Source organism: Flavobacterium sp. (assembly GCF_044348915.1).
Lineage (GTDB): Bacteria > Bacteroidota > Bacteroidia > Flavobacteriales > Flavobacteriaceae > Flavobacterium.
On the sequence record NZ_JBIKRX010000018.1, the window covers coordinates 1 to 47,360 of the forward strand.

The following is a 47,360-nucleotide window of genomic DNA, read 5'->3' on the forward strand; positions in this document are numbered from 1 at the left end:
CCGCCAAAAGAAGATTTGTATTGGAACTAAGAGAACTTATTACTGGAATAATGATTGTGTTTTCAGGTGGTGATCCCTCAAAAGTCTTTAAAACGTAAGTGGCCGGAATTTCTTCCGACCACAACTACGTTTAAGCCTCTTTTTTTTGGTATTATACCTCGGATTCAGGTTCCTCAGGTTCAATGTAATCGGTAGGATGAGTTGCAGGTTTTACTCTTTTGGTTTTTTTCATCATTTCGCCTACTTGGTTCGAAGCAGAGAATGATGCCACCATATTATTCAACATATCACTTCCTGCTTGAGGAGAATTTGGTAATAATATCAAATTCGAATTGGTGTCTGCCCCAATAGCTTGCAAGGTATCGTAATGTTGTGTAACCACAATCAATGCCGAAGCTTCTTGCGAATTGATTCCCACCTTGTTCAAAACGTCCACACTTTCTACCAAACCTCTTGCGATTTCACGTCTTTGATCGGCAATACCTTGACCTTGTAATTTTTTACTTTCAGCTTCTGCTTGGGCTTTGGCTACAATTCTAATTCTTGAGGCTTCTGCTTCAAATTCAGCCACTGTTTTTTCTCTATCAGCCGCATTGATTCTGTTCATCGCATTTTTTACTTGAATATCTGGATCAATATCAGTGACCAATGTATTGATAATGGTGTAACCATAAGTAGTCATTGCCTCATTCAATTCTCTTTTTACCGCAATTGCAATATCGTCTTTTCTTTCAAAAACATCGTCTAATTTTAGTTTAGGAACCTCCGCACGAACCACGTCAAATACGTAAGAAGTAATTTGATCGTGTGGATATTCCAATTTGTAGAAAGCATCGTAAACAGTTTCTTTTACGACCATAAATTGCACAGATACTTTTAGTTTCACAAAAACGTTGTCTTTGGTTTTTGTTTCAATGATAACATCTAGTTGTTGAATTTTCAGGTTCACACGACCTGCAATTCTATCAATCAAAGGGATTTTGAGCTGTAATCCGGATTGTCGGATGCTCAAAAACTTGCCAAAACGCTCTATAATTACTGCAGTTTGTTGTTTTACAGTAAAAAAAGACGAAAGAAAAATAAATAGTCCGAAGACTAAAATAATGATTAATGTAATGTCCATAGTTTATGAAATTAAGTTTTAAAATTTGACTGTTAAATTACAAAAAAACTTTAGGTTTGCCGAGGTTAAAGTTTAATTATGGAAAAGATATTTTTTACGGTTGTTATATTGCTTATTAGTATGGTTTGCTTTTCTCAATATGAGTATCGCGATGGTAACCGAATTGGGATTAGTTTTGGTGTCAATCAGTTTACTTTGAACACCAATAATTTTGAAACTAAACCAGGGACAGGTTGGAGTGGCGGACTATCGATGCGAGGAAATTATTATAATGATTGGGATATGGTGTATGCGATGCAGTTTAGTGAGAACAATTTTTCGGTCGCTACAAACTCTGGTTTTATTACTGAAGACACTAATTATAAGTTAGCATCTGCACAAATATCATTGATGATTAGTTATAAAATTGTCGAAAATCATTTGAGTATCGAAACGGGGCCTTTGGTGCAAATCAATGGAAAGCTTGATGTAGAGGATGGGAAGGAAAATAATATTATTAGCGGAACGACATTAATAGCCAAAGACATTGTCGGTATTTCGCAATTTAATTTTTATCCTGTAATTGGGATTACGGCTGGAGTTCGACACGTTCGTTTGAATGTTTCCTATCAATATGGTCTAAATAATATGCTTGGAAATCTAAATGACCAAAATTTAGGATATAATTTCAAAGGCAATCCAGGAATAGTAACCGGTAATTTGATTGTTTATTTATAGAAAACAATTCTACGGCAATTTGTATGAAACACAAAAAATTAAACCATTAAGGCATTTAAGAAATTAAGATTTGCAGTATTCTTAATTTCCTTAACTTTCTTAATGGTTTAGAAAAAAGAATGTTACAATATTTCTAGTAGAGCCACAAAAAACAACCCTTTCGGAGTTTTAAATTCTGAAAGGGTTTCTTCTTTTAAAGATTCTTTTTTATAAAGAATCTATAGCTTTTTCAATTCTCTCAATCGTTTCTTCTTTTCCGATGAGTTCCACGATGTCAAATAGGTGAGGACCTTTTAGCGCGCCAACTAAACTCAAACGAAACGGCTGCATTACTTTCCCCATTCCAATTTCGTTTTTGGTCATCCAATCTTTCACAATGGTTTCGATATTTACAGAAGTAAAATCAGCTATTTCGCTTAGAACAGAAATCAATTCTTTCATTAAGGCTGGCGTTTCTTCTTTCCAGTTCTTTGATGCTTTCTCGTCATAAGAAGTTGGAGCCACAAAAAAGTAATCACTCAAATCCCAGAATTCTGAAACGAAATTTGCTCGTTCTTTAATTAAACTTACAATCTTTGTCATTTCGACGAAGGAGAAATCACATCCAACCTTTTTTTCTTCAACAATTTTAATAAATGCTTCTGCTAAAGTGTCGTCGTCCTTTTTCACCAAATATTGATGATTGAACCATTTGTTTTTTTCTGGGTCAAATTTGGCACCTGCTTTATGAACTCGGTTCAAATCAAAAACTTGTTCTAATTCTACCAACGAGAATAATTCTTTTTCGGTTCCGTCATTCCAACCTAATAAAGCTAGAAAGTTGACAACAGCTTCCGGGAAAAATCCTTTTTCTCTGTAACCTGACGAAACGCCTTCGGCTGTTTGCCAATCTAGTGGAAATACGGGAAAGCCCATTTTATCTCCATCACGTTTGGATAATTTTCCGTTTCCAACCGGCTTCATAATCAATGGTAAATGCGCAAATTCTGGAGCTTCCCAACCAAATGCGCGATACAATAAAACGTGCAATGGCATCGAAGGCAACCATTCTTCACCGCGGATTACGTGCGAAGTTTCCATTAAATGGTCATCTACAATATTCGCTAAATGATAGGTTGGCATTCCATCACTTTTGAATAATACTTTATCATCTAATAAATTAGTTTCAAATTTCACCTCTCCACGAATGATGTCTTGCAAATGCAAAGTTTCATCAACCGGGGTTTTAAAACGGATGACATAATCCTCGCCAGCAGCAATTCTTTTAGCAGTTTCTTCTGTTGAAATGATTAACGAAGTATCCAATTTTTCACGATTGTGCCAATTATAAATAAATGTTTTTCCTTGTTCTTCATGTTGTTTTCGGTGTGCATCTAATGCTTCAGCAGTGTCAAAAGCATAATAGGCATTGCCAGAATTAATCAATTCGTCCGCATATTGTTTGTACAAATGTTTTCTTTCGGATTGTTTGTAAGGGCCAAATTTTTCATTTTTCCCGATAGTTTCATCCGGAGCAATTCCAAGCCATTCTAGTGCTTCCATAATATATTCTTCGGCTCCAGGAACAAAACGGTTTTGATCTGTGTCTTCAATTCGAAGAAAGAAAACGCCATTGTTTTTTTTGGCAAACAAATAATTGAATAGGGCAGTACGAACACCGCCAATATGTAAAGGTCCAGTTGGACTTGGTGCAAAACGCACCCGAACTTGTTTTGACATTTTTTGCAATTAAAATTAATTCAAATTAACACTGAGCTTGTCGAAGTGTTGTGCAAAGATAATTAGAAGTTAGAAGTCAGGAGTGGGAACGGAGAAGTTTTTAGAGAATTAGTTTATAATTTACAACATCAATCGAAATCCCTTAAAATCTTTTTTGATTTTCGAAAAGGCTTCGATGTCGTCATTCATTTTTTTGGTCAACGTTTCAATAATATAGTTTTTTACTAAATCAGGTTTGGAATCGTAATATTGTTCCACGAGTAAACTATTGTAATTCAGATTTTCGGTGTCATACGAAAACAGAGGAAAGCCTTCTTTCATTAATAGAAAATTGATTAAAAGTCGTCCAGTTCTTTTATTGCCATCGACAAAAGGTTGATGAATCCAAATTTCTTGAGCCAAGAAAACGGCCTTATCCAAAACTGAAGCATCAGTTTTGTTAACATTTTCAATCAAAGCTTCCATATTTTTCTGAACATCATCGGGAGAACTCATAGGCATTATTTTTTCTTTTTCAACACCGTTTTGTTTTATGGAAATCACGTTTTGACTAACCTTAAATTTATTTTGCAGTTGTCCTTTTTCTTTGGCATTCATATAATAATCCTCATTCCAAAGACTTCCGATGCTCAACCAATTCAATTCTAAAATCAATTTTGTAGATAATTCTTCTTTATTTTTTACTGACAAAAGCATTCTTTTCAACGCGCGATACATTCCTTTTTGTTCTAAAATATCAGAATTTCGGATGTTATTTCCAGAAATGGTGTCGCTTTTGAATAATTCGGTAGTTTGTAAAAGCGATAATTGATTACCTTCTAATCGATTTGTTGTATAAACGTATTCGAACAATTGTGCTTGTTCTTCTTCCAAAGAAGGAATGACGTTTAACGCGGAGTGTTTTTTTAGTAAGTCAATCAGTTTCTCCATTTTTTGAAAGTTAGTTATTGTAAAAATACGTTTTTTTTCGATTATATTATTTTTAACATTAATAGAATTGAAAAATAGTTACTTTTAGCGGTTATAAAATTAACGAGTAAATTTTGGAGCAATCAAAGGTCATATTTCAAAAGCTGGAACTTTTCATCAAGAAGTTTTACACCAATGAACTGATTCGAGGAATACTATTCTTCATAGGTTTGGGCTTGCTGTATTTCTTGTTTACCCTCTTTGTTGAGTATTTTCTTTGGCTTAAGCCAATGGGCAGAACCGTTTTGTTTTGGACTTTCATTGGTGTTGAAATTTACCTCTTAGTCCGGTTTATTTTGTTTCCTATTTTCAAACTGTTCAAACTTCAAAAAGGAATCGATTACAAAGAAGCTTCTGCAATAATCGGGAATCATTTCGCGGAAGTAAATGACAAATTGATCAATTTTCTTCAATTGTCAGATGCTGATTTGCATCAGAATAAATCGGAACTATTGGTGGCTTCGATAGAACAAAAGGCGAATTCATTGCAACCGATTCCTTTTGGAAATGCTATCAACTTCAATTCAAACCGAAAATATTTACCACTGGCGCTTGTTCCGATTGTATTGTTTGCCTTCTTTTTTGTTTCGGGAAACAGTAAAATCATTTCTCAAAGTTTGAATAGGGTAGTGAATTTTCGCGAGCAGTTTTTGCCGCCAGCGCCTTTTGAGTTTGTTATTTTGAATAGCAACTTGCAAACAGAACAAAATAAAGATTTTATTATTCGCATTAAGACAAAAGGAAAAATTGTTCCGGAAAATGCAATGATTTTTATTGGTGACGAAAGTTATTTTATGGAGTCCATCAATGCGGGAGAATTTCAGTACCGAATAGAAAAGCCTTTGTCCAATGTTTTGTTTCACGTTGAGGCGAATGAAGTTTCTTCAGTTGATTACGAACTGAATGTGGTGACTGTTCCGTCTATTGCTAATTTTGAAATGGCGTTGAGTTTCCCAGCTTATTTAAGAAAGAAACCAGAAGTCATCAAAGGGAATGGAAATGCGATTGTTCCCGAAGGAACGCGTGTGACGTGGAGAATTAATACTTTGGCAACTCAAAATGTGGTGTGGAAAGATTTAATTTCTACTACGCCTTTTTCCAAGTCTGAGAATGATTTTAGTTTATCGAAACAAGTTTTGCAGAACACGGAGTATCAAATTTTGACTTCGAATGCCAAGGTAAAGAACTATGAGAAGTTGAATTACCAGATTTCGGTTATCAAAGATCAGTTTCCTTCAATTAATGTAAACAAGGCCCCAGACAGTCTTAAAATAGATAGAAATTACGTTTTAGGGCAAATTTCAGATGATTACGGCTTGTATAAGCTTCAGGTGGTTTATTATCCCAAAAACAAGCCAGAATCAACCAAGCGCGGAAACATAGCTTTGAAGTCGAACTTGAATGACCAGTTTGTTTTTGCTTTCCCAAGTTCGCTTCCGGTTGAGCAGGGTGTGTCTTATGAGTACTATTTTGAGGTTTTTGATAATGATGCGTTTCATAATTTCAAAAGCACGAAGTCGTCTGTTTTCTCGAATCGGATTGCTACAGACGAAGAAATTCAAGATCAAGATTTACAACGGCAGAATGAAAGCATCAACGGTTTAGAAAAGTCTTTGAAAAATCAAGACAAGCAAATTTCCGAAATGGATAAGTTGCAAAAGACCGGAAAAGAGAAGGATAACTTTGAATTCAAAGATCAGCAAAAAATCAATGATTTTATCAAAAGGCAAAACCAGCAAGATAAAATGATGAAGGAATTTGCCGAGAAAATGAAAGATAATCTTGACAAAAACAAAACCGATAAAAAAGACGAATTCAAGGAAGAATTGAAAAAACGTTTAGATAATGTCGATAAAGATTTAGAAAAAAATAAAAAATTATTAGATGAATTAAAGGAGTTGAATGATAAAATCAAGGAGGAAGACTTGATGGAAAAAATGGATAAATTCAAGCAAACGGCAAAGAACCAAACTAAGAGTTTAGAGCAGTTAGTTGAATTAACCAAGAAGTATTATGTTCAGAAAAAAGCAGAACAACTCAAAGATAAATTAGACAAGCTGTCCGACAAGCAGGAAGATTTGTCGAATAAAGACAAAGAAAACACACAAGAAAAGCAAGACGAAATCAACAAGGAATTTGATAAAATTCAAGACGAGTTGAAAGATTTAAATAAGGAAAATAAGGAGTTGAAAAAGCCTTTGGATATTCCAAACGATCCTGCGGAGCAAAAAAGCATTGACGAAGATTTGAAGAAAGCTTCAGAGGATTTGCAGAAAGATAAAAAAGCTGCCGCCAAGCCTAAGCAAAAAAGTGCTTCCAAGAAGATGAAACAAATGTCTGAGAAAATGGAACAAAGTATGGAAGGCGGAGAGATGGAGCAAATGGAGGAGGACATTGCGATGATGCGACAAATTTTGGACAATCTATTAGCGTTCTCGTTTTCACAGGAAGATTTGATGGTGAAGTTCAAAACCTTTAAAGTGGGTTCTCCGGCTTTCAATAAGAACCTTAAAATTCAACAAGATTTAAAACTGCAGTTCAAGCATATTGATGACAGCCTTTTTGCTATGTCTTTACGGAATCCAAAAATTGGAGAAAACATAACCAAGGAAATAGGTAATGCGCAATACAATTTAGATAAATCTTTAGAAACTTTGGCGGATGCTCAAGTTGCAAAGGGTGTTTCGCATCAACAGTATACGGTTTCTTCTGCGAACAAATTAGCTGATTTTTTAAGTGACGTACTAAACAATATGCAAATGTCGATGTCTGGTGAAGGGCAGGGGAAACCAAAACTAGGGCAAGGAGAAGGAATGCAGCTGAAGGATATCATCAAAAAGCAAGAAGGCCTTGGTGAGAAAGTAAAGAAGGGTATGAAGAAAGGGGAAAAACCTGGTCAGGGTAAAGAAGGAGAGAAGGGCAAAGAGGGTAAAAAACCTGGTTCCGAAGGTGAAAATGGAGAAGACGGCGAAGGCGATGCAAAGGCAATTATGGAGATTTATAAAGAGCAAAAGCAGTTGCGTGATGCTTTGCAGAACGAATTAGAAAAGCAAGGATTGGGTGGCAGTGGTCAGAATGCTCTTGACCAAATGAAGGAAATAGAGAAACAACTTTTAAACAAAGGTTTTAAGAATGAAGTTCTGCAAAAGATATTGAACGTGAAACAAGAATTGCTAAAATTAGACAACGCTATTCAGCAACAAGGTCAAGATAATAAGCGACAGTCAGAGACCAATAAAAAGGAGTTTTCAAATCAAGCTAAATCTCTGCCGCCCGCATTATTAGATTATTTAAACAGTATTGAAATATTAAATAGACAATCCTTACATTTGCGCTCCAATTTTAATCAAAAAGTTCAAGAATATTTTAATACTAAATGATCAATTTTAATTACGAAACCGAATTTACCCTAGACAACGAAAAGGTAATTAGCAGCTGGATTTCTAGCGTAATCAAATCAGAAAACAAAAAAGAAGGTGAGATTAGTTATATTTTTTGCGATGACGAGTACCTTCTTCAGATCAATCAAGAACACTTGCAACACGATTTTTATACCGATATTATCAGTTTTGACTATACTGTTGGAAACGAGTTAAGCGGAGATATCTTTGTTTCTGTAGAGAGAGTTCAGGAGAATGCTACTGACTTCAATGTTTCTTTCGATGAGGAATTGAAGAGGGTATTAGTTCACGGTGTTTTGCATTATTGCGGATACAAGGACAAGTCCGAAGAGGATGAGCTGCTGATGCGAAACAAGGAGGACGAGAAAATCGCGATGTTTCACGTGGAACAATAATGATTGTAGAGTTGAGATTTCAGATTTCAGATTTTTGAAACCAACGATGTTTCACTTGGAACATAAGTCTGTTGAGATTTGTTTCTGTATAACGAAGAAATATATACTGTCTAATCCAAAAGCATAAAATGTTTCACGTGGAACAAATGTATTAAATAATGATTTTGTTTTTGGATGCGAATCTAAAATCTAAAATCTAAAATCTAAAATGGAATGTTTCTAGAAGAATATGATGTAATTGTAGTTGGAGCAGGTCACGCCGGTTGCGAGGCTGCTGCCGCTGCCGCCAATTTGGGGTCTACAACTTTATTGGTTACAATGAGTTTGCAAAACATTGCACAAATGTCTTGCAATCCTGCAATGGGTGGAATCGCAAAAGGGCAAATTGTTCGTGAGATAGATGCACTTGGTGGATACTCAGCTATTGTCTCAGACAAGACTGCTATTCAGTTCAAGATGTTGAATAAATCCAAGGGGCCTGCAATGTGGTCGCCGAGGGTTCAAAGTGACAGAATGCGCTTTTCAGAAGAGTGGAGGGTGATGCTTGAAGGGACTCTGAATCTTGATTTTTACCAAGAAATGGTCAAAGGATTAATTATTGAAAGCGGTAAAGTTCGAGGAATCCGGACCGCGCTTGGAGTCGAAATTCGATCGAAATCTGTCGTCTTGACTAATGGTACTTTTCTAAATGGTTTGATTCATATTGGAGAAAAACAATTCGGAGGGGGACGTGCAGGCGAGAGTGCTGCATACGGAATTACCGAAGATTTGGTCAATGCTGGATTTCAAGCAGGAAGAATGAAGACAGGAACGCCGCCTCGTGTAGATGGTCGTTCATTGGATTATTCTAAAATGAATGAAGAGAAGGGCGATGCCCATCCAGATAAGTTTTCATATTCAGATGTTACTTCGCCTTTGGTTCGCCAAAGGTCTTGTCATATGACCTATACATCATTGAATGTTCACGATATTTTACGAGAAGGTTTTGATCGTTCTCCGATGTTTAACGGAAGAATTCAATCGCTTGGGCCTAGATATTGTCCGTCGATCGAAGATAAGATTAATCGTTTTGCTGATAAAGAAAGACATCAATTGTTTGTAGAGCCGGAAGGTTGGAATACTTGTGAGGTTTATGTAAATGGATTTTCAACATCATTGCCTGAAGACATTCAATTTAAAGCGTTACGGTCTGTGGTTGGTTTCGAAAAAGTGAAATTTTTCCGTGCAGGATATGCAATCGAATATGATTATTTCCCGCCAACCCAATTGAAACACACTTTAGAAACTAAGCTAGTTGAAGGTTTGTACTTTGCCGGACAAATAAATGGAACGACTGGATATGAGGAAGCAGCTTCTCAGGGATTGATGGCCGGTATAAACGCTGCTTTGAAAGTTCAAGAAAAAGCACCATTTGTTCTAAAAAGAGATGAAGCTTATATTGGTGTTTTAATTGATGATTTAATTACCAAAGGAACCGAGGAACCATACAGAATGTTTACTTCTCGTGCGGAGTTCAGAACCTTATTGCGTCAAGACAATGCCGATTTTAGATTAACGCCAATGTCCTATGAAATTGGACTAGCCTCCGAAAAGCGTTTGCGTCGTATGGAACATAAATTGAATGAGTCCGAAAAAATGGTGGCGTTTTTCAAGGAAACAAGTATTACAGTTGCGGAAGCAAACCCAATATTAGAATCAAAAGGGACAGCCTTGATCACCCAAGGAGACAAAATGTTTAAAGTTTTTTCTCGTCCGCAAATCGATTTAGAAGATATTATCAAATTCGAGAAGGTAGCAAATTATGTTGCAGAGAATAATTTGGATCAGGAAATTTTGGAACAAGCCGAAATTCAAGTAAAGTATTCCGGTTACATCGAAAAGGAGCGAAATAACGCCAATAAGTTGACTCGACTTGAAGATGTAAAAATTCCTGAGAATTTCGATTATAGCAAAATCAAATCAATGTCGATTGAAGCCAAACAGAAATTAAACAAGATTCGTCCTGTGACTATTTCTCAAGCTTCCCGAATTAGCGGAGTATCGCCAAGCGATGTTTCCGTGTTATTGATTTATATGGGAAGATAATTAGTGTTCAGTTATCAGTTTTTAGTGTTCAGTAAAAATTACACTTGCAAACTGGCTACTTAAAACTGATCACTGAATACTAGAAAGAAAATTGTTCCACGTGAAACTATTAATAAAAATACACATAAACCCTAAGGTAACGGAGTTAAACTGTTTACTATAAACCCGACCACTGAACACTAAAAATGGACATTTCAAACAAAAAGCATTTCCTTACTGTAAAAGATTATTCTGTTTCCAAAGAAACTTTCGATTTGTATCACGACGAAACTTTGGATATGTTAATTACTCATCCGCAGCCCAGTTTAGAGAATTTAGGCAAATATTACGAAAGTGAAGATTATATTTCGCATACCGACAACAAGCGTTCGTTGTTTGAAAAATTGTACCATTTTATAAAAAGTATTGCTTTAAAAAACAAACTCAATTTAATCAATTCACAGCAGCCTAACAAAGGGCGACTGTTAGACATTGGTGCAGGAACTGGAGAATTTTTGTCCGTTGCCAAGAATGATGGCTGGCAAACAATAGGAGTAGAGCCAAGCGAAAGAGCCAAAGCAATTGCAGAAAGTAAAGGAGTTTCGTTTGTAGAACAAACAAGCGAATTACAAAATCAATCTTTTGATGTTATTTCGATGTGGCACGTTCTAGAACACGTTCCCGATTTAGACCAACAAATCAAAGAATTGAAGCGTTTGCTGAAACCAACTGGAACGTTGATTATTGCCGTACCTAATTTCAAATCTTTCGACGCAAAGCACTATGGAAATTTTTGGGCTGCCTACGATGTGCCGATTCATTTTTGGCATTTTTCTAAAACAGCCATAAAATTGCTTTTCGAAAAAGAAGAAATGAAATTAGAAAAAGTCTTACCTATGAAATTTGACTCGTTTTATGTGAGCTTACTTTCCGAAAAGTACAAAAGCGGAAAAATGAATTTTGTTAAAGCTTTTTTCATTGGATTACAATCAAATTGTAAAGCGAACCAGAATTTTGAGTATTCTTCGCACATTTACATCCTAAAAAACAAGTACAACTCATTTTAAAGGCTTTTAAGAGGTCTTTTTGCTGTAAAAAGTAGTTTGTATTGTCTTTTTTTAGAAAAACGATTATTCCAAAGCTATTAAAGCCAGTTTTTATAGGCTCAAATTATCAATTATCAAATTACAATAGCAAATCTTTATACTATAAATAGTTGCTGCATTTTTCCAACTTTATGCCAATGCTGCATATTTTTTTATATTTTTGTTATCAATTCTTAAAAACAGAAAAAAATTAAATTAAAAATTAAATGAAAAAATTAGTCCTAGTTATTGCACTTGCAATTGCAGTTGTTTCTTGCGATAAAAAACAAGCAGAAGTTAAAGAAGTAAAAACAGCTTATGTAGATACCTCGGTTTTAATGAAAGAATATACAGCTACAAAAGATCTTGATGCAAAGTATAAAGCCAAAGGAGCAGAAAAAGGAAGACAACTAGAAGCAGAAATCAACAGATTCAAACAAGAAGCTCAAAATTTTCAGGCGCAAGCTCAAGCTAATGGTCAAGAATGGGCTCAGAAAAAAGGAGCTGAATTGCAAAAAAGAGAACAAATGTTAGCGCAAGCGCAACAAGCATTGTCTCAACAGTTGCAGCAAGAAGGTGGTGCAGAGATGGATAGCATCGTTTCAAATGTGAAGAAAACGATCAAAGCCTACGGAAAAGAAAAAGGTTATTCTTATATTTACGGAACAGGTGACTCGAATGCGAGTGTTTTATATGCCGAAGATAAATTCGATATTACAAAAGACATCCTAAAAATTTTAAACGATAAATACAAAGCGCCAGCTGCAAAAGAAGAAGTTAAAAAATAGTTTCTGTTCCATAACAAAATTAAAAATGTCACCGATTTGTGTGGCATTTTTTTTTGAGCTTTTCCCCGCTTTACGATGCAATCTCTCATTTAGAAAGTGTTTTTTCTTGGCCGGAAAAGTAGCTTTCGGCGGTCGCTCTTTTCCAACTAGAAAATAATCGCTTCCTAAATCTTGAGGATTTCCGCTCCAATCAGGGCTAAAAAACAATGAAATTCAAATACATTTTCAAAAACTGAAAAAGCATCAAATTTTTCAATATTTTAGCTTTTCAAAATTACACGCCGTATGCAATCCATTTCCGAAGCTGCCATTTACACCTTAAAATTTATCAATCAAACCCATCGGTCTGTTTTCCTCACCGGAAAAGCAGGAACCGGAAAAACGACGCTACTACGTGAAATCATCCAAACTACGCATAAAAATTGTGTAGTGGTTGCGCCCACAGGAATTGCCGCTTTGAATGCCGGTGGAGTTACCATTCATTCTATGTTTCAGTTGCCTTTTGGCGGTTTCATTCCCGACAATTCTTCACCTCAATTTTCTGAAAGCACCAAGTTTGAAACTAAAGCAACTTTGCGTAGGCATTTCAAAATGAGTGGATTAAAGAAATCGGTGATCAAGAATATGGAACTCCTGATCATTGATGAAGTAAGTATGCTGCGTGCCGATTTACTCGATGCAATGGATTTTATGATGCAAAGCGTGCGCAGAAAAAGTGGTCCATTTGGAGGAGTTCAAGTGTTATTTATTGGCGATTTATTGCAACTTCCTCCCGTAATTAGGGATGAGGAATGGCGCACACTGCGGAATTATTACAAAGGAAAATTCTTCTTTCATTCTCACGTCATTCAGCAAAACCCGCCTTTGTATATCGAATTGTCCAAGATATACCGTCAAACCGACGATGTGTTTATTTCCATTTTGAATAATCTGCGAAACAACACCATTTCTGCCGAAGACGTGCAAAATTTGAATAAGTACGTAAACCCCAATTTCGATTTGAAAGCCAACAAAGGCTACATTACCTTAACAACCCATAATGCCAAAGCCGATGCCATGAATGCTGATGCTTTAGAAGATTTAGAGGGTAAATTATTGGTTTATAAACCTTTAATTGTTGGTGATTTTCCCGAAAAAATTTTTCCCGTTGAAGAAGAATTAAAATTGAAAGTGGGAGCACAGGTTATGTTTGTCAAAAACGATTTGTCTTTTGATAAAAAGTATTTCAATGGCAAGATGGGAATTGTCAAATCGCTTTCTAAGGAGGAGATTTTGGTTCATTTTCCTGAAGAAAACACCACCATCGAAGTCGAAAAATACGAATGGCAAAATATTCGCTACAAAGTTGATGAATTGACCAAGGAAATAGAGGAGGAGGTATTGGGTACGTTTGTACATTATCCGATAAAATTGGCTTGGGCCATAACCGTACACAAAAGTCAAGGTTTGACCTTTGACAAAGCTGCGCTCGATGTTTCGCAAGTTTTTCTTCCAGGACAAGCATATGTGGCTTTGTCGCGTTTGCGTTCGTTAAACGGTTTAATTTTGCTCTCTCCGTTGCGAATGAATGGCATTTCGAACGATCAGGACGTGATGGATTATTCCTTGAACAAAGCGTCGGATGAGTTCTTAAAAAATGCATTGTATTTCGAAACCAAGAATTTCATTCATAATTATTTGATTACTAGTTTCGATTGGGCAGAACTAGCACAAGAATGGCGCAATCATAAGTTCAGTTATCTAGAAAACTCCGAAAGTTCGGCAAAATCGAAACAGGCCAATTGGGCTGCCAAACAATTGGAAGCAATAGACAAACTGCTAGATCCTTCCCAAAAATTCATTGTTCAGCTCAATAAAATTTTCAACACCGAAACCGTCGATTTGAATCACGTTTCTGAGCGTTTCCAAGCGGCATACAATTATTTTATCAAACCGATGGACGATTTGGTTTTCGAAATTCTTTGGAAAATAGAAGAAGTCAAGCGGCAAAAAAAAGCCAAAGCTTTTTACGATGAATTAACGGTTTTGGAGGAATTGCAAACCAAGGCTGTTTTGCGTTTGATGAAAGCCAAATTATTGATTGAAATCGTGGTGGCTGGAGAAACCATTTCGAAGGAACGATTAACTTCAGAGCCAATCAAAAAATACATTCGATATAAAACGGAAGCCATTCAAGCGCAATTCAAGGAAGTCAATGTCACTTTGATTGAAGACGAAGAAGATGTAGAACGCTACACCAAAAAGAAAAAAACTCCGAAAGTACCCAAAAAATCGACTATTCAGGAAACCTACGAATTGTGGCTCGAAAAGAATTCTATTAAAGAAATAGCGGCGATTCGCAAGTTTACCGAAGAAACCATTTTAGGGCATTTGACCAAGTTGATTATTGAAAAAGTGATCAGCATCAACGAAGTTTTACCCGAAGATAAAATCCAGGAATTGACCGAGGCTTTTTATGGTTACAAAGAAGAATCGATTTCGCCTCTAAAAGAAAAATACGGCGATAAATTCAGTTGGGAAGAATTGCGGATGTTTAAAGCTAGTTTGAATTAAATAGCCGCCCTTGCAAAAGTCATCAATTTTATTATTTAATTGAATTATATTTACAAAACGTAAAATGATTAGGATTTCCTTTTTTTTAATGAAGCCGCCTTATTGAGCATTGTAGTGTCTTATTTTTAAAACATATCTTAGTGAATATCAAGACCTTAATATTGATAATAGTTAATAGTCTCATTGCATTTGCAGTTCTTGCATTTGCTTTTTTTTCATATCAAGAATTTTCAAAGGTTTTGGATGATCGTGTTTTGCAACAATTAAATTCTATCAAAACACTCAAAAAAAATCAGATTGAATTTTTAATTAAATCGGAATGGGAAAAATTTCAGGCTGTTGAAATCTACAACCAAAACATTGATAGTTCCGTATTTAGCCTTCCTGATAACATAAAAAAAAGTAATGGAATTCACGATTTCACACCCTATCATATTGATAAAAAACCTGCTATTGGTTTTGTGTCTAATGCTAAAGGACAGACAAACATTAAAGTTCTTGATTATAATAAGATAAACAAGATACTCGTTGAGCGAACAGGAATGGGTAGAAGTGGAGAATCGTATCTTGTCGCTTCAGATTTTAGATTGCGTACACAATCTCGTTTTTATCCCAATACAATTCCTTATACCCTTTCAGTTAATGTTGAAAACGTGGCGAACGCTCTTAAGGGAAGTAATAGCGGTGGAGTTTTTGAGGATTACAGAGGTGTTGAAGTATTCAGTGTTTCTAGCCTTTTAAATATTCCCAATTTAAAAATGGTTATTCTGTCTGAAATAGATGTTGAGGAAGTGAATATGCCCTTAAAAAAATTGAAGGAAAGACTTATAGTTTTAATTATGGGTATTTTTTTACTAGTGGTTATCCTTTCCCTTTTTCTTACTAGACTAATTATCAACCCGATTAAGAATATGCAAAAAAGCCTCAGTATTATGGCTAAAGGGGATTATAATAGTCAATCAAATGACTTTAAGAAAATTTCTAATGAGATCAAGGAAATGTTTGATGCTTTAGCGAATTTGAAAGTCTCTTTGCAGGGGGCTGTACAGTTTTCTGATGATATTGGAAAGATGAATTTAAATACGGACTATCAGCTTAAAAGTTCGGATGATCTTCTGGGGAAAAGTCTTTTAGCGATGAGAGATAAGCTGATCGAGTATAGGAATATGGAAGAAAATACCCGAATAACTTCTAAACGAATGCTTGTAAACGGTATGGAAAACGAAAGACGTCGCTTGTCACGAGAGCTTCACGATGGTATCGGCCCCTACTTAACTTCCTTGAAACATTATATTGAAAATAAAGTTGAGAAGGAATCGAAGAAAATAGAAATGAAAAAAATAGTTGATGATACTATTTCTGAAATCCGATTGATGTCGAATGCCTTAATGCCGGCTTCAATAGACGATTTTGGTGTAGGAGCCACCTTAACAAACTTTATTGAAAACCTAAAAAAATCAACCACTATAAACATTGAATATGAAGATTTAACTGAACAAGATAACACCAACATTACAAACCAACAAGCCATTAATCTTTTTAGAATTAGCCAGGAGCTAATCAATAATTCATTAAAACATTCGCAGGCGAGAAACATCCGAATAACACTTTCGGAGTTTGATGAATTTATTTCTCTTTTTTATTTTGATGATGGTATTGGTTTTGATTTTAGAACGGTTAAATTAGGCTTAGGAATTAATAACATCAAAGAACGTGTGGAAATTTGCAATGGAAAAATTACAATCAATCCATCCGCCGGAAACACCACCTTTGAAATCGAATTACCCATAGAATTATGAATGAAATCAAATTAATTATTGCAGACGATCATCAACTGTTCCGAAATGGTGTAGAAGAGCTTTTAAGGAAGCACGAGGACATAATCATAGTAAAAAGTGTCTCCGATGGTTTGGAGTTTATGGAGATGGTTAAGAGCCAGTTTGATGCAGATATTGTTTTGCTAGATATTAGTATGCCCAATATGGATGGATTTGAAGTTTTAAAAGAATTAAAAGCCTTAAACTCTGCCATAAAACCAATTGTTATTTCGATGCACAATGATGGTAATTATATTGCAAAATGCGCTAAGATGGGCGCTTACGGCTATCTTTTGAAAAACACTGATGAATCTGAGTTAATCTTGGCAATAAGAACGGTCAGTCAGGGTCGAAAATACTTTAGTGCCGAAATTTCAGAAAAAATGATAAACTTTATGGCAACTAACAGCATTAGTGAAAATGTTTTATCCAATAAAGAATCCGAAGTTTTAGGGTTAATTTCCAAAGGATTAACAACTAATGATATCGCTGCTAAATTATTTGTGAGTTCACGTACAATAGAAACCCATCGTGCCAATATTTTGAAAAAGTTAGAAGTAAAAAACACCGCCGAACTTATAAAAAAAGCAGCAGAGATAAATTTAATATAATACAATGTAGCCAAGCCCATCCGTATTTATACGGATATAAATACGTTAGATTTACATATTCATAAATACCTATTACTGACTGTACCTTTGTCAAGTATAAAAAAAGCAATAGTTATGAAAAAGGTAGCATTAATTTTAGGAGTTTTAGCCATATCAGTTGGTGCATTTGCACAACAAGGGGATAATGTAAAACAAAATGATTTAACAGGTCCTGCTTTTAAAAATTACAAGCATTGGATGCATAAAGCTCAGCCAACAAAAATATATTCCCAAAGTAGCGTCACAGCGCTTGAAGGACCAGCGTATAAAAATCAGGAACCTTCAAAAGTTACTCCAAAAGAAAACTTGGTACAAGTAAAAATAGGAGGTAGTGAAAAACAAAAATTATCCGGACCTGCTTATAAAAACTACGGACCTTGGACTAAAGGTTATAAATAAGCACAAGTTATACAGTCCGATTAAAATAGAATAAAAAAAATAAGCCCATTCATCTAGAATGGGCTTATTTTTTTATAGTGATTCAATCAAAATCCAAGCATCAGGATTGATTGTATTACGAATTTCCTGTTTCGCTTTTTCAGCTTCATCAAAAGTGGCGTAACTGCCGTAAAGAACAGGATACAAACCGTATTTATTTTGTGGAATACGTCGCGCTTTATAACCTTGATCGGATAGTTTCTTGAATACTATTTCAGCATTTCTTTCTTCTCTAAAAGCACCCGCCATAATATGGTATGACATTTTCGATTCTTTAACCGTAAGTGTCACAGCAGGAATTGGATTTTCGATAAAGAAAGTGGCTTCTTGAATTTTATTTTGAACTTTTTTCTGAACAGCTTTTTCAACCAGAATTGTTTCTTGAGCAATATGCTCTTGATAAGCCGGATATCCAAAGGTGCCCGCAATACCCAATCCTAAAACAAAAACAGCAGCATATTTCAAATACGCAGTTGCTCTTCTTTTTTCTGGGATAAGTTCGATAATTTCCTCTTCTTCAAGATTTACTTCAAGCGCTTCGATTTTTTGTTCGAAAAGCTCTCTTTTTACTACTGGCGAAACAAAAGCACTCAGTCCAAAAGAACTAGTCAAATAATTGGTTTGGTCCGAAGGAGTGAAAACCAAATTATGATCGGCATTAAGAGAAAGTGTACCCACATTTTTGATCGAAAACAAACCGTGTTCCTGCAAGGCTTTTTTCCAATTGAAAACCTCGTATTGAATAGCACTTACGGCATACTCATAAGATGTTTTTTCGGCTTGTGCAATGTGATTTGCCAATAAGCCATCGTTGTTTTTGATATGGGAATTGAAAGAAATTACTTTTTTAGGTGGAAAAAAAGAATGGCTACTTTCAATCAATTGAGCCGACTCAATTTCAGTCAAAAAAGCGCCAAAACCAGGTACAGTTACACATTGATAACGGTATAAAAGCTGCGAGATATAAGATTCGATGTTCATAGTTACAAAGTTATACATTGATAATAGTTATCAAAATTTTATTCACAATTTTTATTAACAATTCGCTTAAATTTTTATACATTTCAGCCTCAAATGATTAGTATGACAGACCAAGATTTATTTCATTTATTGGCGTTGCAACAAGTAGATGGTGTGGGCGATATTATGGCCAAAAAACTAATTACACATTGCGGTAGCGCTGAGGCTGTTTTCAAGGCAAAAACTTCCCAACTAGCTAACATTGATGGTATTGGCTCTGTCTTATTACAAAAACTGAAAGACAAATCTGTTTTCGAAAAAGCGGAACAAGAACTTCAATTCATAAAATCAAACGAAATCGACGTTGCCTATTTTCAGGACGAAAAATATCCTGAACGATTGAAACATTGTATAGATGGACCACTTTTGCTGTTTACTTCAGGAAATATTAACCTGAAAAATAAGAAAACCATCAGTATTGTGGGAACACGACAAATCACTTCCTACGGAATGGAATTTTGCCGAAAACTAATAGAAGATTTGGCGCCGCTTGATCCAGTAATAATAAGTGGTTTTGCTTATGGGGTTGATATTTTTGCACATCAATTGGCGATGGAACACGACTTGCAAACCATTGGAGTTGTAGCACACGGTTTGAACCAAATTTACCCCAAAAATCACAAAAAATACGTGGCCAAAGTAGAACAAAACGGTGGATTTATGACCGAATTTTGGAGTTCATCGAATCCCGAAAAGGAAAATTTTGTTCGCAGGAATCGTATTGTTGCAGGAATTTCAGAAGCCACGATTGTTATAGAGTCAGCTGAAAGAGGCGGTTCTTTGATAACTGCCAATATCGCCAACGATTACAACCGTGATGTTTTTGCCGTTCCTGGAAGAACCACTGACAAATACAGTCAAGGCTGCAACAACTTGATAAAAACCCAAAAAGCAAACGTTTTGACAAGCGCTGCCGACTTGGTTTATATCTTGAATTGGGAGATTGAAAGCAAAGCCAAGCCCATTCAAAAACAGCTTTTTGTTACACTTGAAGATGACGAGCAAAAAGTATATGATTACTTGCTAAAAAACGGAAAGGAACTGATGGATATTATTGCCTTACGATGTGATTTCCCCATTTATAAAATCTCGGGAATGCTCCTGAATATGGAGCTCAAAGGAGTTATCCGACCTTTGCCAGGGAAAATGTTCGAGGCGATATAAAATGCTGGAATTAGTTTTTGAACGGATATAGAATAGTCTAAAAAACAATATTTATTAACCGAATATCTGTAAAAAACAGCCCGAATTAATTCGGGCTGTTTTAAAATGCTAAATGGTATTTTTTGAAAATTATCAGCTGTCTTTTACTGTATTTCTTTATTACAGATTAATTAATTACTTCCCTGTTTTTTTGTAAAGTTTTGAATTTATAAAAAGTGAAGACTATACCCAAAACCATAAAAAACCATACATAATTGTCAATAGGTGCAGCCGGAGGATCTGATCCTTCTAAGTTTCCTGTGTTATCGTTAGATCCAGGAGTTTGCGCAAACATTAGCACTGTAGAAAACAAGAAGAATGCAGCGATATAGTACATTAATGGATTTTTTTTCATAGTATTTATTTGCTAATTTTGACTTTAGGTTAAATAAATTCGAACACCTAGTTCACCACTTTTTTGGTTATTACTTTGTTCTCTTGCAAGCTTATTTCAAAAACCAAGACTTGGTTTATAGCTTTCAAATCTTTAATAGGCACTAAATTTGCATTAAGATTTTTAAGTTCTGCTACCTTTTTACCTTGAATATCATACACTTTGATGTTGCTAATTGTTTCATCTCCAGCTTTTACGTAAAACGTCCCTTTATTTTTGTAAATGAGTACATTGTTATCATTCAAAACCGGTTGGTTTTTACCTAAAGTTTTTTGGTATTTCAATGAAAATCTGGCGTTGTCTACACCAGATTCTGCGACAAAAGAGTAGGAACTTGTTGCTAAATTCGTTTCGGCTCCTGCTTTGCTGTCAAAAAGATACACATCTTGACCATTGGCAAACAATCCGTCTGCGTGGTCGATCGAAATAGTATAATTGCCAGAAATTGTAGCTTTGAAAGCTAGAGGAACCACATCGGTACCATCGAAAGGCAATGCTCGTCCTTGAATAGCAAATTCTTCATTGCCTATCAAAGAGTTTAAAGCTGTTTGACTGTCGTTGAAATACTTGCCGTCAATTGCAGGGTCTATTCCTTGGGTTGCTCCAGTCATATAAGCCAGCATCATTTGATTTACTATAATATTATTATTAGAAAGATTTATCCAAATTCTGTTTCTTTCAACTTGCTTTGTTTTGAAAAACTGTTTTTGGTTATTGGCTTCACGCATTGTATTGGTAAAGTTCAGTGTAGTTGAACTCGCTTTAACAATGAATCCTTGCCCAACGGAAATAAAATTATCATTTTGATAAGGGTGGACATTGCCGCCAGTAATTCCAGCAGTTGTGCAAGTGGAATAAGATGTTGTAATCGTCGCATCATTTCTTTTCCTCCAGAACCACAAGGTACCGTTAATGTTAGCACTGTTATCATTAAGAAACTTATCAATATTTAAGGTAGATGGATATGGATTTCCTACTGCATTATAGCCATCTGCTGCTGTTGACATTGTAATAGAAAGAGTTCCATTATTAGGTGTTCCTGTAAATGTTCCTGTCCAAGATAATGGCGTAGATGGTGGAGAAACTACATAATCAACCCAGGTGTTTGGCATACGAATTAAATACCCTTTGCTTGTACTAAATGTGCTACCATTAGAAATTGCATTGTATAAATTCGAGCCAGTATTGTATTCATAAAACCGATTGGTTGTGGTCAAAGGGGAAAAACTTCCTAATGTTTGAGTACCTGAAACTGGTGACGACCATAGTGTGTAATCAAAACGGAATAAAGGCGAGCTGTCTTGTTCTATAGTAGTAACTCCAAGCCCTGAATTTGTAACGTCATTGGTTTGAATCAAGTTGGCATTACTTTTTATTGACAATGTTCCTGCATTTGCGATGGCATTGGTAACGTTCAAATTATATCCAGAGTTTAATACTAAATTCGCTCCAGCGGCAATTGTCAAACTATTAATAGCCACATTTGAAGTAATTGATGGATTGAAAGTTCCAGGATTAATAGTAACATCAGATGTTGTTGCAGGGATACCACAAGAAGACCAGTTATTACTATTTGTCCAAGAAGTATCTTGGGTTCCTATCCAAGAGGCAAAAGCACCACAAGAGGCCACATTTAAGAGTCCTGTTGTTGGGGCAAAATAAGAATTATTAGTATTTGTAGCTGTCGAAATGGTGTTTCCCCAAGTACCGAAAACGGTTCCCGACTCACCAAGTGTTAGTGTATTAGCTGAATGAGTTAGCGACGTACCAAGGTTTACAAATCCATTTTGGATTTTGAAATTACCATTTACGGTAGTTAGGTTATTGAAAGTCAATCCAGCGCTATTATTTAGAACCAAATTATTAAATGTGGTTGCTCCTGTTAGGGATTGATGGGCAAAAGCTTCAAAAGTAACCTTGCCAGTACTTGGTGTAAACACGCCACTATTTGTCCAATCTCCTTTAATAGAAAGATCTAAATCATTAGCATCTAATGTTCCTCCTGCAATAATTAGATTGTTTTTTATAGTTAGATTATTTGTTACCAACTGTGCTTTTGGGGAATTATGTGCATTGACAACTAAATTATAAATGGGAACAGTGCTATCAATACGAATCGTTTGCCCCGTTGGTGTAGTTCCGTCTCCTATTTGAAGTGTACCTGCATTAACGGCGTTTTTTGTGGCTAAATTTCTATATTCTACTGTGTTAGATGATGCTCTGGCAATTACTACTGTTCCTCCTGCAAATGAGAAATTGACCTCAGGGTTTATGTCAAATGGTGCAGCAGTAGTATTTGTTGAACCCAATTTATTTACTGTCAAAGTTCCGCCTGTAATAAGCATTGTCATATTTGAACTGTCACTATTTCCAGATATTCTACTGGCCACATTCAAACTGCCCCCTTCTATTGTCAATATTGGATTATTGCGATATACGATGCTGTTTCCCCCCCTTGTTCCTACATTGACGGTTCCTGCTGATACTTTTAATAAACCGCCATTTAAAACTAAATTAAAACTACCCCAATTGATAATGCCTCCATTATTCCAAAGGCCCTGTTGGTTGTCCAATGTAGGTCCAGAAGTAAAAGGAGTAATTGTTGAAGCGCTAGAAAGTTTAAAAGTTCCAGAAGTGATGACCAAAGGATTTGGAGTCGCATTTAGCGTGATGATCGAACTTACTTCAAGAATATTATCTTGAGATCCTTTTGTGACTTTTAGAATATTAAAATCGGTTGTAGAGGAGCCTGCAATTTCTTGATAAGTAGTTCCAACAAAATCGACCGTTCCAATTCCTCTTGCGAATGTTCCGTTATTGATCCAATCACCAGAAACTGATAAGGAGTAAGCTGTATCAGAATCCATTGTTAATGAAGCCCCAGATTCGATTGTTATTCCTCTGCAAACACCTCCTGACGCAGCGATTTTAGGTTGATTAGATGGTGATGAAGGAATTACTACATTATCACTAGTTTTTGGAATTGTATTAGGCTCCCAATTTGTTGGCTCAAACCAATCTACAGAAGTGGTTCCAATCCAACTAATAGCGTTACAACCAGAATCGCCAGGAACTTTTGTGATGGCAATGGTTCGTTGGCCTTCATTGGCTCCTGTAATGGCACTTACAGCATAATATTCATCGGCGGTCGTACTTTGACCTGTTAATGTGGCGCTAGCTCCCGAGAAAGTGATATTCGAAGTAACGTCCTCCATATATTGTGCACCTAATTTATATACTTTGTAAGCAGTTGCATCAGAAACCGCTGACCACTTTAAATCAACAGTGTCACCACAGACTTTAGTTATTCTAAAACTATCAGGAACTTTTCCTATTTTATTTATACCACTAACCGATGTAAAACTGCCGCGTTGCACTTTGAATTTTATTGAGTTGATGCCTCCAGAAACCACCGGCGCTATCCATTTGTATACACGGCTAGCAGCATTGTATCCATTTTCAATAGTAATCCAAGTGCCACTATTATTTAATTCATAAGAAAGGTTAAAAGAATCAGTACTTCCATAACTGTCCCATCTGATGTAGTAGGTTTCACCACTGATAAATTTTTCGTTTTCAAGAGGAAATGCGACCTGAAGTTCATCAAATAAAAATTCATACACAAGATAATAAGCTTGTGGTCCAGAAGGAACATTGAAACCATTCACATTTACAGTCCAATTTCCTGCCGATGGATTATCGACAGTTACCTGCTCGATTGTATTTAGATTATCAATTCCGCGAGTGGCGGGAGCACTAATACTGGTAACCGATGGATTGCTGTCTAAAACCCAAGGATTGTATGATACTAATGAGGGGTCGTTTAACGATAAATTTAGATTATTTACAATTGCAGGATTTGCATTTACAGCAGCAGCCACATCTGGCCAAACAATCATCACTCGAACTTGCTTTACATTGGCAGGAACAGTAATAGTATGACTATTTGTAGCACCATTAGCAACTGAGTTTGATGCAAATTGATTGCTATTTATTATATTATAAGCTCTTCTTAAATTTGGTCGTCCATAACCGTGAATAAAATCAGGTCCAGCATTACCTAAATCATCTGCTGTATTCATAACTATGGCACGTAGGAGTGAGGATGTTGGTTCTGTTCCGCTGTTTTTTTCTTTATAAACTTGTGCTAAAATGGCAAATTGGCCAACCACTTTTGGCGAGGCATACGAAGTTCCTTCAGAACCTTCGACAGCAAGTTGGGGTATAATTCGCCCATCGTACATAGGACCTCTACTACTAAAACCAGTTATTACATCTTCAGGATTTAAAGCACCAACTGCAATTTGATTTTTGTTTTTGTTTCATTTGGCCTGTTATATTAGACCAATTTGCAAAATTATAAGGGGCAAATCCAACTGCACCACCAGAGTTACCTGATGAGTATGAAACCAAATGATTGGGCAAAGCTGCTATTCGAAGATCGTGACTTCTTGCAAATGAATCATATCCGCCCGCTATTTCGACACCAAAAGAGTGATTGGTATAGCGTAAATTATTGGAGGTATAAAGTGTTGCATAATTAGGATTATCTACGCTCAACAAACTGGCACCCCAAGCATTGTTTTTGTTAGCTGGATCAATGTTTCCTGCTCCACCAGCATTTTGTGTCGATCCAACTTTATGGCCAGAGGTTGTAACAGTAGATACTAATTCAGTTATTCTTCCTTTAAAATCAATGTTATCTCCAACGCCATTTCCTTCGCCAATGGCAATAACTACCCCTTCGCCGTTATAATTCAAACCGTTATATCCTGTATTCAAATAGTTAGATCGTGCTGTAGTATTTCTATAATCATAGGTTTCATTTACAGGATCCTCTGGCTTGGCACCCATAAATTGAACGTAAGGTAAATTGGTTATTGTTTCTAACTCAGATTCATTGAAAACAACATCTATTTGATAAGAATAATCACGATGTTCAAGAATTTGTACGCCTCGAGATTTTAAATCCGCAAGAATATCCTGTGGATTTAGATTTTTATAATAACTTAGAATAAATTGTGCTTTGCTGTTTGTTTTTTTAGCACTAGCAGGAACTCCTTTAAAAAATAATTTTGCTTCTTTTTTAAACTGGGTATCAACGGACATTATTGATCTTACAAAACCTTTCAACTTCTTTATTAGGAAATTTTTTTCAAAACTTGCGTAATAGGTATTTGCCGCAAGGTAATCAGTAAGAATCATTCCTTGGCTTTCCCATTCTTTTCGCAGTTCATCGGTCGGGATTTGATAAAATTGCACTAGTCGAAAACGCTTATTTTTAAAATCAACGCCTTTAAGTTCTTTAAAATCATTTGACTTGAATTCTTTTGATTTATATCTGCCGGTAGTGGTTTTAATTTCGTATTTATCAGGTTCATTTTGCCCAAAAGTTGTTTGGACAAACAAAACACAAATTAATAATTGCAGCAATAAAAGGACTTTAGTTTTCGATAGCATATCCATATTATAGTAGTTTTATTCAACAAAATTCAGTTTGTTATATTTCTTAAAACAATAAGAATTAAGAACATAAGTGACAAAGGTAACTTATTTTAAAAATTTATTCATCAATTTTCAAAGATTGAAGAGTCTTTTTTTTTTAAATATATTAATAAAGTATTGTAGGTTTTATTCTTGTATTCAACAATTTTTACGGGCCCATAGGATATTTTATAATCTTCTTTGCTATTATTAGGGTCTTTTCCTTGTTTTATTGAATTTGTGATCGGTAATTTTTTAAAAACAATTCTAATTTTTTTTAAAATTAATTCATCAAATGTATTTTCACTAATTTGAATTTGGTTTAGATTCGTTTTTTTAATAAGATTCTCGTATTCTTTGACTTGTTTTTGCTTACAAGAATAAATGGATAACCCGTTAGTTAGAATTATTAAAAACGTCTATTCGAGTGTTTTTTGTGAGATCCCGATTGCTATCGGGAGGAACAAAAAATGACCCGAGGCATTAGCCGAAATGAGCGAAGCTAATCGAGAATCTTTTTTAACGAATTTTTTTTTGTTCTCGATACGATTTTCTGACGAAAATCACTCGAACTGACGAAAAATTATCATTAAAACTAATTACACCCAACGGGTTAAATGGATATAAATATTTATAAAACAATACTTACTTTACCAGGTGTTTTTTATGTTCTTTTTTAATATAGCAATCAAAGGCGTGATCCGACTTTTGCCAGAAAAATTGTTTGAGGCGAGTTAGAATCATTACACTTGGGGTATAGTTACAAAACAGTTGAATTAGATTACACAAATGAGCACAGATTAATTTGTGCTCATTTGTGTAATCTGTGTCAGACTTACACGATAAATGTTTTTACTCAAACCCCAATTTTTCTCTCACTCTTGCCAAAACCCCACTGGCTACAACACCAGCTTTTTCGGCACCAATTTTCAATAAAGAATCAACTTCAGCAAGGTTGTTAATATAGTAATTGTAGCGCTCTCTTTCGGTTTTGAATTTTTCAACAATCATTTCAAACAAAGCTTGTTTGGCGTGACCATAACCATAATTTCCGCCTAAATAATTGGCTCGCATTCCAGCAATTTGTTCTTCATTGGCCAATAAAGCATAAAGAGCAAAAGCATTGCAAGTATCAGGATTTTTGGGAGCTTCAAGTGGAGTGCTGTCCGTTTCGATGCTCATTACTTGCTTGCGTAAAGCTTTGTCATCCAAGAAAATATTGACAATGTTATTGGCCGATTTGCTCATTTTTCCGCCATTGGTTCCTGGAATCAGCATACTGTCTTTTTGGATGATGGCTTCAGGAATTACAAAGGTTTCACCCATTTGGTGATTGAAACGAGAAGCTACATCGCGAGTAATTTCTAAATGTTGCAATTGGTCTTTCCCAACGGGAACAAACTGTGCATCATACAGCAAAATATCAGCAGCCATCAGCATTGGATAGGAAAACAATCCTGCATTGACGTCTTCTAATCTATCTGCTTTGTCTTTGAACGAATGCGCCAATGTCAATCTTTGGAAAGGGAAAAAACAACTCAAATACCAAGACAATTCAGCCGTTTGTGGAACATCCGATTGGCGGTAAAAAACTACTTTATTGACATCCAAACCACAGGCCAACCAAGCTGCTGCGGTGCTATAGGTGTTTGCTCTTAATGTTTTTCCGTCTTTTATTTGGGTTATCGAATGCAAATCGGCAATGAAAAGAAAAGATTCATTTGCTGGATTATTAGATAATTCGATTGCTGGAATGATTGCGCCTAGTAAGTTTCCTAGGTGTGGTGTTCCTGTACTTTGAACGCCGGTGAGTATTTTTGCCATTGTAATTTTTTCTAACCGCAAAGTTCAAAAAGAAAGCGGATTTTGGATTTAAATAGGATGCAAAAATAAGTAAAATCTATTTAAAAAGGTAGAAGTGGGAAGGTAGAAGTGGGAAGATTCATATTTCAATTTTAAAATTAAAATCTAAAATCCCTATCTTTGTGCCTTTATTTTTCTCAACTTAATCTGTTTATAGCATGCAACTGTACAACACTTTAAGCGCAGAAGAGCGAGCCCACTTGATTGATGAGGCAGGAAAACAGCGACTCACACTGTCTTTCTACGCTTATGCGCATATACAAAATCCAACCCAATTCAGGAATGAATTGTTTCTAGCTTGGAATTCTCTCGATGTTTTAGGCCGAATTTATGTTGCCAATGAAGGAATTAACGCCCAGTTATCGCTTCCGGCAGACAATTTCTACGCCTTTAAAGACACGATCGAAAAATACGATTTTATGAAAGGAATTCGGCTCAATATTGCAGTCGAACACGATGATTATTCTTTTTTGAAACTCACCATAAAAGTTCGTGACAAGATTGTCGCTGATGGTCTTGAAGACGAAACTTTTGATGTGACTAATATTGGAATTCATCTTAAAGCCAAAGAATTCAATGATTTACTGGACGACCCCAACACAATTGTGGTCGATATGCGCAATCATTACGAAAGTGAAATTGGACATTTCACCAATGCCATAAAACCCGATGTGGACACTTTTAGAGAAAGTTTACCCATTATCGAAGACCAACTTTCGGAACATAAACAAGACAAAAACCTTTTGATGTATTGTACGGGTGGCATTCGATGTGAGAAAGCCAGTGCTTATTTCAAACACAAAGGTTTCGAAAAGGTGTATCAACTCGAAGGGGGAATTATTGAATATACACGCCAAGTGAAAGCCGAAGGGTTAGAAAGTAAATTCATCGGCAAAAACTTTGTCTTTGATCATCGCTTAGGCGAAAGAATTACAGATGATATTGTGTCGCAATGCCATCAATGTGGTAAACCCTGTGACGTGCATACCAATTGTGTGAATGAAGGCTGCCATTTGCTTTTCATTCAATGCGAAGAATGCAAAACGGCTATGGAAGGGTGTTGTTCGACAGAATGCAAGGACATTATTCATTTGCCTGAAGAAGAACAAAAAGAAATTAGAAAAGGAGTAAAAAACAGCAACAAGATTTTCAAAAAAGGAAAGTCTGGGGTTTTAACTTTTAAAAAATAAATTATTATTTTCCCACGGTTGAAACCGTGGGCAATGGATTCGGTTCTGAACATAACCCACGGGTTAAACCGTGGGAGACAAACAAGACAAGAACGATATCCCTTAGTTTCAACCGTGGGATACTAAAGAAGATAATCAGAACAAACGGTTTTAACTATGTGAATTTAAACTAAGAATATGCCAAACTCTTATAATAAAATATGGATTCATGCAATTTGGGCAACAAAATTTAGAAATGAATTAATTGATTTTTCAATTGAAAAACAGGTTTATAATTATATTCGTGAGGAATTAATTGAACTTGGATGTCCAGTTAGAATAATAAATGGGATGCCAGATCATGTTCATGCTTTGTTTTTATTAAACCCTCAGAAAGCTATTACAGATGTTATTAAGCAGGTAAAAGGAAGTTCTTCTCATTCTATAAATGGAGAAAATCTAATTCTTGAAAAATTTGCTTGGCAAACTGGGTTTGCTGCGTTTTCTGTTAGTGAATCTCAATTGGAAACGGTTTATAATTACATTAAAAACCAAAAGCATCATCATTTAAATAAAAAAGGGCAAGAGGAATATGATGAGTTTGTTAAATTACATGGATTGTCTTGATAAACTATTTGCTATTTTACGGTTGAAACCGTGGGCAATGGAAGAAATGATAGATGAATAATGACTATAACCCACGGTTTTAACCGTGGGAAAAACAACGACATCAGCAACTGTAACCCATGGTTGAAACCGTAGGCAATGGAATAAATAGTAAAAGCGAATATTTTTGCTAATGACTATAAACCAAGATTTTAGTAGAGTAAATCTCAGAATGATTATCAATTATAACGGTTGAAACCGTGGGAAAAACAACGAGATCACCTATCATAACCCACGGTTTTAACCGTGGGAAACAGACATAAAAAACGATAACGCACGGTTTCAACCGTAAAAAAAACTAATATGACAACGACTAATAAAATAGAATTAATGGCTCCGGCAGGAAACTTCGAATCGCTTCAAGCAGCAATCGATAACAATGCTGATTCGGTATATTTTGGAGTGGAACAATTGAATATGCGAGCCAGAGCAACCGTGAATTTCACAATGGATGATTTACAAGAAATTGCAAATCGTTGCGAAGCCAAAAAAATCAGAACCTATCTAACATTAAACACCATTATTTACGACCACGATTTGTCGGTAGTAAAAACATTATTGGCCAAAGCCAAAGAAGCGAAAATTACTGCGGTGATTGCTTCAGACCAAGCGGTGATTGCGATGGCGAGAGGAATTGGTATGGAAGTTCATATTTCGACTCAATTGAATATCACCAATATCGAAACCATAAGATTCTACAGCTTATTTGCAGACACGATGGTTTTGAGCCGTGAATTGAGTTTGCGTCAAGTGAAAAGTATCACAGAGCAAATCATCAAAGAAGACATCAAAGGGCCAAACGGAAACTTGGTGGAAATTGAAATTTTTGGTCACGGAGCTTTGTGTATGGCGGTTTCGGGAAAATGTTATTTGAGTTTGCATTCGGATAATTCATCTGCCAATCGTGGTGCTTGCAAGCAAAATTGCCGCAAGAAATATACACTTACAGACCAAGAAACCGGTTTTGAAATTGAAGTTGAAAATGAATATTTACTATCTCCAAAAGATTTATGCACCTTGGATTTCCTTGACCAAGTGATTGATTCTGGAATTCAAGTTTTGAAAATTGAAGGTCGTGGACGCGCTCCAGAATACGTTGCAACCGTTATAAAAACCTATCGTGAAGCCATCGATAGTTATTACGAAGGAACTTTTTCAAAAGAAAAAGTAGCAATTTGGATGGAAGCACTGGGAACCGTTTACAATCGTGGTTTTTGGTCAGGCTATTATTTAGGGCAAGAATTGGGCGAATGGAGTGATGTTTCGGGCTCAATGGCAACTCAGAAAAAAGTGTATGTGGGGAAAGGAACCCATTTTTTTCCAAAAGCGGAGATTGGACAGTTCAAAATCGAGGCTTATGACATTCAAGTGGGTGACAAAATATTGGTTACTGGGCCAAGTACTGGTGCCCAAGAAATGATTATCGAAGAAATGTATGTCAACGATATCGCTGCCGACAAAGCCACCAAAGGCGACGAATGTACTTTCAAATTGCCTTTTAGAATTAGAATGTCGGACAAATTATATAAAATTGTAGAAGCCTAATGGTAATTGTAACACTCCAAAGAGCCAAATGCATAGGATGCAATTATTGTGTTGAAATGGCTCCCGTTCAATTTCAAATGTCCAAAAAAGACGGCAAATCGGTTTTGATAAAAAGCGTCAATGCTAAGGGTTTTTTTACCTTAAAATCTCACGATCACACCATAACCGAAAGCTGTGAACTCGCTTCCAAAGCCTGTCCGGTTAAGATAATCTCCGTAAAAGAAACCTAAGTTGTTGATCTCATGACTCGGAATTAATTCAGGCAAAGATTTTTCTTTTTCGTGCTATTTGATTTTTCAACACCTTTAGGTTTATAATTCCTAAAAAGTATGTATTCAGAAAAACATCCTATTTTGTTATCGCATACCACTCATTATTCTTCAAAAAATAAGGCGTTTTTTATTAATGTAACAATTTTATCTAGAATTGTTATGATTTTATTTTGATTTTGTTGTCCGTTAAAATTTTTTTACTAAGTTTACATCACTAATTAAAAAATTTAACTAACTATGAAGAAAAAGTATTTATTACTAATGCTGTTTTTTGCTGGGATCTTAACCGGATTCTCGCAGGATATTACAGTAAAGGGTAGAGTATCAGACCCTAGTGGCAATTCGCTGCCGGGAGTAAATGTTCTTGTAAAAGGAACAAAAAAAGGTTCCTCAACTGGAGGAGATGGTATGTACTCCGTCAAAGCTCCAAAAGGGGCAGTTTTAGAATTTACATTTATAGGTTTTGACACCAAAAATGTGAAAATAACAGGTCCTTCAATGGATGTTGTTTTGAGTGAAGGTTCACAAGCCCTGAAAGAGGTGGTTGTAACAGGATCTTTGGGTATTAAAAGAAGCAAAAGCTCTTTAGGATACGCAGAACAAACTGTCACTGGTAAAGATATCGAGCAAACACAACGCCCTAACTTTATTAATTCTTTGCAAGGCCGTGTGGCCGGATTATCGGTTACGTCTACCTCTGGAGCGCCAGGAGCATCAGCTGCTGTAACTTTGCGTGGTGTAGGTTCTTTGAGCGGAAATAACTCACCATTATATATAGTAGATGGTTTGCCAGTTTCTAATCAAACTTTGAATCAAGGATTGTTGATATCTGATGCCCCTAACCGTAACCAAGATTACACGAATCGTGGTGCGGACATTAATCCAGACGATATCGAATCTGTTACCGTACTGAAAGGACCAGAAGCAGCTGCGTTGTATGGAATTGAAGCAGGAAATGGTGCAATTATCATTACCACCAAAAAAGGTAAAGCAGGAGTTGGCACAGTTGAATTTTCTTCTAACGTACGTATGGAAGAAGTGTACCGTTTCGCCGATACACAAAAAGTATATCAAAGAGGAACAAATGGATTGAATTCTACAGTTGATACTCGAGCATTCGGTGAGCCATATGCGCCTGGAACAAAGTTCTACGATAATGTTTCTAATTTCTTTGAAACCGGTATAGCTTTTCAAAACAACCTTACTTTTACAGGTGGTTCCGATGCTTTAACTTACCGTTTGTCTATTGCAGATTTAAAACAAACGGGTGTTGTGCCAACAACAGCATACGATCGTTTGAACATTACACTAAGCGGGTCGGCCAAAATAGGGAAAAAGCTCAGGTCAGATGCTAATTTTTTATACTCAAAGTCAACTAATATCAAAGCCTCTAAAGGAGGTGGAAGTTTCTTAAACAATTTGTATTTATGGCCAGCAAATGACGATGCAAGAAATTATTTGCAAGCTGATGGCGTAACTAGAAGAAGAATTACGGATTTGTCTGTTGCTTCTGAAATTGACAACCCGTATTGGGAGGTATTCAAAAACCCTGCTCAAGATAGAACTAATCGTATGGTATCTAACATTGGATTGGTTTATGACCCTGCTTCTTGGTTAAGTATTACCGGTAGAGCGGGCTGGGACGTTACCGCTCAAGAAGGATTTAGAGCAACACATCCGCAATCTAATGCTGGATTATCTACTGGTGGTTTTATTGAAAACTATGTTGCAAACAGTACTAATACCAATACTAACATTTTTGCACAAGCACGAAAATCATTCGGAAAATTTAATGCAAAATTAATAGTAGGTAATGCTATCAATTACAATTATCAAACTGTAAATTCTACTTCAGGGTCTAAATTTTTAGAGCAAGACTTCTTGTCAATTAATAATACTGATCCAACAACACAACGTTCTCAACAACGAATCATTCGTAAAAAAGTGGTTGGTTTCTATGGCGAGGCTACAATTGATTATGACAAAATATTAGCCTTGACCTTGACAGGACGTAAAGACTGGACATCTACTTTGCCTTATGGCGATAATGATTTCTTTTATCCTTCGGCATCCTTAGCATTTAATTTTGCCAATATTGGTTCGTTGCGAGATAGCGATTGGTTAACAGTTGGAAAATTGAGAGCATCGTATTCACAAGTTGGTAAGGACGCTTCTCCTTATGATATTTTATCTAATTTTCAGCCGCAGTTAACTACTGGAGCAGGTTTTGCTTACGGTGTAACTGGAGCCAATTCTGATTTAAAGCCAGAATTCAAAACATCGTATGAGTTTGGAACAGAGCTTAAGTTTTTCAAAAACCGTTTGGGCTTAGATGTTGCTGTTTATCGTCAAGAAACCGCAGACCAGATTATTCGTAACTTGCGTTTAAGCTACGGGACAGGTTTTGTGGTATCATCATTTAACTTCGGTACAACTCGTGTTGAAGGTCTTGAAGCCACTTTTACTGCAATTCCTATTCAGACTGACAATTTTGAGTGGAATATGATGCTTAACTTTACTAAAACAGATACTGAATTGTTGAGTTTGCCATCTACTTTACCTGAGTATTATGTGTCTGATACTTGGTTGTACGCCAATGTTAGAGCTGGTGCAAGAGTTGGTAGTCCTTTGACTACGCTTACTGGAGGAAATTATTTGTTTAATACAGCTGGGCAACCGCTAATATCCGGTTCAAACGGACAACCACTTTACAACAATACTTTTCCCATTATTGGTGATAGAAACCCAGATTTTGTTATTGGTTTCGAAAACAAATTTAACTATAAAGAGTTTAGCTTAAGTTTCCTTTTAGATGTTCGAAAAGGTGGAGATGTTTATAATGGAACAGAATTGTTGTTGTACGCTAACGGTCTTTCGGCTAGAACATTGGACAGAGAAACACCAAGAGTTTTAAATGGCATCGTTAGAGACGGTTTAGAAAATACCACTACTCCAACTCAGAACAACATTCAAGTTACACCTTATTACCAACAAGAGTATTACAGTACAAACTATGTTGAAGCAGATTTTATCGAAAAGGACGTAAACTGGTTGCGTTGTAGAGACATCACTTTGTCGTACAGATTGCCAAGTAGATATTTTGCAAAAAGCAACTTCTTCAGATCTATTGGAATTAATTTTACTGTAACAGATGCCTTTATGGTTACAAATTATACAGGAGCTGATCCTGCAGTAAACGGTCTTAACGCATCGACTGGTGGAGCAGGTGGAGGAGGTATGGACTATGGTGTGCTTTCTACGCCAAGAGGATTTAACTTTAATATGAAATTTGGATTCTAATTTTTAGATTATGAAAAGAAAAATGAAAATAAAAACATTATTAGTAGCTGCAGGCTTTGCTTGCGCTGCCATAAGTTGCGAAAACATCACTGATTTAAACGTCAACCCGAGTTTTCCTACAGAAGTATCCCCTATTAGTTTAATTGCTCCTATTCAGCAGCAAATGGCTAGAGGGATTCAATTTGATTCTCGATATTTGGGAAGTTATACACAGTATCATTCAAATGCAACGGCTGGAAATGCTTGGGATAGATTAGGTTATGTTCAAAACTCTGATGCAAGTGGAGAGATTTGGAGAATGACCTATTTTGCAATGGGCCTCAACATCACTCGTTTGCAAGAAGGCGCGATAGAATCACAGCGTTATGACATTTTAGGAGCATCAAAAGCAATGCGTGCCTGGTCTTGGCAAATTACAACCGATTATCACGGTGACCTATTGAAGTTCGACCAAGTGTTTACTCAACGTCTAAACTATGACTATGATAACCAAGAAACCGCTTATGCAGAAGTGCAGAAAGTTTGTACGGATGCTCTCGCAGATTTAGCTCGTACAGATGGAGGCGTTAATGCTTCCTATATGGCTCAAGGCGACAAAGTTTACTTGGGAGATCGTTCTAAATGGATTAAGTTTGTTAATGGTATATTAGCTAGAAATGCCAATAGTATTTCTAATAAATCGACTTATAACCCTGACAAAGTTATTGGCTTTGTAGACAAAGCCATGGCAAGTTCAGCAGATGATTTCGTTATTAAATTCAATGGAAACATTACAGATGATGCCAACTTTTTTGGACCATTACGTAACAACTGGGCGGGTTTCCGTCAAACAGATTTTATCGTTAGAGCAATGAATGGTAGCATTTTTACTGGGGCAATTGACCCTAGAATGAGTAGAGTCCTTGCACCATCAGTGGGTGCATCTGAAACTGCTCCAGCTAGTGCAGCAAATCCAGATCCAACGAAATACACCTACAATGGAAATCCATTAAATACTGCTGCAGCAACGGCTGGCACATCCAGAATTCCTAATTTATGGGGTACATATTCTGCTGGACTTTCTACTGATGTTGGTCGTTATTTGTTCCGTAATAATGTAGATTTTCCTATAATGACTTACGTCGAAATGCAATTTATTAAAGCAGAAGCGCAATTCCGAAAAGGAGATAAAGCCGCTGCGCTTATTACCTACAAAAATGCAATTTCAAACAGTATCGATTTTGTAAATAAATATACAGTTGCAAGAACTACATTCCCAATTACTACTGCGATTTCTGCCGCTGAGAAAGCCGCTTTTTTAGCGAATGTAGATGTGGTTCCAACGGATAATACAAAATTGACTCTTAGTATGATTATGATGCAAAAATATGTTGCATTGTACGGTTTTGGTTATTTAGAAACTTGGACTGATATGCGTAAAGCTCGATATGGTACCGATATTTATCCAACATTAAATACCGTTCCTAATCCTGCACAAGGCGGTTTGTTCTTGGACAACAATGGTAAATTACCTTATAGAGTTCGTCCACGATATAATTCAGAATATGTTTGGAATTTTGGCGCACTTCAAGCTATTGGAGGAGATAAAATTGACTACCATACTGTAGAAATGTGGTTCATGCAACCGTAATTAGTGTAATTCTTAAAAAAAAGTAAATGAAAAATAAATTTATAAAATTAACAAGAGCACTTTTACCTGCTTTGGTAGGTATTGCATTATTGTCTTGTGATGATGAGCACGTGTTTCAACAATTAGAACAACCTGTAGCTGAAAATGCTGCTAGCGTAAAGTTTATTCACACCGCAGTTGGACCAGCTGGAACGAATTTTACAATAAATTACTTTGGTAATGACAATGTAAAATACACTCCAATCGCAATTTCGACAGGTTTGCCAATAGGTTTTGGTGTTGGGGGTACTTTTCCAGCCTCTATTAACTACGGTTCTGTATTGGCAGGAAAGCAAAGTATGAAAATTGTTATACCGGCTACCGCGACAGTTCCTGAGAGTCTTTTATTGACTGAGGAGTTGACTTTAGATGCCGGAAAACGCTATTCTAACTTTTTAGTTGGTTTTCCAGCGTATACAAATTATACCATTGCAGATGATTTTAGCGTAGCTTCGGATCCTAAGTTATGTTATGTTCGTTTCATCAATGCAATTACCAATACACCCGCTGGTGGTTATGATCTAGTTGTGACCAAAACTGTACCTGCAACATCTACAACACCTTCGGTTGTAAAGGAGGTTGCCAAATTTAGTAATATTGGTTATTTGGCTGGAAGCACTGCATTTATTGCAATGGAACCCAACCTGCAAACAGAATCAATTGCTTATGCAGTTCAATTGCGCACCGCCGGCACTACAACGGTAATTGCCTCTACAACACTAACCCCGAGAAGCAGTAGAATTTATACTTTTTTCTCGAGAGGTCGGGTAGGTGGATTGTCTGCTGGAGCACCGAGTGCTACAGTTAATATTCCAGCGATTTCTTTTTACACAAATAGATAAAATTGTCTTGGTTTAGTTCTTAAAGCCATCTTAGTTTTCTAAGATGGTTTTTTGTTTTTAGAGATTGATGTTTAATATCACTTCATTTTTGTTTACTGCTTTTTCGGTATTTCTGTGGCCCTAATGATACTTTATATAAGCTGTTGCCACTATCCCGCATTCGAATTCAGAATTTAAATAGCGATTTGTTTAGTTACCTTCAAATCCAAATTCTAATTTAGCTATAATAAGCAGTTGTAATATCACTACAAATCATACCAATTGTAATTTTAAAATGGTCTAATCCATTTAAAAATTTTACAATGGTTTATGCCGATAGACAATATATTGAGTACAATTTATTGGACTCTTATATATTGCTAATCGGTATCATTTAGTATGTAAGCAAAAAAGATATTAGAATCGGTTGGAAGCAGGTTTGTTCTTCAGATCACTTCATTATTTGTATTTAACAACGAATTTGGATCAAATAAGAAACACCTATTCCTGGAGTCAGCGTCATAAACAGAATTACGGTCACGCTATGATTGAAGATGCTGAAAACAAAGGGGTGTTGCCTGCAAATGATTTCATTATCGAGCCCACTTCTGCAATCGCAGGACTTTTTTTGCAGTAACATTTGTGTAGCTCCTATAAAAGTGATACCTCACGGCTTATTTCGCATTATAACACCAAGAAGGGAACACTACAAAAGACGAAAGCAAAACCTAATGCTATTGACACTACATTAAAATTTAACTATTTTACACGATAATGTGATAAAAAAAACAGTTCATTCTTTTTTTTTGTTAAAACACAGTTAATATTTAAGATATTTTTGTTTATGTTTGCATAACTAATCAATTAAATTAACCGCAATGAAAAAAAAGTATTTAATTCTTTTGCTGTTTTTTGTTGGAATACTATCAAGCTATTCCCAAAATATTACAGTAAAAGGTAAAGTTTCAGACGCTAATGGCTTATCGCTGCCAGGCGCAAATGTTTCTGTTAAAGGGACCAAATCTGCCGTTGCAACGGACATGGATGGGAATTATGAAATTGGAGCTTCAAGAGGAGCTACATTAGTGTTTTCCTTCATCGGATTTCTAAATCAGGAGGTCAAAGTTACAGGGAATACTCTTAATGTAAAATTAAAAGAAGGAGGCGATAATAATCTTGAAGAAGTTGTTGTAACCGCAATGGGAATTAGCAACAAATCAAAATCCTTGGGGTATGCTAATCAAACCATCAAGGCGGCGGATGTAGAACGTCCAGGACAACTTAATGCTCTGCAAGCGCTACAAGGAAGTGTTTCTGGGGTAACTATCAGTAAAACTTCAGGTGAAGCCGGTGGTGGTGTTGATATCTTGATTAGAGGTGTTTCCTCTTTGAATACAGGAAGTAACAACCAACCTTTGATAGTTATTGACGGTAACCCTATTTCCAATAATGTGATTGCTGGAAATGTTTTACCAAGTAGTGGTTCGAACTCTCCTAACAGTAATGAACAATTTTCTTTTTCGAATCGTGGCATCGACATTAACCCTAACGATATTGAGTCTTATACAGTGCTTAAAGGTGCTGGAGCAACTGCTCTTTATGGAATTTTAGCGGGTAATGGAGTTATCATAATTACCACCAAAAAAGGGAAAGAAGGAAGAACAAAAATTAGCATCACCTCTAGTACAACGATGAATGAAGTTAATAAATATCCTGAATTGCAATCAACCTATAGAGAAGGTTCTTACAGACAGACCTCGATAAATCCAGCTCCGAGAACTTTTGATTATTATCCTGCAGTAAAAAGCATGAATGCTAATACTCCAACTGGAATCTCATTCAATGTCAACCCATCATCTGCAACAGGAGCTTTATTAAACGGTGGTTTTCAAACTAACGGTCCAAAGTATTCAAGTGCCGACGACAAAAGCATCTACTTCAGAGATTTTTATAAAGACTTTTTCTTAACTGGTGTGACTTTCGACAACAATGTAAGTGTAAGCGGCGGAACAGAAAAAATGAATTATTTTGTTTCTGCTTCCTCAAGTAAATCTTCAGGAATCGTTCCAAACAGTGATTATACAAGAAAAACCTTGAAATTTAATGGTAATTATAGAATGTCTGATAAACTAAAATTTGGCACTTCGATTACCTATGCAAATTCTGGTGGAGCTCGTGCGAATGGCGGTGATAAATCTGTAATGAGTTCGTTATCCTATTGGTCTCCATCGATAGATGTAAATGACTATTTGACCCCTTCTGGAACTATGAAGGACTGGACTGTAGGAACAATTGATCAACCGGTTTATTTGGCGATGACCAGTAACTTGACAGACAAAGTAAACCGTTGGATTGCTTCGGCCGATATGAATTGGCAAGCTAATTCGTGGTTAAACGTGGTGTATAGAGGAAGTGTTGATAATTATTCCGATTATAGAAACCGATATGTAGGTCCTGAATTAGACACAGGAATTAGTGTTAAAGGATTTATAGTAGATCAAAATATTGGTTTCACTGGTTTGAACTCTAATTTATTGGCCACAGCCGTGAAAAAATTCGGTGATTTTAATACATCGTTAATGCTTGGTCATCAAATATTCGATACTGAAACCAACAATAATTATGTAAGAGGTGAAGGCTTATTAATTCGTAACTTTAATAATATTTCTAATACTACTAACAAATTTTCAGAGCAGCAAACGGAACGAGTTAGAACAGTTGGTTATTTTGCTGAATTAAAAGCAGATTATAAAGAGCGCGTTTTCGCTGCCGCTACTGCTCGTAGAGACCAAGCATCAACATTGCCTGAAGAAACTCGTGATTTCGACTATTACTCTACAAACGTAGCCTTTGTTTTCCACGATCTATTGGATAAGAACGGAAGCCTTCTTTCTTTTGGAAAACTACGTGGGTCTTGGGCACAAGTAGGTAAAATTCCGCCATTTGGAATTGGAAGATACAGCACACCAGATGTGATTCCTTTCAATGGAATCGGTGGAGTTTCGCTAGGGACTGTAGGAGCAAACCCTGAAATACGAGCTGAGATAGTCACCACTTGGGAAGGCGGAGTTGATTTACGCTTTTTCCGCGATCGCCTTCGATTGGAGTACACTTATTTTGATAGAAAAAGTGATGGCCAAATTTTACCTGCAGGTTTAGCGTTTTCTACAGGACAAACTTCCTCCTGGGATAATAATGGATCTATGAAAACTACAGGACACGAATTGACGTTAGCTGCCGACATTATTAAAAACAATACTTTTAAATGGAATGCTATCGTTAACTTCACTGCGTATGATACCGAAGTGTTATCTTTAAACGGTTTTGACCAAATTGATTTTGCTAATGATGCAGGAGCTTCTGAGGTATATTCTAGAGTAAAAGTGGGTGATCCTATGGGTTCCATTTACGCACAAAGTTGGAAATATGTAAACGGAGAACTTTTAATTGGAACTAATGGTTTGCCAACTATAGAAACCGATAAAAATGGCGCGCTTCTTTATACCAATGTTGGAAATGCATTTCCTGATTATGTAGTAACGCTAAACAATAACTTTAGTTATAAAAACTGGGATTTAGGCTTCATGTTCGAATACAAAGCAGGAGGAGAAGGTTTTGACCCAGCCGAAAGGAATAGTATTAGAAATGGGTCTTTAAAAATGACTGAAGTAAGGGAATTAACAGTATTAGACGGAGTAAAATCCGATGGAGCTGGAGGATATGTGCCAAACGACATAAAAATAATGACCGACGGTAATACGTATTGGAGAAATGCAGTAGTCAATCGAGCTTCTGAAATATTGATTCAAGACACTTCTTGGATAAAACTTAGAAACGTGTCTTTGACCTATAACTTTTCAAGTAATTTAATTTCTGTATTGAAATTATCTAATGCTTCTTTATCTGTCAACGGAAACAATTTCTTGTTGTGGACACCGTGGAGAGGTTTTGACCCAGAGGGAAGTCAATATGGTGCAGCAAGTAATGTGTATGGATTCTCAGGAAAAAACATTCCTCTAACACAAAGTTTCTCAATGGGTTTAAACATTGGTTTTTAATTTAAAAAAAAGAATTATGAAAAATATATATAAAATTGCTGGAGGGCTCCTATTAGCAATCTCAATTTATAGTTGTAGCGATAACTATTTTGATGTTAACACACCAAGTAATGCGGTGCCCAACGACCAAATTGCCATGAAAGATGTATTGTCACCTTGTATCAAATACACCATGAACGCACAATATAATGTAGCATCAAATATTGCCCAGGTGGATCAACATATTACGACAGTTGTTTTGGATCGTCAAGGAATCGACAATCAGTTTTTGGCTACTTTAGACGGCTATTGGAGAATAGTTTATACTCAAGCGCTACCTAATATTCAAGTATTAGAAGATAAAGCCAAAGCTACTAATTCTAGCCACTATCTCGGAATTGCCAAAGTGTTGAAAGCCATTAATATAGGAACCACAACAGATTTGTATGGCGATATTCCTTATTCTGAGGCTCTTATGGGAACGGAAATACTATATCCAAAATACGATTCTCAACAAGCTATTTACACAGAGGTAATCAAGTTGTTAGACGAGTCTATAGCCTTGCTTTCTGCTCCTAATACTTCGACATTTACTCCAGGAGGAGAAGATTTGATTTACGGAGGAAAGACAGCAAACTGGGTAAAAGCGGCCTATTCATTCAAAGCTAGATTTCAATTGCACTTATCCAAAATTAATGGTTCGACCGCCACAGCAAATGCTGTATTAGCAAGTTTATCTAAAGGTTTTACCTCAAATGCTGACGATTTTCAATTAAAATACAACAGCGTAAACATTAACCCTTGGTATTCTTCACAAGTTGGCTTATTTACAGGAAACGTATTTTTTGCCATTTCGAATCATTTCATCAGTTATATGAACGGAAGTGTTGGTGGTGTTTTCCCTTTTGCTGCGCCAGCTGTAACAATGGATCCGAGATTACCAATGTTAGTCGATATGAGAACCTACAATTCCTCTGGAGTAACAGGCACTCAACCGCTACTGCCTGCCGGATATGTAGGAACAACTAACGGAACAGGTTCGCCTTCCTCAGCAAAAATCGGCACACAATTCTTTTATTCTAGAATAGATTCTCCACTGATTTTTCTAAGTTTTGCCGAAACTAAGTTTATCGAAGCCGAAGCTCAATTCCTTCTTGCTGGAGGAACACCAACCACTGTAGGCTCTAATGCTGCTGCCTATGCTGCCTATCTTGCAGGAATTACTGCCAATATGGATAAAATAGGAGTACTAGCTACCGAGAAAAATGCATATGTAGCCGATGCCTCTATTTCAAAAGGTGCTGCAGCTTTAGAGTTGAAAGATATTATGAGACAAAAATTTATTGCATTATTTCTAAATCCAGAAACATTCAGTGATTATAGAAGATATAATTTTTCTACCAATGCTTTCAAAAATTTAAAAATTCCAGTAAACACGGATCCAATTAATAATGGCCAATGGATGAGAAGAATTGTGTACTCTACCAATGAAAGAAGCGCCAATGCAGCTAATTATTCATTGAATTTCAAACCTATGATTACGCCAGTTTGGTGGGATAAATAAGCCTTAAAATTTCAATTTGAAAACCTCTATTTCCGTAAAAAGAAATGGAGGTTTTTTTGTTTTTGAAAACTTGAAAATCTAAAACCAAAAAAATACTATCTTTACAAACTAAACGTTTAAGAACTTAAATTGCGCCCGTCGCAATACGACATATAAAATTATGGCATGTACAAGTTGTTCAACTTCTGATGGAGGTGCTCCAAAGGGTTGTAAAAATAATGGGACTTGCGGTACCGATAGCTGCAACAAATTAACGGTTTTCGACTGGCTTTCGAATATGAGTTTGCCCAACGGAGAAACCCCTTTCGACTGTGTAGAAATCCGTTTCAAAAACGGAAGAAAGGAATTTTTTCGCAATACCGAAAAGTTAACTTTAAGTATGGGCGACATTGTCGCAACCGAAGCTTCTCCAGGACACGACATAGGAATTGTGACTTTAACAGGTGAGTTGGTTCGAATTCAAATGAAGAAAAAAGGGGTAAACACTGCTAGTGCAGATATTGCTAAAGTCTATAGAAAAGCGTCTCAAAGAGACATCGATATTTGGTCCGCTGCACGCGATAAAGAAGAACCAATGAAGGTTCGAGCCCGTGAATTGGCTATTTCCCAAAAACTGGAAATGAAGATTTCTGACATTGAATTTCAAGGTGATGGTTCAAAAGCGACATTCTATTATACCGCCAATGATAGAGTCGATTTTAGACTTTTAATCAAAGACTTTGCTAAAGAATTTAGCACAAGAGTCGAGATGAAACAAGTAGGTTTGCGTCAAGAAGCCGCTCGTTTGGGGGGTATTGGATCTTGTGGACGAGAATTGTGTTGTTCTACTTGGCTAACCGATTTTAGGAGCGTAAACACCTCGGCAGCTCGTTACCAACAATTGTCTTTGAACCCTCAAAAACTGGCTGGACAATGCGGTAAATTGAAATGTTGCCTTAATTATGAACTCGACACCTATATGGATGCCTTGAAAGGTTTTCCAGACTTTGACACCAAATTAATCACCGAAAAAGGAGATGCTATTTGTCAAAAACAGGATATTTTCAAAGGCTTGATGTGGTTTGCATATACCAATGATTTTGCCAATTGGCACGTATTAAAAATAGACCAAGTCAAAGAAATCATTGCCGAAAACAAACTTAAAAACAAAGTGAATTCGCTTGAAGATTTTGCAATTGTAATTGTTCAAGAACCTGAAAAGCACTTTAATAACGCAATGGGTCAAGAAAGTTTAACCCGTTTTGACCAACCCAAGAAAAAGAAAAAGTCGAACAAAAAGCGCAAAAATGGTGAGAAGCTAATTGTAGCTAATGATGGCGAAAAGCAAAACAATAGCAACAATAATAACAAGCTGAACAATAATAGACCGAACAACAATAGGCCAAATAACAATAGGCCAAACAATAACGCTAAACCTGCTACTTCAAACGACAAAAATCCTGTTGTTGCCAGGAAACCTATAATTATTACTAAAAATGAGAATAAGGAATAGTGCATTACTAGTTTTAGTTGTAATTCTCTTTTTTTCGTGCGACAAAAAAAGAGTTTTCGACGAATACAAATCCGTGGGAACTGCTTGGCACAAGGACAGTGTAGTAAGCTTTGATTTACCCGAATTAGATTCGACGAAACGATACAATCTTTTTGTAACTTTGAGAAACAACAACAGCTATCCGTTCAACAATCTTTTCCTGATTGTGGGATTAGAGCTGCCCAACGGTTTTACTAAAGTGGACACACTTGAGTATCAAATGGCCAATCCAGACGGCTCACTAATGGGAGATGGCTTTTCAGACATTAAAGAAAGCAAACTGTTTTTGAAAGAAAAAGTACGCTTTAGAGGAAAATACAAAGTAAACATCAAACAAGCGGTGCGTGAAAACGGGAAAGTTCCTGGAGTTACAGCTTTAGAAGGTATTACAGAAGTTGGTTTTAGAATAGAAAACAGAGATTAAGAAGTTATTATGGCTAGTCAAAAAAACAATATTCAAACAAAAAAAGTAGAAAAGGATATCAACTACTACAAAAATAAATTTTGGAAAATTTTCTTTTATGGTCTAGGAGGATTATTATTATTTTTCCTTTTTGCCTCTTGGGGACTTTTTGGTTCGATGCCTTCATTCGAAGACTTAGAAAATCCTGATTCAAATTTAGCTACCGAAATCATCTCCTCTGACGGAGTTATTTTGGGTAAATATTTCGAGAAAAACAGATCGCAATTAAAATATTCCGACTTGCCTAAAAACCTTGTTGATGCTCTCGTAGCGACCGAGGATGTGCGTTTTTATGAACATTCAGGAATAGATGGCAGAGGAACTTTAAGAGCGGTTTTCAGTCTTGGAACAAGCGGAGGAGCAAGTACCTTGACACAACAATTAGCAAAACAATTATTCCACGGTGAGGGCTCAAAATTCTTGCCTTTTAGAATTGTACAAAAAATCAAGGAATGGATTATTGCTATTAGACTTGAAAGACAATATACTAAAAATGAAATCATTGCCATGTATTGTAATGTCTATGATTTTGGTAATTATTCGGTAGGAGTTAGTTCAGCGGCACAAACCTATTTTTCGAAAGCACCTAAAGATTTAACCATTGACGAATCGGCAATTTTGGTCGGAATGTTTAAAAACTCAGGTTTGTACAATCCGGTAAGAAATGCTCAAGGTGTCAAAAACCGTAGAAATGTGGTGCTTTCGCAAATGGAAAAATCAGGGATAATTACCGAAGATCAAAAGCTAAAACTACAAGCCTTGCCAATCACACTTCGTTTCAAATTGGAAAGTCACCGCGAAGGGACAGCAACTTATTTCAGAGAATATTTGCGTGACTATTTGAAAAAATGGGGAGAGGAAAATAAAAAAGCTGATGGTTCTGATTATAACATTTACAAAGACGGTCTAAAAATCTACACCACAATTGATTCCAGAATGCAATTACATGCCGAAGAGGCCGTTGAAAAACATATGGAAAACCTGCAAGAGCAGTTTTTTATTGAAGCCAAAACCAATAAAAACGCCCCTTTTGTAAACATTTCGCAAGCTGAAACCGACCGAATTATGAAGCAAGCGATGAAAGCATCCTATCGTTGGACCGTGATGACCGAAATGGATAAATCCGAAGAGGAAATTATAGCTTCATTCAGTAAAGAAACAAAAATGAAGGTATTTACTTGGAAAGGGGAAAGAGATACCATAATGACACCTTTGGATTCTATTCGATATTACAAACACTTTCTGCAATCGGGTTTAATGGCTATGGAGCCTCAAACCGGAAACATCAAAGCTTGGGTTGGAGGCATCAATTATAAATATTTCCAGTACGATCACGTAGGGCAGGGAGCAAGACAAGTGGGTTCTACATTTAAACCATTCGTTTATGCCACCGCTATCGAGCAATTGGGTATGTCACCTTGTGACACCATCCTAGACGGCCCATTTATGATTCGCAAAGGGCGCCATCACGTAACCGAAGATTGGGAACCACGAAATTCTAACAACAGTTACCGTGGAATGGTCACGTTAAAACAAGGATTGGCCAATTCTATCAATACCATTTCGGCAAAATTAATTGATAAAACAGGGCCAGAAGCTGTTATCGAACTGACCCATAAACTGGGGGTAAAATCCCAAATCCCCGCTCAGCCATCCATTGCCTTAGGTGCTGTAGATATCACGGTAGAAGATATGGTTGCAGCGTACGGTACATTTGCCAATCAAGGTGTTTATGTAAAACCTCAATTCATTTCTAGAATAGAAGATAAAAGTGGTCTAATTATTTACGAACCTATTCCAGAGTCTCACGATGTGTTGAACAAGGACATCGCATTTGCAGTAATTAAATTGCTCGAAGGAGTTACCGAAAGCGGTTCAGGAGCAAGATTAAGAACCTCTGGTGGCGGAAGCGGAGACAATCGCTGGACCGGTTATCCGTATATGTTTACCAATCCAATTGCAGGAAAAACGGGAACCACACAAAACCAATCCGATGGATGGTTTATGGGAATGGTACCTAACTTAGTAACTGGTGTTTGGGTAGGTTGCGAAGATCGTTCAGCACGTTTCAAAGGGTTGACTTACGGTCAAGGAGCAACGGCGGCTTTGCCAGTTTGGGCCTATTTTATGAAAAAATGCTACGAGGACGAAAACCTTAAAGTTTCGAAAGAGCCATTCGAAAGACCATCAAATCTTTCTATAAAAGTAGATTGTTACACCCGCCGCGCTGTCGTCAAAGACACCACAGCTGTAGAGCAAGAAACAGAGGAATTCGAATTGTAAATACCATTAAGTTAAAATTTTTATTCGTCTCTTCGAGTGATCCCGCTTTTGGGCGGGATTGTATCGAGAAGCCTCTAATAGAAGAGTTCTCGATACATTTTATTAAAAAACTATCGCATTTTTTAATAAAATACTCGAACAGACGAAGCAATCTGAGTCAGAATAAAAACTCGATATGATCAACAAAAAAGTTAACAACGTACAAGAAGCACTCCAAGGAATCGAAAACGGAATGACCCTAATGCTGGGAGGTTTCGGATTATGTGGCATTCCAGAGAATTCCATTGCCGAACTCGTCAAAAAAGAAACAAACAATCTCACCTGTATTTCCAACAATGCCGGAGTCGATGATTTTGG

The 47,360-nt window shown here is 36.3% G+C and carries 32 protein-coding genes and 1 pseudogene; 25 read left to right on the forward strand and 8 right to left on the reverse strand.

From position 1 onward, the window contains the following. Positions 1 to 151 precede the first annotated feature (151 nt). A complete protein-coding gene (locus ACIQ1E_RS05025) occupies positions 152 to 1,123 on the reverse strand; it encodes an SPFH domain-containing protein (RefSeq protein WP_396169274.1) in 972 nt (323 codons plus the stop codon). 78 nt (positions 1,124 to 1,201) lie between these two features. Here ACIQ1E_RS05025 and ACIQ1E_RS05030 point away from each other — a divergent pair, with 78 nt between their 5' ends. Next, positions 1,202 to 1,840 (forward strand): PorT family protein, encoded by a 639-nt coding sequence (locus ACIQ1E_RS05030; RefSeq protein ID WP_396169275.1) that lies wholly within the window; start codon positions 1,202 to 1,204, stop codon positions 1,838 to 1,840. 207 nt (positions 1,841 to 2,047) lie between these two features. Here the strand turns inward: ACIQ1E_RS05030 and gltX are convergent, their stop codons facing one another. Both gltX and ACIQ1E_RS05040 read right to left on the reverse strand, forming a co-directional pair. Then, on the reverse strand, positions 2,048 to 3,559 hold the full coding sequence (gene gltX, locus ACIQ1E_RS05035) for a glutamate--tRNA ligase (protein ID WP_396169276.1): 1,512 nt from the start codon (positions 3,557 to 3,559) through the stop codon (positions 2,048 to 2,050). Between the two features lie 120 nt (positions 3,560 to 3,679). Beyond that, positions 3,680 to 4,489 carry a Fic family protein gene (locus tag ACIQ1E_RS05040; RefSeq protein ID WP_396169278.1) on the reverse strand — a complete coding sequence of 270 codons (810 nt, stop codon included), beginning with the start codon at positions 4,487 to 4,489 and terminating at the stop codon, positions 3,680 to 3,682. Positions 4,490 to 4,602: 113 nt separating this feature from the next. Between ACIQ1E_RS05040 and ACIQ1E_RS05045 the strand changes: the two genes are divergently transcribed. From ACIQ1E_RS05045 to ACIQ1E_RS05085, 9 genes are all read left to right on the forward strand, one after another. Continuing rightward, positions 4,603 to 7,908 (forward strand): DUF4175 family protein, encoded by a 3,306-nt coding sequence (locus tag ACIQ1E_RS05045; RefSeq protein WP_396169280.1) that lies wholly within the window; start codon positions 4,603 to 4,605, stop codon positions 7,906 to 7,908. Then, complete coding sequence (gene ybeY / locus ACIQ1E_RS05050) at positions 7,905 to 8,324, forward strand: rRNA maturation RNase YbeY (protein WP_396169282.1); 420 nt, start codon at positions 7,905 to 7,907, stop codon at positions 8,322 to 8,324. Before ACIQ1E_RS05045 ends, ybeY begins: the two co-directional genes overlap by 4 nt. 213 nt (positions 8,325 to 8,537) lie before the next feature. Further along, on the forward strand, positions 8,538 to 10,409 hold the full coding sequence (gene mnmG / locus ACIQ1E_RS05055; protein ID WP_396169283.1) for a tRNA uridine-5-carboxymethylaminomethyl(34) synthesis enzyme MnmG: 1,872 nt from the start codon (positions 8,538 to 8,540) through the stop codon (positions 10,407 to 10,409). Positions 10,410 to 10,594: 185 nt separating this feature from the next. Continuing rightward, entirely contained in the window at positions 10,595 to 11,455 is an 861-nt protein-coding gene (locus tag ACIQ1E_RS05060) for a class I SAM-dependent methyltransferase (protein WP_396169285.1), read from the forward strand. A gap of 245 nt (positions 11,456 to 11,700) precedes the next feature. After that, the gene (locus ACIQ1E_RS05065) at positions 11,701 to 12,261 is read left to right on the forward strand and encodes an OmpH family outer membrane protein (protein WP_396169287.1); all 561 of its coding nucleotides are present in this window, start codon (positions 11,701 to 11,703) and stop codon (positions 12,259 to 12,261) included. 285 nt (positions 12,262 to 12,546) lie between these two features. Beyond that, positions 12,547 to 14,814, forward strand: coding sequence for a helix-turn-helix domain-containing protein (locus ACIQ1E_RS05070; RefSeq protein WP_396169289.1), 2,268 nt, complete (start codon positions 12,547 to 12,549; stop codon positions 14,812 to 14,814). A 140-nt stretch (positions 14,815 to 14,954) separates the two neighbouring features. Next, on the forward strand, positions 14,955 to 16,613 hold the full coding sequence (locus tag ACIQ1E_RS05075) for an ATP-binding protein (protein ID WP_396169291.1): 1,659 nt from the start codon (positions 14,955 to 14,957) through the stop codon (positions 16,611 to 16,613). Beyond that, positions 16,610 to 17,242, forward strand: coding sequence for a response regulator (locus ACIQ1E_RS05080; RefSeq protein ID WP_396169293.1), 633 nt, complete (start codon positions 16,610 to 16,612; stop codon positions 17,240 to 17,242). Before ACIQ1E_RS05075 ends, ACIQ1E_RS05080 begins: the two co-directional genes overlap by 4 nt. Positions 17,243 to 17,356: 114 nt before the next feature. Beyond that, the gene (locus tag ACIQ1E_RS05085; protein WP_396169295.1) at positions 17,357 to 17,680 is read left to right on the forward strand and encodes a hypothetical protein; all 324 of its coding nucleotides are present in this window, start codon (positions 17,357 to 17,359) and stop codon (positions 17,678 to 17,680) included. Positions 17,681 to 17,752: 72 nt separating this feature from the next. Here ACIQ1E_RS05085 and ACIQ1E_RS05090 read toward each other — a convergent pair whose 3' ends face one another. Then, complete coding sequence (locus tag ACIQ1E_RS05090; RefSeq protein WP_396169297.1) at positions 17,753 to 18,700, reverse strand: SPOR domain-containing protein; 948 nt, start codon at positions 18,698 to 18,700, stop codon at positions 17,753 to 17,755. A gap of 102 nt (positions 18,701 to 18,802) precedes the next feature. On the opposite strand from ACIQ1E_RS05090, the gene dprA reads away from it, so the two are divergent. Then, on the forward strand, positions 18,803 to 19,903 hold the full coding sequence (gene dprA / locus ACIQ1E_RS05095) for a DNA-processing protein DprA (RefSeq protein ID WP_396169298.1): 1,101 nt from the start codon (positions 18,803 to 18,805) through the stop codon (positions 19,901 to 19,903). A gap of 166 nt (positions 19,904 to 20,069) precedes the next feature. Here dprA and ACIQ1E_RS05100 read toward each other — a convergent pair whose 3' ends face one another. From ACIQ1E_RS05100 to trpS, 4 genes are all read right to left on the reverse strand, one after another. Further along, the gene (locus tag ACIQ1E_RS05100; protein ID WP_396169300.1) at positions 20,070 to 20,279 is read right to left on the reverse strand and encodes a hypothetical protein; all 210 of its coding nucleotides are present in this window, start codon (positions 20,277 to 20,279) and stop codon (positions 20,070 to 20,072) included. Between the two features lie 65 nt (positions 20,280 to 20,344). Then, the gene (locus tag ACIQ1E_RS05105) at positions 20,345 to 24,580 is read right to left on the reverse strand and encodes a hypothetical protein (protein WP_396169301.1); all 4,236 of its coding nucleotides are present in this window, start codon (positions 24,578 to 24,580) and stop codon (positions 20,345 to 20,347) included. 34 nt (positions 24,581 to 24,614) lie between these two features. Then, positions 24,615 to 25,802: a hypothetical protein gene (locus tag ACIQ1E_RS05110; RefSeq protein ID WP_396169302.1), complete on the reverse strand. Its 1,188-nt coding sequence runs from the start codon at positions 25,800 to 25,802 to the stop codon at positions 24,615 to 24,617. A gap of 870 nt (positions 25,803 to 26,672) precedes the next feature. Next, on the reverse strand, positions 26,673 to 27,644 hold the full coding sequence (gene trpS / locus ACIQ1E_RS05115) for a tryptophan--tRNA ligase (RefSeq protein WP_396169304.1): 972 nt from the start codon (positions 27,642 to 27,644) through the stop codon (positions 26,673 to 26,675). A gap of 197 nt (positions 27,645 to 27,841) precedes the next feature. Between trpS and ACIQ1E_RS05120 the strand changes: the two are divergent. The 14 genes and pseudogenes from ACIQ1E_RS05120 to ACIQ1E_RS05185 form a co-directional block, all read left to right on the forward strand. Next, positions 27,842 to 28,867, forward strand: a pseudogene (locus tag ACIQ1E_RS05120) (rhodanese-related sulfurtransferase); the annotation flags it as partial. Between the two features lie 183 nt (positions 28,868 to 29,050). Then, a complete protein-coding gene (tnpA, locus tag ACIQ1E_RS05125) occupies positions 29,051 to 29,479 on the forward strand; it encodes an IS200/IS605 family transposase (protein ID WP_396169306.1) in 429 nt (142 codons plus the stop codon). Positions 29,480 to 29,821: 342 nt separating this feature from the next. Then, positions 29,822 to 31,063, forward strand: coding sequence for a peptidase U32 family protein (locus tag ACIQ1E_RS05130; protein WP_396169307.1), 1,242 nt, complete (start codon positions 29,822 to 29,824; stop codon positions 31,061 to 31,063). Next, positions 31,063 to 31,293 carry a ferredoxin gene (locus ACIQ1E_RS05135; RefSeq protein ID WP_396169308.1) on the forward strand — a complete coding sequence of 77 codons (231 nt, stop codon included), beginning with the start codon at positions 31,063 to 31,065 and terminating at the stop codon, positions 31,291 to 31,293. The genes ACIQ1E_RS05130 and ACIQ1E_RS05135 overlap by 1 nt, the downstream gene beginning before the upstream one ends. 279 nt (positions 31,294 to 31,572) lie before the next feature. Beyond that, positions 31,573 to 34,635, forward strand: coding sequence for a SusC/RagA family TonB-linked outer membrane protein (locus tag ACIQ1E_RS05140; protein WP_396169310.1), 3,063 nt, complete (start codon positions 31,573 to 31,575; stop codon positions 34,633 to 34,635). 22 nt (positions 34,636 to 34,657) lie between these two features. Further along, positions 34,658 to 36,265, forward strand: coding sequence for a SusD/RagB family nutrient-binding outer membrane lipoprotein (locus tag ACIQ1E_RS05145; protein ID WP_396169312.1), 1,608 nt, complete (start codon positions 34,658 to 34,660; stop codon positions 36,263 to 36,265). 26 nt (positions 36,266 to 36,291) lie between these two features. Next, a complete protein-coding gene (locus ACIQ1E_RS05150; RefSeq protein ID WP_396169314.1) occupies positions 36,292 to 37,146 on the forward strand; it encodes a hypothetical protein in 855 nt (284 codons plus the stop codon). A 460-nt stretch (positions 37,147 to 37,606) separates the two neighbouring features. Beyond that, the gene (locus ACIQ1E_RS05155; protein WP_396169316.1) at positions 37,607 to 37,762 is read left to right on the forward strand and encodes a hypothetical protein; all 156 of its coding nucleotides are present in this window, start codon (positions 37,607 to 37,609) and stop codon (positions 37,760 to 37,762) included. 241 nt (positions 37,763 to 38,003) lie between these two features. Further along, positions 38,004 to 41,183, forward strand: coding sequence for a SusC/RagA family TonB-linked outer membrane protein (locus tag ACIQ1E_RS05160; RefSeq protein WP_396169318.1), 3,180 nt, complete (start codon positions 38,004 to 38,006; stop codon positions 41,181 to 41,183). A gap of 16 nt (positions 41,184 to 41,199) precedes the next feature. After that, on the forward strand, positions 41,200 to 42,726 hold the full coding sequence (locus ACIQ1E_RS05165; RefSeq protein WP_396169320.1) for a SusD/RagB family nutrient-binding outer membrane lipoprotein: 1,527 nt from the start codon (positions 41,200 to 41,202) through the stop codon (positions 42,724 to 42,726). A gap of 160 nt (positions 42,727 to 42,886) precedes the next feature. Further along, positions 42,887 to 44,218, forward strand: coding sequence for a stage 0 sporulation family protein (locus tag ACIQ1E_RS05170; RefSeq protein ID WP_396169322.1), 1,332 nt, complete (start codon positions 42,887 to 42,889; stop codon positions 44,216 to 44,218). After that, positions 44,202 to 44,681 (forward strand): gliding motility lipoprotein GldH, encoded by a 480-nt coding sequence (locus ACIQ1E_RS05175; RefSeq protein WP_396169324.1) that lies wholly within the window; start codon positions 44,202 to 44,204, stop codon positions 44,679 to 44,681. The genes ACIQ1E_RS05170 and ACIQ1E_RS05175 overlap by 17 nt, the downstream gene beginning before the upstream one ends. Before the next feature lie 9 nt (positions 44,682 to 44,690). Further along, positions 44,691 to 47,003, forward strand: coding sequence for a penicillin-binding protein 1A (locus tag ACIQ1E_RS05180; RefSeq protein WP_396169325.1), 2,313 nt, complete (start codon positions 44,691 to 44,693; stop codon positions 47,001 to 47,003). Positions 47,004 to 47,178: 175 nt separating this feature from the next. Continuing rightward, positions 47,179 to 47,360, forward strand: a 182-nt coding sequence (locus tag ACIQ1E_RS05185) for a CoA-transferase (RefSeq protein WP_396169327.1), incomplete at its 3' end; no start/stop codon positions are given.

What these genes read in the sequence shown, in the direction of transcription:
- ACIQ1E_RS05100 (WP_396169300.1), bottom strand. Translation starts at nt 20,279, where the DNA reads ATGTACTATATCGCTGCATTCTTCTTGTTTTCTACAGTGCTAATGTTT.
- ACIQ1E_RS05135 (WP_396169308.1), top strand. Translation starts at nt 31,063, where the DNA reads ATGGTAATTGTAACACTCCAAAGAGCCAAATGCATAGGATGCAATTAT.
- ACIQ1E_RS05145 (WP_396169312.1), top strand. Translation starts at nt 34,658, where the DNA reads ATGAAAATAAAAACATTATTAGTAGCTGCAGGCTTTGCTTGCGCTGCC.
- ACIQ1E_RS05060 (WP_396169285.1), top strand. Translation starts at nt 10,595, where the DNA reads ATGGACATTTCAAACAAAAAGCATTTCCTTACTGTAAAAGATTATTCT.
- trpS (WP_396169304.1), bottom strand. Translation starts at nt 27,644, where the DNA reads ATGGCAAAAATACTCACCGGCGTTCAAAGTACAGGAACACCACACCTA.
- ACIQ1E_RS05130 (WP_396169307.1), top strand. Translation starts at nt 29,822, where the DNA reads ATGACAACGACTAATAAAATAGAATTAATGGCTCCGGCAGGAAACTTC.
- dprA (WP_396169298.1), top strand. Translation starts at nt 18,803, where the DNA reads ATGACAGACCAAGATTTATTTCATTTATTGGCGTTGCAACAAGTAGAT.
- ACIQ1E_RS05140 (WP_396169310.1), top strand. Translation starts at nt 31,573, where the DNA reads ATGAAGAAAAAGTATTTATTACTAATGCTGTTTTTTGCTGGGATCTTA.
- ybeY (WP_396169282.1), top strand. Translation starts at nt 7,905, where the DNA reads ATGATCAATTTTAATTACGAAACCGAATTTACCCTAGACAACGAAAAG.
- ACIQ1E_RS05180 (WP_396169325.1), top strand. Translation starts at nt 44,691, where the DNA reads ATGGCTAGTCAAAAAAACAATATTCAAACAAAAAAAGTAGAAAAGGAT.
- ACIQ1E_RS05030 (WP_396169275.1), top strand. Translation starts at nt 1,202, where the DNA reads ATGGAAAAGATATTTTTTACGGTTGTTATATTGCTTATTAGTATGGTT.
- tnpA (WP_396169306.1), top strand. Translation starts at nt 29,051, where the DNA reads ATGCCAAACTCTTATAATAAAATATGGATTCATGCAATTTGGGCAACA.
- ACIQ1E_RS05160 (WP_396169318.1), top strand. Translation starts at nt 38,004, where the DNA reads ATGAAAAAAAAGTATTTAATTCTTTTGCTGTTTTTTGTTGGAATACTA.
- ACIQ1E_RS05090 (WP_396169297.1), bottom strand. Translation starts at nt 18,700, where the DNA reads ATGAACATCGAATCTTATATCTCGCAGCTTTTATACCGTTATCAATGT.
- ACIQ1E_RS05080 (WP_396169293.1), top strand. Translation starts at nt 16,610, where the DNA reads ATGAATGAAATCAAATTAATTATTGCAGACGATCATCAACTGTTCCGA.
- ACIQ1E_RS05025 (WP_396169274.1), bottom strand. Translation starts at nt 1,123, where the DNA reads ATGGACATTACATTAATCATTATTTTAGTCTTCGGACTATTTATTTTT.
- gltX (WP_396169276.1), bottom strand. Translation starts at nt 3,559, where the DNA reads ATGTCAAAACAAGTTCGGGTGCGTTTTGCACCAAGTCCAACTGGACCT.
- mnmG (WP_396169283.1), top strand. Translation starts at nt 8,538, where the DNA reads ATGTTTCTAGAAGAATATGATGTAATTGTAGTTGGAGCAGGTCACGCC.
- ACIQ1E_RS05105 (WP_396169301.1), bottom strand. Translation starts at nt 24,580, where the DNA reads ATGTACGATGGGCGAATTATACCCCAACTTGCTGTCGAAGGTTCTGAA.
- ACIQ1E_RS05065 (WP_396169287.1), top strand. Translation starts at nt 11,701, where the DNA reads ATGAAAAAATTAGTCCTAGTTATTGCACTTGCAATTGCAGTTGTTTCT.
- ACIQ1E_RS05175 (WP_396169324.1), top strand. Translation starts at nt 44,202, where the DNA reads ATGAGAATAAGGAATAGTGCATTACTAGTTTTAGTTGTAATTCTCTTT.
- ACIQ1E_RS05110 (WP_396169302.1), bottom strand. Translation starts at nt 25,802, where the DNA reads ATGGATATGCTATCGAAAACTAAAGTCCTTTTATTGCTGCAATTATTA.
- ACIQ1E_RS05150 (WP_396169314.1), top strand. Translation starts at nt 36,292, where the DNA reads ATGAAAAATAAATTTATAAAATTAACAAGAGCACTTTTACCTGCTTTG.
- ACIQ1E_RS05040 (WP_396169278.1), bottom strand. Translation starts at nt 4,489, where the DNA reads ATGGAGAAACTGATTGACTTACTAAAAAAACACTCCGCGTTAAACGTC.
- ACIQ1E_RS05085 (WP_396169295.1), top strand. Translation starts at nt 17,357, where the DNA reads ATGAAAAAGGTAGCATTAATTTTAGGAGTTTTAGCCATATCAGTTGGT.
- ACIQ1E_RS05070 (WP_396169289.1), top strand. Translation starts at nt 12,547, where the DNA reads ATGCAATCCATTTCCGAAGCTGCCATTTACACCTTAAAATTTATCAAT.
- ACIQ1E_RS05170 (WP_396169322.1), top strand. Translation starts at nt 42,887, where the DNA reads ATGGCATGTACAAGTTGTTCAACTTCTGATGGAGGTGCTCCAAAGGGT.
- ACIQ1E_RS05165 (WP_396169320.1), top strand. Translation starts at nt 41,200, where the DNA reads ATGAAAAATATATATAAAATTGCTGGAGGGCTCCTATTAGCAATCTCA.